Source organism: Roseomonas gilardii subsp. gilardii, from assembly GCF_023078375.1.
In the GTDB taxonomy this organism is placed as follows: Bacteria; Pseudomonadota; Alphaproteobacteria; order Acetobacterales; family Acetobacteraceae; genus Roseomonas; species Roseomonas gilardii.
The window spans coordinates 3,428,404-3,484,634 of record NZ_CP095554.1; the positions used below are offsets into that span (position 1 = coordinate 3,428,404).

General features: G+C 71.7%; 54 protein-coding genes and 2 pseudogenes (2 of these 56 only partly in view). 41 read left to right on the plus strand and 15 right to left on the minus strand.

The genetic code is table 11. From position 1 onward, the window contains the following. Nucleotides 1-260: the 5' portion of a GGDEF domain-containing protein gene (locus tag MVG78_RS15795; RefSeq protein ID WP_247553022.1), read on the minus strand. The gene continues 1,447 nt to the left of window position 1, outside the view; only the first 260 of its 1,707 coding nucleotides appear in the window; its start codon is at nt 258-260; its stop codon lies off the left edge, out of view. 175 nt (nt 261-435) lie between these two features. Here MVG78_RS15795 and MVG78_RS15800 point away from each other — a divergent pair, with 175 nt between their 5' ends. The 5 genes and pseudogenes from MVG78_RS15800 (at nt 436) to greB (ending at nt 4,240) form a co-directional block, all read left to right on the plus strand. Next, on the plus strand, nt 436-1,692 hold the full coding sequence (locus MVG78_RS15800; protein WP_247560467.1) for a glutamate-5-semialdehyde dehydrogenase: 1,257 nt from the start codon (nt 436-438) through the stop codon (nt 1,690-1,692). A 171-nt stretch (nt 1,693-1,863) separates the two neighbouring features. Then, nucleotides 1,864-2,442, plus strand: coding sequence for a nicotinate-nucleotide adenylyltransferase (locus MVG78_RS15805; RefSeq protein WP_428480821.1), 579 nt, complete (start codon nt 1,864-1,866; stop codon nt 2,440-2,442). A 279-nt stretch (nt 2,443-2,721) separates the two neighbouring features. Then, a pseudogene (gene rsfS, locus MVG78_RS15810) lies at nt 2,722-3,204 on the plus strand (ribosome silencing factor); the annotation flags it as partial. 37 nt (nt 3,205-3,241) lie between these two features. Then, a complete protein-coding gene (locus tag MVG78_RS15815; protein ID WP_247560471.1) occupies nt 3,242-3,691 on the plus strand; it encodes a 23S rRNA (pseudouridine(1915)-N(3))-methyltransferase RlmH in 450 nt (149 codons plus the stop codon). 15 nt (nt 3,692-3,706) lie between these two features. Then, nucleotides 3,707-4,240 carry a transcription elongation factor GreB gene (greB, locus tag MVG78_RS15820; protein ID WP_247553024.1) on the plus strand — a complete coding sequence of 178 codons (534 nt, stop codon included), beginning with the start codon at nt 3,707-3,709 and terminating at the stop codon, nt 4,238-4,240. Between the two features lie 18 nt (nt 4,241-4,258). Here greB and MVG78_RS15825 read toward each other — a convergent pair whose 3' ends face one another. Both MVG78_RS15825 and MVG78_RS15830 read right to left on the minus strand, forming a co-directional pair. After that, nucleotides 4,259-4,693, minus strand: a complete 435-nt coding sequence (locus tag MVG78_RS15825; protein ID WP_247553027.1) for a hypothetical protein — start codon at nt 4,691-4,693, stop codon at nt 4,259-4,261. A gap of 24 nt (nt 4,694-4,717) precedes the next feature. Beyond that, nucleotides 4,718-6,676, minus strand: coding sequence for an AsmA family protein (locus MVG78_RS15830; RefSeq protein WP_247553029.1), 1,959 nt, complete (start codon nt 6,674-6,676; stop codon nt 4,718-4,720). Between the two features lie 214 nt (nt 6,677-6,890). Between MVG78_RS15830 and MVG78_RS15835 the strand changes: the two genes are divergently transcribed. The 7 genes from MVG78_RS15835 to mltG all read left to right on the plus strand — a co-directional run bounded on the left by MVG78_RS15835 (nt 6,891) and on the right by mltG (nt 13,138). After that, complete coding sequence (locus MVG78_RS15835; RefSeq protein ID WP_247553030.1) at nt 6,891-7,805, plus strand: DUF2272 domain-containing protein; 915 nt, start codon at nt 6,891-6,893, stop codon at nt 7,803-7,805. A gap of 51 nt (nt 7,806-7,856) precedes the next feature. Beyond that, entirely contained in the window at nt 7,857-8,051 is a 195-nt protein-coding gene (locus MVG78_RS15840; RefSeq protein ID WP_247553032.1) for a hypothetical protein, read from the plus strand. Nucleotides 8,052-8,190: 139 nt separating this feature from the next. After that, a complete protein-coding gene (gene fabD / locus MVG78_RS15845; RefSeq protein WP_247553034.1) occupies nt 8,191-9,150 on the plus strand; it encodes an ACP S-malonyltransferase in 960 nt (319 codons plus the stop codon). Nucleotides 9,151-9,321: 171 nt separating this feature from the next. Then, entirely contained in the window at nt 9,322-10,059 is a 738-nt protein-coding gene (gene fabG / locus MVG78_RS15850; protein WP_247553036.1) for a 3-oxoacyl-[acyl-carrier-protein] reductase, read from the plus strand. A gap of 294 nt (nt 10,060-10,353) precedes the next feature. Next, nucleotides 10,354-10,593: an acyl carrier protein gene (locus tag MVG78_RS15855; protein WP_019463379.1), complete on the plus strand. Its 240-nt coding sequence runs from the start codon at nt 10,354-10,356 to the stop codon at nt 10,591-10,593. A 73-nt stretch (nt 10,594-10,666) separates the two neighbouring features. After that, nucleotides 10,667-11,905, plus strand: coding sequence for a beta-ketoacyl-ACP synthase II (fabF, locus tag MVG78_RS15860; RefSeq protein ID WP_247560473.1), 1,239 nt, complete (start codon nt 10,667-10,669; stop codon nt 11,903-11,905). Between the two features lie 228 nt (nt 11,906-12,133). Then, nucleotides 12,134-13,138 carry an endolytic transglycosylase MltG gene (gene mltG, locus MVG78_RS15865; protein ID WP_247553037.1) on the plus strand — a complete coding sequence of 335 codons (1,005 nt, stop codon included), beginning with the start codon at nt 12,134-12,136 and terminating at the stop codon, nt 13,136-13,138. Nucleotides 13,139-13,265: 127 nt separating this feature from the next. On the opposite strand, the gene MVG78_RS15870 is transcribed toward mltG, so the two are convergent. Continuing rightward, nucleotides 13,266-14,048: an SDR family NAD(P)-dependent oxidoreductase gene (locus MVG78_RS15870; protein ID WP_247553039.1), complete on the minus strand. Its 783-nt coding sequence runs from the start codon at nt 14,046-14,048 to the stop codon at nt 13,266-13,268. A gap of 134 nt (nt 14,049-14,182) precedes the next feature. On the opposite strand from MVG78_RS15870, the gene MVG78_RS15875 reads away from it, so the two are divergent. From MVG78_RS15875 to MVG78_RS15895, 5 genes are all read left to right on the plus strand, one after another. Next, nucleotides 14,183-15,076 (plus strand): YicC/YloC family endoribonuclease, encoded by an 894-nt coding sequence (locus MVG78_RS15875; protein WP_247553041.1) that lies wholly within the window; start codon nt 14,183-14,185, stop codon nt 15,074-15,076. After that, the gene (gmk, locus tag MVG78_RS15880; RefSeq protein WP_247553043.1) at nt 15,066-15,755 is read left to right on the plus strand and encodes a guanylate kinase; all 690 of its coding nucleotides are present in this window, start codon (nt 15,066-15,068) and stop codon (nt 15,753-15,755) included. Before MVG78_RS15875 ends, gmk begins: the two co-directional genes overlap by 11 nt. A gap of 65 nt (nt 15,756-15,820) precedes the next feature. Then, complete coding sequence (locus MVG78_RS15885; protein ID WP_247553045.1) at nt 15,821-16,753, plus strand: AEC family transporter; 933 nt, start codon at nt 15,821-15,823, stop codon at nt 16,751-16,753. A 136-nt stretch (nt 16,754-16,889) separates the two neighbouring features. After that, nucleotides 16,890-17,921, plus strand: coding sequence for an SDR family oxidoreductase (locus MVG78_RS15890; RefSeq protein WP_247553047.1), 1,032 nt, complete (start codon nt 16,890-16,892; stop codon nt 17,919-17,921). A 10-nt stretch (nt 17,922-17,931) separates the two neighbouring features. Beyond that, nucleotides 17,932-19,884 carry a glycoside hydrolase family 15 protein gene (locus tag MVG78_RS15895; RefSeq protein ID WP_247553049.1) on the plus strand — a complete coding sequence of 651 codons (1,953 nt, stop codon included), beginning with the start codon at nt 17,932-17,934 and terminating at the stop codon, nt 19,882-19,884. Here MVG78_RS15895 and MVG78_RS15900 read toward each other — a convergent pair. Beyond that, nucleotides 19,881-20,156, minus strand: coding sequence for an usg protein (locus MVG78_RS15900; RefSeq protein WP_247553051.1), 276 nt, complete (start codon nt 20,154-20,156; stop codon nt 19,881-19,883). The two genes, MVG78_RS15895 and MVG78_RS15900, sit on opposite strands and share 4 nt — an antisense overlap. Before the next feature lie 260 nt (nt 20,157-20,416). Between MVG78_RS15900 and groES the strand changes: the two genes are divergently transcribed. The 3 genes from groES (at nt 20,417) to MVG78_RS15915 (ending at nt 22,720) form a co-directional block, all read left to right on the plus strand. Continuing rightward, a complete protein-coding gene (gene groES, locus MVG78_RS15905) occupies nt 20,417-20,704 on the plus strand; it encodes a co-chaperone GroES (RefSeq protein WP_247553053.1) in 288 nt (95 codons plus the stop codon). A 54-nt stretch (nt 20,705-20,758) separates the two neighbouring features. Beyond that, nucleotides 20,759-22,396 (plus strand): chaperonin GroEL, encoded by a 1,638-nt coding sequence (gene groL, locus MVG78_RS15910; protein ID WP_247553055.1) that lies wholly within the window; start codon nt 20,759-20,761, stop codon nt 22,394-22,396. Nucleotides 22,397-22,489: 93 nt separating this feature from the next. Then, nucleotides 22,490-22,720 carry a cold-shock protein gene (locus MVG78_RS15915; RefSeq protein WP_247553056.1) on the plus strand — a complete coding sequence of 77 codons (231 nt, stop codon included), beginning with the start codon at nt 22,490-22,492 and terminating at the stop codon, nt 22,718-22,720. A gap of 52 nt (nt 22,721-22,772) precedes the next feature. On the opposite strand, the gene MVG78_RS15920 is transcribed toward MVG78_RS15915, so the two are convergent. The 4 genes and pseudogenes from MVG78_RS15920 to MVG78_RS15935 form a co-directional block, all read right to left on the minus strand. Beyond that, nucleotides 22,773-23,318: a hypothetical protein gene (locus MVG78_RS15920; protein WP_247553059.1), complete on the minus strand. Its 546-nt coding sequence runs from the start codon at nt 23,316-23,318 to the stop codon at nt 22,773-22,775. Nucleotides 23,319-23,412: 94 nt separating this feature from the next. Then, nucleotides 23,413-23,844, minus strand: coding sequence for a tellurite resistance TerB family protein (locus MVG78_RS15925; RefSeq protein ID WP_247553061.1), 432 nt, complete (start codon nt 23,842-23,844; stop codon nt 23,413-23,415). 131 nt (nt 23,845-23,975) lie between these two features. Then, a pseudogene (locus MVG78_RS15930) lies at nt 23,976-26,736 on the minus strand (ATP-dependent DNA helicase). A 76-nt stretch (nt 26,737-26,812) separates the two neighbouring features. Further along, on the minus strand, nt 26,813-27,133 hold the full coding sequence (locus MVG78_RS15935; RefSeq protein WP_247553063.1) for a winged helix-turn-helix transcriptional regulator: 321 nt from the start codon (nt 27,131-27,133) through the stop codon (nt 26,813-26,815). A gap of 200 nt (nt 27,134-27,333) precedes the next feature. Between MVG78_RS15935 and MVG78_RS15940 the strand changes: the two genes are divergently transcribed. From MVG78_RS15940 to MVG78_RS15950, 3 genes are all read left to right on the plus strand, one after another. After that, the gene (locus MVG78_RS15940) at nt 27,334-27,945 is read left to right on the plus strand and encodes an NAD(P)-dependent oxidoreductase (RefSeq protein ID WP_247553065.1); all 612 of its coding nucleotides are present in this window, start codon (nt 27,334-27,336) and stop codon (nt 27,943-27,945) included. Between the two features lie 200 nt (nt 27,946-28,145). Then, nucleotides 28,146-29,810, plus strand: coding sequence for a lysine--tRNA ligase (locus tag MVG78_RS15945; protein ID WP_247553076.1), 1,665 nt, complete (start codon nt 28,146-28,148; stop codon nt 29,808-29,810). Then, entirely contained in the window at nt 29,807-31,762 is a 1,956-nt protein-coding gene (locus MVG78_RS15950; RefSeq protein ID WP_247553089.1) for a lysylphosphatidylglycerol synthase domain-containing protein, read from the plus strand. Before MVG78_RS15945 ends, MVG78_RS15950 begins: the two co-directional genes overlap by 4 nt. 60 nt (nt 31,763-31,822) lie before the next feature. Here the strand turns inward: MVG78_RS15950 and MVG78_RS15955 are convergent, their stop codons facing one another. Next, nucleotides 31,823-32,470: a S24 family peptidase gene (locus tag MVG78_RS15955; RefSeq protein ID WP_247553091.1), complete on the minus strand. Its 648-nt coding sequence runs from the start codon at nt 32,468-32,470 to the stop codon at nt 31,823-31,825. 125 nt (nt 32,471-32,595) lie between these two features. Between MVG78_RS15955 and MVG78_RS15960 the strand changes: the two genes are divergently transcribed. The 15 genes from MVG78_RS15960 (at nt 32,596) to MVG78_RS16030 (ending at nt 46,806) form a co-directional block, all read left to right on the plus strand. Next, a complete protein-coding gene (locus MVG78_RS15960; protein WP_247553093.1) occupies nt 32,596-33,036 on the plus strand; it encodes a hypothetical protein in 441 nt (146 codons plus the stop codon). A gap of 638 nt (nt 33,037-33,674) precedes the next feature. Then, nucleotides 33,675-33,905 carry a hypothetical protein gene (locus tag MVG78_RS15965; RefSeq protein WP_247553095.1) on the plus strand — a complete coding sequence of 77 codons (231 nt, stop codon included), beginning with the start codon at nt 33,675-33,677 and terminating at the stop codon, nt 33,903-33,905. A 4-nt stretch (nt 33,906-33,909) separates the two neighbouring features. Further along, nucleotides 33,910-35,406, plus strand: coding sequence for a portal protein (locus MVG78_RS15970; RefSeq protein WP_247553109.1), 1,497 nt, complete (start codon nt 33,910-33,912; stop codon nt 35,404-35,406). Nucleotides 35,407-35,414: 8 nt separating this feature from the next. Continuing rightward, the gene (locus tag MVG78_RS15975; RefSeq protein WP_247553111.1) at nt 35,415-36,179 is read left to right on the plus strand and encodes a capsid assembly protein; all 765 of its coding nucleotides are present in this window, start codon (nt 35,415-35,417) and stop codon (nt 36,177-36,179) included. A 406-nt stretch (nt 36,180-36,585) separates the two neighbouring features. Next, complete coding sequence (locus MVG78_RS15980) at nt 36,586-37,416, plus strand: phage capsid protein (RefSeq protein ID WP_247553113.1); 831 nt, start codon at nt 36,586-36,588, stop codon at nt 37,414-37,416. Nucleotides 37,417-37,798: 382 nt separating this feature from the next. Next, nucleotides 37,799-38,368 carry a phage connector family protein gene (locus MVG78_RS15985; RefSeq protein ID WP_247553115.1) on the plus strand — a complete coding sequence of 190 codons (570 nt, stop codon included), beginning with the start codon at nt 37,799-37,801 and terminating at the stop codon, nt 38,366-38,368. Nucleotides 38,369-38,371: 3 nt separating this feature from the next. Next, entirely contained in the window at nt 38,372-40,249 is a 1,878-nt protein-coding gene (locus tag MVG78_RS15990) for a phage tail protein (protein ID WP_247553117.1), read from the plus strand. Further along, nucleotides 40,249-40,689 (plus strand): hypothetical protein, encoded by a 441-nt coding sequence (locus MVG78_RS15995; protein WP_247553119.1) that lies wholly within the window; start codon nt 40,249-40,251, stop codon nt 40,687-40,689. Before MVG78_RS15990 ends, MVG78_RS15995 begins: the two co-directional genes overlap by 1 nt. 28 nt (nt 40,690-40,717) lie before the next feature. Continuing rightward, nucleotides 40,718-43,075: a glycosyl hydrolase family 28-related protein gene (locus MVG78_RS16000; protein ID WP_247553122.1), complete on the plus strand. Its 2,358-nt coding sequence runs from the start codon at nt 40,718-40,720 to the stop codon at nt 43,073-43,075. Further along, nucleotides 43,072-43,386 (plus strand): hypothetical protein, encoded by a 315-nt coding sequence (locus MVG78_RS16005; RefSeq protein ID WP_247553124.1) that lies wholly within the window; start codon nt 43,072-43,074, stop codon nt 43,384-43,386. Before MVG78_RS16000 ends, MVG78_RS16005 begins: the two co-directional genes overlap by 4 nt. Next, nucleotides 43,349-44,824, plus strand: coding sequence for a phage terminase large subunit (gene terL, locus MVG78_RS16010; RefSeq protein WP_247553135.1), 1,476 nt, complete (start codon nt 43,349-43,351; stop codon nt 44,822-44,824). Before MVG78_RS16005 ends, terL begins: the two co-directional genes overlap by 38 nt. Before the next feature lie 212 nt (nt 44,825-45,036). Then, nucleotides 45,037-45,489, plus strand: a complete 453-nt coding sequence (locus MVG78_RS16015) for a hypothetical protein (RefSeq protein WP_247553137.1) — start codon at nt 45,037-45,039, stop codon at nt 45,487-45,489. Nucleotides 45,490-45,491: 2 nt separating this feature from the next. Next, the gene (locus MVG78_RS16020) at nt 45,492-45,863 is read left to right on the plus strand and encodes a hypothetical protein (RefSeq protein WP_247560566.1); all 372 of its coding nucleotides are present in this window, start codon (nt 45,492-45,494) and stop codon (nt 45,861-45,863) included. Between the two features lie 63 nt (nt 45,864-45,926). Then, nucleotides 45,927-46,424: a cell wall hydrolase gene (locus MVG78_RS16025; RefSeq protein ID WP_247553148.1), complete on the plus strand. Its 498-nt coding sequence runs from the start codon at nt 45,927-45,929 to the stop codon at nt 46,422-46,424. A 25-nt stretch (nt 46,425-46,449) separates the two neighbouring features. After that, on the plus strand, nt 46,450-46,806 hold the full coding sequence (locus MVG78_RS16030; RefSeq protein WP_247553150.1) for a DUF952 domain-containing protein: 357 nt from the start codon (nt 46,450-46,452) through the stop codon (nt 46,804-46,806). 39 nt (nt 46,807-46,845) lie between these two features. On the opposite strand, the gene MVG78_RS16035 is transcribed toward MVG78_RS16030, so the two are convergent. From MVG78_RS16035 to MVG78_RS16055, 5 genes are all read right to left on the minus strand, one after another. Then, a complete protein-coding gene (locus MVG78_RS16035; RefSeq protein WP_247553162.1) occupies nt 46,846-47,733 on the minus strand; it encodes an alpha/beta hydrolase in 888 nt (295 codons plus the stop codon). Nucleotides 47,734-47,814: 81 nt separating this feature from the next. Further along, nucleotides 47,815-48,153 (minus strand): hypothetical protein, encoded by a 339-nt coding sequence (locus MVG78_RS16040; protein ID WP_247553164.1) that lies wholly within the window; start codon nt 48,151-48,153, stop codon nt 47,815-47,817. 67 nt (nt 48,154-48,220) lie between these two features. Next, a complete protein-coding gene (locus tag MVG78_RS16045) occupies nt 48,221-48,952 on the minus strand; it encodes a redoxin domain-containing protein (protein ID WP_247553166.1) in 732 nt (243 codons plus the stop codon). Next, on the minus strand, nt 48,934-49,875 hold the full coding sequence (locus MVG78_RS16050) for a protein-disulfide reductase DsbD family protein (protein ID WP_247553168.1): 942 nt from the start codon (nt 49,873-49,875) through the stop codon (nt 48,934-48,936). Before MVG78_RS16050 ends, MVG78_RS16045 begins: the two co-directional genes overlap by 19 nt. Next, a complete protein-coding gene (locus MVG78_RS16055; RefSeq protein ID WP_247553169.1) occupies nt 49,827-51,008 on the minus strand; it encodes a protein-disulfide reductase DsbD domain-containing protein in 1,182 nt (393 codons plus the stop codon). The genes MVG78_RS16050 and MVG78_RS16055 overlap by 49 nt, the downstream gene beginning before the upstream one ends. A gap of 130 nt (nt 51,009-51,138) precedes the next feature. On the opposite strand from MVG78_RS16055, the gene hrpB reads away from it, so the two are divergent. The 3 genes from hrpB to MVG78_RS16070 form a co-directional block, all read left to right on the plus strand. Further along, on the plus strand, nt 51,139-53,601 hold the full coding sequence (gene hrpB / locus MVG78_RS16060; protein WP_247553172.1) for an ATP-dependent helicase HrpB: 2,463 nt from the start codon (nt 51,139-51,141) through the stop codon (nt 53,599-53,601). Then, entirely contained in the window at nt 53,598-54,896 is a 1,299-nt protein-coding gene (locus MVG78_RS16065) for an MFS transporter (RefSeq protein WP_247553174.1), read from the plus strand. The genes hrpB and MVG78_RS16065 overlap by 4 nt, the downstream gene beginning before the upstream one ends. Nucleotides 54,897-54,974: 78 nt before the next feature. Next, nucleotides 54,975-56,231: the 5' portion of a Na+/H+ antiporter gene (locus MVG78_RS16070; protein ID WP_247553176.1), read on the plus strand. Its footprint extends 381 nt past the window's final position; only the first 1,257 of its 1,638 coding nucleotides appear in the window; the start codon lies at nt 54,975-54,977; its stop codon lies off the right edge, out of view.

Genomic DNA, 56,231 nt, shown 5'->3' on the forward strand with positions numbered 1-56,231 from the left:
GCCCGGCTGAAGCGGAGCTGGTCCTGCACCAGGCCGAAGAGCGCATAGGCACGCAGGGCGGATTCGCTGTCCAGCAGGGCGATGGTCAGTTGCCGGACCTGGGCGCCTTCCGTCCGCAGCCTTTCCATCTCCCGTTCCAGGGAAAGGCTCTGCCGGTTGCCCAGCGAGGCCGCCACGGCGCCGGCCAGTACCGCGATGGCCGCGGAAAGCAGCAGCCAGCCGGCGAAACGGGTCGGGGAGGCGCGGAGCTTGGTCACCATGATGCGAGAGTAAACCAATTTTACATCAACTTTAAGTTGGTATTCATAAATTCGTTTCCACTTCGGTTCAAAATAGCCCCGGCCGGGCTTTCCGGCCCCGTTTGACACGACTCTGTCATGCGCCAGCTTTCGCGCCGCCGCCGGACGCGCTAACCCCGCAGCCATCATGAACGCCATGCCCGACAGCGCCTCCGTCCAGCTCGCCGATGCCGCCCGTGAGGCCCGTGCCGCCGCGCGGGTGCTGGCGCGCCTGCCAGGGCCGGCACGGAACGCAGCGCTGCGTTCCGCGGCACAGGCGCTGCGGCACAGGCAGGCTGCCATCCTGGAAGCCAATGCCGCCGACCTGGAAACCGCGCAGGGGCTGAGCGAGGCCTTCCGCGACCGGTTGATCCTCACCTCCGCCCGGGTCGAGGCCATGGCCCAGGGGCTGGAGGAGATCGCGGCGCAGCCCGATCCGGTCGGCCGCGTGATCAGCGAATGGACCCGGCCGAACGGGCTGCTGATCCGCCGCGTGGCGCAGCCGATGGGCGTCATCGGCATGATCTATGAGAGCCGGCCCAATGTCGGCGCCGATGCGGCGGGGATCTGCCTGAAGGCGGGTTCGGCCGTGATCCTGCGCGGCGGCAGCGAGAGCCTGCGCTCCGCCCGCGCGATCCACGCCGCCATCGCGGAGGGGCTGCGCACGGCCGGGCTGCCGGAAGCGGCGGTGCAGATCGCGCCTTCCGCCGACCGGGCCTTCGTGGGCGCCATGCTGCGCGCCTCGGGCCAGATCGACCTGATCATCCCGCGCGGCGGCAAGGGGCTGGTGACCCGGGTGATGGAGGAGGCGCGGGTGCCCGTCCTCGCCCATGCCGAAGGTCTCTGCCACACCTATGTCCACGAGGCCGCCGACCCGGCGATGGCGCGCGGCATCCTGGCCAATGCCAAGATGCGCCGCACCGGCATCTGCGGCGCCACCGAGACCCTGCTGATCGACGCCGCCGTGGCGCCCTCCCTGCTGCCGCTGCTGGTCGGCGACCTGCGGGCGCTGGGCTGCGACTTCCGCGCCGACGAGCGGGCGCGGGCCATCCTGCCGGAGCTGAAGCCCGCCACAGAGGCGGATTTCGCCACGGAATGGCTGGATGCGGTGCTGTCGGTGAAGGTGGTGGACGGGGTGGAGGACGCGATCTCCCATATCGCCCGCTATGGCAGCGAGCATACCGAGGCCATCGTGACACAGGACGAGGCCGCGGCGCACCGGTTCCTGGACGGGATCGGCTCGGCGGTGGGGATGTGGAACGCCTCCACCCAGTTCTGCGACGGCGGCGAATTCGGCTTCGGCGCCGAGATCGGCATCGCCACCGGCCGGCTGCACGCCCGTGGCCCGATCGGGGCGGAACAGCTCTGCACCTGGCGCTACCAGGTCCTGGGCAACGGCCAGACCCGGGCCTGATCCAGGCTCCGTCCGGCCCACCCGATTTCACGATACGCTCCCGATGCCTCCACCACCCCGGCACGCCTATGCGCCCATGCCGCCCTCCCCAGCCGCCGGGGAGCGACGGCCCTGAGACGGCAACTGGCGGAGCCGGGGGCCTGGGGCGACAGCCGGCGCCGGCGCATCGGGCTGCTCGGCGGCTCCTTCAACCCGGCGCATCAGGGGCACGAGCATGTCGCCCGGATCGCGCTGCGGGCGCTGCGGCTGGATGCGGTCTGGCTGCTGGTCTCGCCGGGCAACCCGCTGAAGCCGCCGCGCGGCATGGCGCCCTTCCAGCAGCGCCTCGCTTCGGCGCGGGCCATCGCCGATGGCGCCCAGGTGATCGCCACGGGGATCGAGGCGAAGCTGGGCTACCGGCGCACCGAGCGCACCCTGGGCAAGCTGCGGCGGCGCTTCCCCCGCGCCCGCTTCGTCTTCGTGATCGGGGCGGACAATCTGTGGCAGTTGCCGCGCTGGGGCGGGTGGCAGAGGCTCGCCCGGCACACGCCGCTGGCGGTGCTGCCGCGTCCGGGCTGGACACGCAAGGCTTTGCACGGCAAGGCAGCCTCCGTGCTACGCCACTGGCGGCGCCCGCCGGGACAGCTCCTGGCCGGACCGCCGGGACGGCATGCCGGCTGGACGCTGGTCCCAGCGCGGGAGAATGCCCTGAGCTCCACGGATCTGCGGAGCAACGGCCATCACCCGGGCTGGCCCGCCGGCGGCGACTGAAGGATGCGGGATGGATGCTGGTGCCGGGACGGGACCAGCATGGCGTTTCCGCTGGATGACCCCGATGACGGAGAGGAGGCGGCCATAGCCCGCACCCCCAGGAACGAAAACGAGACCGGGGCCGCCAAGGCACCCGCGACGCGCCGCAAGGCCCCGGCGACGGAGAAGGCCGCCGTGACCAAGGCCGCCTCCGCCGGAGCCGCTCCGGCGAAGAAGGCGCCGGCGAAAGCGGCGGCGACGAAGGCCGTTGGGACAAAGGCCACCGCGGCAAAGGCCACGGTGACCAAGACCAAGGCGACCGGAACCACCGCGGCGAAGGCAGCGGCGCCGAAGACGGCTGCCGCGACCTCCCGCAAGGCACAGGTCGCGGCCGGCCCGGCCCCCGTGGCACGCGCCAGGGCACCGCGCAAGAAGGTCGCGCCGCCGGTGCTGGAACGGCTGGTGACGGCCGCCGTGACCTCGCTGGAGGATGACAAGGCGGAGAATGTGGTGGTGCTGGACATCGCCACCCGCTCCTCCTTCGCCGACCGGATGATCGTGGCGACCGGCCTGGCCGACCGCCAGATCCAGGCCATGGCCACGCATGTCGAGGAAGCGCTGGAGAAGGAGGGGGTGAAGCGCATCCGCTCCGAGACCTCGCCCGACTGGGTGCTGCTCGATGCGGGGGATCTGGTGATCCACCTGTTCAAGCCGGAGGCGCGCGAAACCTACGCCATCGAGCGCATGTGGGGACCGCACAGCCCCGACCACGAGGAGGCCTCCCCCGCCGGGGAGGGGGTAAACGGCCCGCCCGCCGCTGCTGCTGGCGGTCGGCAGGGCGAAGCCGGGTCCGGAAGCGGCGCTCTTCGCGCAGCACAATGCCCGGCTGCGGCCCTCCCTGGTGCTGAAGGAATTCGCCGAGGGCAGCGGCAGCCCGGCGGAGATGCGGCGGCGGGAGGGCGAGGCCCTGCTCGCCGCCCTGCCCGACGGCGCCCTGGCCGTGGCGCTGGACCTGGGCGGAGACATGCCGGACAGCGAGACGCTGGCCCGGCTGACCGCGCGCTGGGAGGAGGCCGCCCGGCCGCTGGCTTTCCTGATCGGCGGGGCGGAGGGGCTGGACCCCGCCGTACTGGCGCGGGCGGACCACCGGATCTCGCTGGGGCGGCTGACCTGGCCGCACATGCTGGTGCGCGGCCTGCTGGCCGAGGCGCTGTTCCGGGCCCAGTGCATCCGCACGGGCCATCCCTATCACCGCGCCTGGCGGCCCTGATCAGACGAGGAACGCATGTCCGCCACCGACGAGGATGACGAGGACGAGGCCCCGCCCGGCATGCCGCCGGGCACGCCCTTCTACATGACGCCCACCGGCCATGCGGCGTTGCGCGAGGAGCTGCGGCGGCTCTGGGACGAGGAGCGGCCGAAGGTGGTCGAGGTGGTCTCCTGGGCCGCCTCGCTGGGCGACCGCAGCGAGAACGCGGACTACCAGTACGGCAAGCGGCGCCTGCGCGAGATCGACCGGCGCGTCCGCTTCCTGCGCAAGCGGCTGGAGAAGGCCCAGGTGGTCGATCCGGCGGCGCAGGCGCGGCGCGACCAGGTCTTCTTCGGCGCCACCGTCACCTATGCGCGCGAGGACGACACGGAGGTCACCGTGACCATCGTGGGGGTGGACGAGACCGATCTCTCCCAGGGGCGGATCAGCTGGGTCTCGCCCGTGGCGCGCGCCCTGCTCGGCAGGCGGGTCGGCGACCTGCCGCGCCTGCGCACGCCCCAGGGCAGCGAGGAGATCGAGGTGGTGGCGATCCGCTATCCCGACCGCTGATCGCGTCCCGGCCCGGCCTCAGCCCGGCAGGCAGCGCAGGGTGTCGGCGTGGCCGCGTGCCAGGACCGGCTTCGTGCCCTCGGGGCAGGCCAGTTGCTGCCGCCGCGCCGGGGGCAGGCCCTGGAACCATTCATACACCGAGCCGCCATCGCCGCCGCCTTGGCCGCCCTGGCCCGGGCCGGTCGCCAGGCGGCTGCCGCGCCCGTCGCAACGCCCCGGATGGCCGGGCATGGGGCGGCCGCCATGCGGACAGAGCCAGCGTTGCAGGGCCTGCATCTCGGACGGCGAGAGCCGCAGGGTCCGGGCCGTGCGGTCGCGCGGCGCCGCCTCCGCCATGCCCAGGCCCGGGAGGGGCGAGAGCAGGGCGAGGAGGAGCAGGCTGGCGGAGCCAGTCCGGCGGAGCGGGAGAAGGGCGGGAGGGGGCACGGCGCGGCCGGTGATACCATCCGGCACCGCCGGGCGGAAACCGCCCTCCCCTCAGCCGCCCTTCCTGCCCCGCGCGATGAGGCCCTGGCAACGGTTGTCGTCGCCGACGCCGAACTGGATCGTCGGCAGGATCGCCAGCGGCGCGGCGAGGAAGCCAAGCCCGACGGCGGCACCGGCACGGATGCCGCCCTCGGCCGGGTCGATCCCCACGGAAGGGTCGCGGAAGGTGCCGCCGATCAGGATCGGCGCCGGCAACTGCCCGATGGTGAAATGCTTGGAATCGCTGCGGAGGCGGTAGTCCAGCCTTTCCCGCCCCAGATCCACCGTGCCCTTGCCGGCGATCAGCACATCCTCCGTGTCCAGCAGCAGGGCGCGGGTGTCGAGCACGCCGCGGCGCAGGGTGAAGTCGCCGACGAAGCATTCCACCTGCGTCCGGTCCGGCAGCTTGAGCAGGGACAGGACCGCATTGCCCAGCCGCAGGCCGGACAGGTCCACCAGCAGGGCGCTGAGATTGCCGCCCCCCGCCATGCTCAGGGTCAGGGAGCCGTTGCCGCTGCCCAGGATCTCGGCGAGCGACTTGCCGGTGCCGTCGATGACCGCGCGGCCGCCGATCAGGCCGGAGCCCTGGAAGCCGGTGGGCTGCATCAGCCGCGACAGGTCCACGCGCTGGAACTGGATGTCCGCCCGCGCGCCCAGGGCGCCGTTCGCCTGCGGCGTCAGGGCGATCACGCCGGCGATGCGGCCCTTGCCGACATCGAAGCTGACCGGGTTGAGCCGCACGGCGCCATTGTCGATCGTCATGTCCACGGCCATGCCATCGAAGGGGATCTGGCGGCCCCGGATACTGTCGGCGCGGTAGTTCAGCTTCACATCCGCCATGTTCAGCTTGGGCAGGCTGACCGGCGTGTCCGGCAGGACGCGGCTGCTGCGCTCGTCGCGGGCCAGTTCCCGGCGCTGCTGCGCGGTCTGGCCGGGGGTGGAGGCGCGGCCCGGGGTCTCGCCGATGAAGCCGCCGAGGTCGGCGAGGTCCACCTGCTTCGAATGCAGATCCGCTTCGACCTGCGGCTTGGCGCCTCCGGTGGTGACGGCAATGGTGCCGGACAGGTCGCTGCTGCCGACGCGGCCGTCGAAGTCGCGGAAGCGCACCCGGCCCTGGGCATAGTCGAGGTTGCCCGACACCCGGTAGTTCGGCGTGCGGGCGAAGGGGATGCCCGTCAGCGGCTGCAGCAGCGCCATGTCCGGCCCCTGCAGCACCAGGTTCACATCGGCGCCCTGCATGGCCAGGGGGTTCTGCACCGTGCCCTTCAGCGACACATTGGTCGGCCCGTTGACGAGCTTCATCTCGATCGGCCAGGGGCGGCTCTGGTCCTGCAGATAGGCGGGGCCGCCGGCCAGGGCCTCGCCGGTGATGCGCTGGCCCGCATAGGTGCCGTCCGCCGTCACGGCGATGCGCGGGTCCGGCGTCTCCTCGTCCCGCGTGGCGATGCCGAGCTGGAAATCCGCCTTCAGCGCCGGGTTCACCACATGCGCCCGGCCATCGACGATCCGCAGCACGCCGATGCGCGGGGCGCTGGCGGCCTTGTCCTGCTTCGGTGCGTCCTCGCCGGCCGGCTTGCCGACATCGAAGGCGTAGTTGGTGCGGCCATCCGCATGGGCCAGCGCGGCGACCTGCGGGTGCTCCACCGTCACCGAGGGAATGGCGATGGCGCGGTGGTGCCAGTATTCCATGACATCGACCTGCACGGTGGTGCGCGGCACCTGGGCGAAGGGCTCCTCCGCCTCGAACCCGTCCGGATTGGCGACGCGCAGGTCATCCACCACGATCTCGGTGATCCGGCCGGGACGCACATGCAGGTGCGCGATCGTCACCTTTCGGCCCAGCGCGGCCGAAGCCTGGCGTTCGGCCAGGGGGATGAACCAGTCCCAGGACCAGAAGGCGACGATCAGGGCCAGCAGGACGAGCGGGACGCCGATCCAGAAGGGCCACCGGGGGAAACGCCGCTGCGCCATGGAACCTCGCGGGGATGCTGCGGGCCGGCCGTGCCGGCGCGGTGTCAGGAGCGGTTTGATCGGTAAAGCGCCGGCTTCCTCCCCAGGGTTCGTCGCATGGCGCCACTTTCTCGTGAGGCGTCGGTTCCGGGGTTGAAACGGCTCAACGCAATGTGAGGCGGTGCCGGCATCCGGGGTGGAGGCGGCAGCCGGGAGGGCGGGCTATGGCGGATGGGTGCGCAAGCTCCTGATCCTGGCGATTCTCCTCCTTCCCACGGCCTGCGCCACCCCTCCCCCCACCGCCGCCCCGCCCGAAAGGCTGATCCCCGAGGTCCGCGACCCCGGCCGCGCGCCGCTGGTCCATGCCGCGGTCCGCGAATGGGAGGCCTGGGGGAAGCTGGTGCTCACGGGGTGGGAGCCGGTGCTGGACGGCCATGCGATCCCCTCCCCCGCCAACTTCCCCCGCGTCCTCGCCTATTGGGAGGCGGTGCCGGGCAACCGTGGCGTGGCGCGGCAGCACCAGCGGCTGCATGACGCGCTGATGCTGGCCATGGCCCAGGACGGGCAGGAGCCGGTGGAGCCCGCCATCTCGCTCTGGGCCTATCCCTTCTGGTCCGCCGCCTTCATCAGCTACGTGATGGAACAGGCCGGGATCGGCGAGGCGGACTTCACCCCCTCCGCCCGGCATGCCGCCTATATCGATGGGCTGCTGGCGCGCGCCTCCTGGGACCCGGAGGGCGCGGCCTTCCGGCCCCGCGCGCCGGAGGAATACGCGCCGCAGCCGGGCGACCTGCTCTGCGCCGACCGCTCCACCGGCAACCAGTTGCTGAGCTGGGCCGAGCGGATGGCGGAAACGGGGGCCTTCCGGCCGATGCATTGCGACGTGGTGGTGTCGGGCCAGCCAGGGCTGGTGCAGGCGATCGGCGGCAATGTGCGCGACGCGGTGGTGCTGCGCCGCCTGCCGGCGGATGAGAAGGGCCGGGTGAAACCGGCGCCGTACGGGGAGGCTGGATTCTTCGTGGTGTTCGAGAACCGGTTGGGACAGCGCGGCATGGCGCGGCATGAGGGCAGGCCGGCGCCGGCCTCTCCGGATGGGCTGGCGACCCTCTCCGCCGCGGCGCCTTCCGACGGCCTCATGGAGGATCGCTGAGGCGGGGAGGCCGAGAGCGTACGCCAGCGCGGGGAACTCCTGGCCGCGAAGGTGGCCTATCTCGTACTCGGCACGCATTCGCGGCAGATCGAGGGGGAGATCTTCGGGATGAAGCTGGCCGCCGGCGGCTGGATGCTGGAGATGGAGCGGCCCGCGATCCTCCACCTCCATGAGCGGGGGCCCCATGTGACCGTGGATGGCGTCCAGGGCTGGCGGAATCTCTCCCTTTGCCCCATGCCCGCCTGACCGCGCGGCGGCGGCTCCTGTTCCCCGCGACCCGGCGCCGGACGGCCGCCGTTGAGCCGCACGCTGTTGACAGGGAGGGGACGAGGCCGCTACCCGCCTCCCCTTCCTGATGATCCCTCACACCACAGGTGCGTGAACCATGGCCCTCGCCTTCGTGTTTCCGGGACAGGGCAGCCAGGCTGTCGGCATGGGCCGGGAGCTGGCCGCCGCCTTCGCGCCGGCGCGCGAGGTCTTCGAGGCGGTGGACGAGACGCTGAAGCAGAACCTCTCGCGCCTGATGTTCGAGGGGCCGATCGAGGAGCTGACGCTGACCGCCAATGCCCAGCCGGCGCTGATGGCCGTCTCGCTGGCGGCCCTGCGGGTGCTGGAGAGCGAGGGCGGCTTCGCGCTGCGTGACAAGGCGGCGCTGGTGGCCGGGCATTCGCTCGGCGAGTACAGCGCCCTGGCCGCCGCCGGCAGCTTCGACGTGCCGACCGCCGCGCGGCTGCTGCGCCTGCGTGGCGAGGCCATGCAGAAGGCGGTGCCGGCGGGGATCGGCGCCATGGCGGCCCTGCTGGGCGCCGAGGCGGAGCAGGCCCGCGCGATCTGCGAGCGCGCCGCCGCCGATCCGGAGACGGGCCGGCGCGAGGTGGCCGAGATGGCCAACGACAATGGTGGCGGCCAGGTGGTGATCTCCGGCCACAAGGGCGCCATCGAGCGGGCCATCGAGATCGCGAAGGCCGAAGGGATCAAGCGCGCCATGCTGCTCCCCGTTTCCGCGCCCTTCCACTGCTCCCTGATGGCCCCGGCCGCGGATGCGATGGGTGAGGCGCTGGAGCGCGCCACCGTGAACGCCCCCGCCGTGCCGGTGGTGGCCAATGTGACCGCCGCCAAGGTGACGGCCCCGGCGCAGATCCGCGAGCTGCTGGTGAAGCAGGTCACCGGCTCGGTGCGCTGGCGCGAAAGCGTGGCGGCGATGGTGGCCATGGGCTGCGACCGCTTCGTCGAGATCGGCGCCGGCAAGGTGCTGACCGGGCTGATGAAGCGCAACGCGCCGGACGCCACGGCCATGGCCTGCGGCACGCCGGCGGAGATCGAGGCGGTGCTGAAGGCCCTCTGAGGGCCGGCCCCAGCCCGTTCGCGGGCCATGGGGCCGACACGGAATTGTTTCGGCGCCACCATGGCACCCTCCCGCTCCCGGAGGGGGATGCCGCCCTGGACGGGCGGCGCGCCAGGGGCACAGGCAGGATCGACCCGCGCGGCGGGTTCCGGACTGAGGAGAGCGGTTACCATGTTCCGACTGGACGGAAAGGCGGCGCTGGTCACGGGCGCCACGGGCGGCATCGGTGCCGCGATCGCGCGGGCGCTGCATGCCCAGGGCGCGGAAGTGGCGCTGACCGGCCGGCGGGAGAGCGAACTCGCCGCCCTGGCCGAGGCGCTGGGCGAACGGGTGACGGTGATCCCGGCCGACCTTTCCGACCCCGAGGCGCCGGCGGCGCTGGTGGAGAAGGTCGAGGCCGAGCTCGGCGGGCTGGACATCCTGGTGAACAACGCCGGGCTGACCCGCGACGGGCTGGCGCTGCGCATGGGCGACAAGGACTGGTCGGATGTCCTGGAGGTGGACCTGACGGCGCCCTTCCGCCTAGCGCGGGCCTCGCTGCGCGGGATGATGAAGCGCCGCGCGGGGCGGATCGTCTCCATCGCCTCCATCGTCGGCGTCACCGGCAATCCGGGCCAGGCGAACTACGCGGCGGCCAAGGCCGGGCTGATCGGCATGAGCAAGTCCCTGGCCCAGGAGGTCGCCACCCGCGGCGTGACCGTGAACGTGGTCGCGCCGGGCTTCGTGAAGACCGCCATGACCGATGCGCTGAACGAGGCACAGAAGGGCGCCATCATGGCCCGCATCCCCATGCAGAAGATGGGCCTGCCCGAGGATATCGCCGCCGCCGTGGCCTATCTGGCCTCCGACGAGGCCGGCTGGGTGACCGGCCAGACCCTGCATGTGAATGGCGGGATGGCGATGATCTGAAGCCGCGCGGGCGGGCACTGTGGCGGGACTCCATCCGGGCCGCCCTCCCCGCCTCGCCGCCCTTTCCCGATTCGGAGTGGCACGGGATGGGGCAAGGCTGCCACGCTGGACCGGGATGATGGCAGGGGAATGGCGTTCGGCGCTTTCTATCCCCTAGGCCACCCGAAACTTACGTGATAAGGCCCCCCGCCTGCGCCGCACCGATTGTCCCCGGTTCATTTCCGGGACAGGTTTCCGGCCGGCACGGAATTCAGGCGGGTGCCATCCCGCCGCCTACAGAGAGAGCAGCCGCGCATGAGCGAAACCGCCGACAAGGTGAAGAAGATCGTTGTCGAGCACCTGGGCGTCGAGGAGTCCAAGGTGAACGAGGGCGCCTCCTTCATCGACGACCTGGGCGCTGACAGCCTCGACACCGTCGAGCTGGTGATGGCCTTTGAGGAGGCTTTCGGCGTCGAGATCCCCGACGACGCGGCCGAGAAGATCACCACCGTCGGTGACGCCATCAAGTACATCGAGGAGCACAAGACCGCCTGAGGCGGTCTGGGTTCTCCGGGGAATCGCAGTGCTCGGTCAGTTGAATGAGCCCCGGCGGGTGGTCGTCACCGGCATGGGGATCGCCAGCCCGCTCGGGCTCGGCGTGGAACATGTCTGGAAGCGCCTGCTCGCGGGCGAGAGCGGCATCGGCCCGATCAGTTCCTTCGACGCGAAGGACCTGCCGGCCCGCATCGCCGGCCAGGTCCCGGCCGGCACGCGCGCCGAGGGCGGCCTGGATCTGAACGAATGGATCCCGGTCAAGGACCAGAAGAAGATGGATCGCTTCATCCATCTGGCGATGGTCGCGGCGGCCGAGGCGGTCGAGGACAGCGGCTGGGCGCCCCAGACCGACGAGGACCGCTGGGGCACCGGCGTGATGATCGGCTCGGGCATCGGCGGGCTGCCCGCCATCTACGAGACCTCGCTGCTGATCAGCCAGGGCAAGGCCAAGCGGATCTCGCCCTTCTTCATCCCCTCCGCGCTGATCAACCTGGCCTCCGGCCATGTCTCGATCCGCTACGGCTTCCAGGGGCCGAACCACAGCGCGGTGACCGCCTGCGCCACGGGCGTGCATGCCCTGGGCGATGCGGCGCGCCTCATCGCGCTGGGTGATGCCGAGGTGATGGTGGCCGGCGGGACGGAAGCGGCGGTGGCCGAGATCGGCGTGGCCGGTTTCTGCGCCGCCCGGGCCCTCTCCACCGGCTTCAACGACCGCCCCACCGAGGCCTCGCGCCCCTGGGACAAGGACCGCGACGGCTTCGTCATGGGCGAGGGCGCGGGCGTCCTGGTCCTGGAGGAGCTGGAGCACGCGAAGAAGCGCGGCGCGAAGATCTATGGCGAGGTGATCGGCTACGGCATGTCCGGCGACGCCCATCACATCACCGCCCCGGCCGAGGGCCATGACGGCGCCTACCGCGCCATGAAGGCCTGCCTGCGCTCGGCGCGGATGACGCCTGGCGACATCCAGTACATCAACGCCCACGGCACCAGCACGCCCATGGGCGACGACCTGGAGCTGGAGGCGGTGGAGCGCATGTGGGGCGGGGCGGCGGAGCGGGTGGCGATGTCCTCCACCAAGTCGGCCATCGGCCATCTGCTCGGCGCGGCGGGCGCGGTGGAGGGGATCTTCTCGCTCCTCGCCATCCGGGACAATGTCGCCCCGCCGACGCTGAACCTGCATGAGCCCTCGAAGCCCAGCGCGATCAACCGCGTGCCGCTGGCGGCGCAAGAGCGGCGGATCGACGTGGCGCTGTCGAACTCCTTCGGTTTCGGTGGCACCAACGCCTCGATCCTGTTCCGCAGGGCCCCCTGAGGCGCTGCGGGACCTGACAGCCCGGCCCCTCTCCGTGAGGGGCCACCGGGCGGCCGGGCCGCATGGCCCGGCCCCTGCCGCGTTACCGGCATGTTTCTTTGCCGGCGCGGCCCTTTTTCTCCCCGCCCTGCTCCACTAGCTTCCGGCCCATCGGCGCCGGACCGGCGCCCATGGGCGGCCGCACGGGAACCGGGCCGCCCTCCCCCCAGAACGAGGTTGGGCCGCCGCTTGCGTCTCCTGCGTATCCTCCTGCTGTCCCTGCTCGTGCTGGCCCTCCTTGGCGGGGGCGCGGGCTGGTGGGCCTGGAACCGCTATCAGGCACCGGGGCCACTGGCCGATGCCCGTGCCATCGTGATCCCGCCGGGCGGCACCCAGGCCATCGCGGATACGCTGCGCGACGCCGGGGCGATCGGTGACGAGCGCGGCTTCGCCCTGGCCGCCTGGGCCACGCGGCAGGAGGGGCCGTTGCGAGCCGGGGAATATCTCTTTCCGGCGCATGGCTCGCTGCGCGAGGTGCTGGGGGTGCTGCGCGAGGCGAAGCCGGTGCAGCGCCGCCTGACCATCCCCGAGGGGCTGAACGCCAGCCAGATCGCCGCCCTGATCAACGCCGCCGAGGGGATGACCGGCGATGTCCCACCGCTGGAGGAAGGGGCGGTGCTGCCGGACACCTATGCCTATCAGTGGGGCGACAGCCGGGCCGGGCTGCTGCGCCGGGCGGAACGGGCCATGCGGCAGGCCCTGGCGGAAGCCTGGGAGAAGCGGGCGCCGGACCTGCCCCTGGCCACGCCGCGCGAGGCCCTGATCCTGGCCAGCATCGTCGAGCGGGAGACCGGCAGGGCGGATGAGCGGGCCAGGGTGGCGGGGGTCTTCATCAACCGGCTGCGCCGCGGCATGCCGCTGCAATCCGACCCGACCGTGGCCTATGCGGCGGCGGATGGCGGGGTTCTGGATCGCGGCCTGACCCGTGCGGACCTGGAGCGGGACCACCCGTTCAACACCTACCGGAACCGGGGGCTGACACCGGCGCCGATCGCTTCGCCCGGCCTCGCCTCGATCCAGGCGGTGCTGCATCCGGAGGATACGGACGCGCTGTACTTCGTCGCGGACGGCACGGGGGGTCATGTCTTCGCCCGCAGCCTGGAGGAACACAACCGCAATGTCGCCCGCTGGCGGGCGCTGACGCGGACGCCGCCCGGTTCCCCCGCCGCCGTCCCGGGCACCGCCGACCCCTGAGCGGCAAGGCCGCCTGTCGAACCGCCTGCCGCCGGAGAAGCGCCGCTCGGCGTGGCCGAGGGTATCCAAGGGCTTCGCCTGTGTCGCCACAGCCTTCGCGGCGGCGGCGGAGCTGCCGGGAAGGCGGCTACCCCCGCCCCTTCGCCGGAGCCGCGCTGAGCCAGCGGACCGGGAGGGCGCCCGCCAGCCGCGCCCCCGCATAGAGGAACCAGGGATAGGCGATCCGGCCGCGCCCCCGGGCGATGCCGTCCAGGGCCTTCCGGGCCGCCTCCCCGGGCGTCATCAGCCCCGGCATGAGGAAGTCGTTGCGGGCCGTCATGGGGGTGCGGATGAAGCCCGGGCAGAGCGCATGCACCCGGAGGCCATCCCGGCGGGCGGTGGCGTCCGTGGCCTCCGCCCATCGCTGCAGGGCCGCCTTGGAGGCGCAATAGGCCGGAGCGCCCGGCGAGGCCACGAAGGCGGCGATGGAGGCCACCACCGCCACGCGCCCCCGGATACCACCGGGGCCGGGCGGCTGGGCCCGCATCCGTTCCAGAGCCGGCAAAGCGGTGTTGAGCGCGCCGGTGAGGTTGACCGCGAAGATCCGCGCGACCGCCCCGGCCTCCTCGCCACCGTCCCTGCCCGGGCCCGCCGAGACGCCGGCATTGGCGATCGCGAGGTCCAGCGGGCCGGCGGAGGCGATCCATTCCCGCGCGGCATCGGCATCGCGTACGTCGAAAGCCGCCTCCATCACCACGGCCCCCGCGGCGCGGCAGCGCTCCGCCACGGCGGCGAGGCGCGCGGGGTCGCGGCCGGCCAGATGCAGCCTCCGCCCAGGCTGGGCCAGCGCCAGGGCGAAAGCCGTGCCCAGGCCCGAGGAGGCGCCGGTGAGCGCCACGGACGGCCAGTTCCAGGCGTCGTTCCGTCCCATCGCGCGTGATCCTTCCACCGCTGGTTCCACCCCATTCTTCCGCCTGGTGCCCGGCCCTTTCCGCATGGCGGATTCCGCCCGCGGACTCGGCACCAAGCTTGCACCGGGCGCGGCGGCGCGTCATGGACGGCGCCATGTCCATCAACTCCATGACCGGTTTCGCCCGCACCGACGGCACGCTGCCGGATGGCGCCAGCCTTGCCTGGGAAGTGCGCAGCGTGAACGGGCGCGGACTCGACCTGCGCCTACGCATGCCCAACGGGTTCGAGGGGCTGGAGACCCGGCTGCGGGAACAGGCGGCGCGGCGCTTCGGGCGCGGCAATATCAGCGCCACGCTGGTGGTGAAGCGGGAGGACCGCTCGCTCCGGCTGATCCCGGACCCGGAGGCGCTGGAGCGGGTGCTGCGGCTGGCACAGGAGCTGGCGGCGCGCATCCCCGGCGCCCCGCCGCCCCGGCCGGAGGCGCTGCTGGCCCTGCCCGGCGTGTTGCGGACCGAAGCCGCGGAACAGGACGAGGCCGCCGACGAGGCGAAGCGGGCCCTGGTGGCGAAAGCCTTCGAGGCGGCGCTGGACGGGCTGTGGGAAGCACGCCGCGCCGAGGGGCGGAAGCTCCACGCCATCCTGTCCACCCTGCTCGACGAAATCGCCGCGCTGCGCGAGCAGGCGGTGGAGGAGGCGGCGAAGCAGCCCGGGGCGCAGAAGGCGCGGCTGATGGCGACGCTGTCGGAGCTGCTGGAGGGCGAGCGCCGGGTGCCGGAGGACCGGCTGGCCGCCGAGGTGGCGCTGCTGGCCAGCCGCTCCGATGTCCGGGAGGAGCTGGACCGGCTCGGCGCCCATGTCGAGGCGGCGCGGGCCCTGCTGCGGGAAACCGTGCCGATCGGGCGCCGGCTGGAGTTCCTGACGCAGGAATTCGGTCGCGAGGCGAACACGCTGGGGGCGAAATCGGCCTCGCTGGCGCTGACGCGCCTGTCCCTGGAACTGAAGGCCGCCGTGGAGCGGCTGCGCGAGCAGGCCGCCAATGTCGAGTGAGTCCGGGGTGATGCGCGGGGGGGCGGGGATGGCGGTGAAACGTTTGCGGCGCGGGATCTGCCTGGTGCTGGTGGCGCCTTCCGGGGCGGGCAAGACCTCCGTCTCCCGCGCCCTGCTGGAGCAGGAGGAGGCGCTGTCCCTTTCCATCAGCGCCACCACCCGGGTGCCGCGCCCTGGCGAGGAGGAAGGGGTGCACTACCACTTCCGCACACCCGAGCAGTTCGAGGCGATGGAGCGGGCCGGCGAGATGCTGGAAAGCGCCACCGTCTATGGCCGCCGCTACGGCACCCCGCGCGCCCCGGTGCTGGAGGCGCTGGCCGCCGGGCGCGACGTGCTGTTCGACGTGGACTGGCAGGGGCACAGGCTGATCCGGGCCGCGCTGCCGGATGACGTGGTCGGCGTCTTCCTGCTGCCGCCGAGCCTGCCGGAGCTGGAACGCCGGCTGCGCGGCCGGGGCCAGGACAGCGATGCGGAGATCGCCCGGCGCATGGAAGCGGCGCTGGAGGATGCGTCGCACTGGCGCGATTTCGACCATGTGCTGGTGAACGACCACTTCGCCGACACGCTGGCCGTGGTGCGCGGCATCCTGGCGGCGGCGCGGACGCGGCGGGAGCGCAATCCCTGGCTCGGCGATTTCGTGGCCGAACTCGGCGGCCCGGATCCTGCTAGGGCCGGTTAGGGCCAGTTAGGACCGGCCGCTGCCGGGATGGATGGAATGGCGATGACGGAGATGCCGCGGGCGCGATGACTGTTGTTTTCTCGATCATCGGCCCGGTCTTCGTCACCATCCTCCTCGGCTACCTGGCCCGGCTGACCAACCGGATCTCCGCCGAGGGCGTGCGCGGGCTGAACGACTTCGTCTTCATGCTCGCCCTGCCGGCGCTGCTTTTCGAGGGGGCCTCGAGCTCCGGCGGGCTGGGGCCGACACTGGCGGTCTCGATCGCCTATTTCTCCGCCTGCCTGCCCGTCTATGCGCTGGCCGTGGTGCTGGCGCGGCGGCTGCGTGGGCTGCGGCTGCAGGAAGCGGGGCTGGTGGCGCTGGATGCCAGCTTCGGCAACCTGTCGATGGTGGGCATTCCGCTGATCCTGTCCGCCTTCGGGCCGGAGGGGCTGCGGAACCTGCTGGCGATCCTGGCCTTCCATTCCATCCTGATCCTGCCCGTCGCCACGGTGATCGCGGAGATCGGGATGAACGCGAAGGCCTCGCCCTTCGTCATCCTGCGTTCCACCCTGACCTCCCTCGTGCGGAACCCGATGCTGCTGGCGGTGGCGCTGGGCGGGCTGTGGTCGGTCTTCCTGCCCCCGCCACCCGAGATGATCCAGCGGCTGCTGCACCTGCTGGGGCAGGCGGGCTCGCCGGTGGCGCTGTTCTGCCTGGGCGCCAGCCTGACCAGCTTCAACCTGCGCCGCGACTGGCCCGATGCGGTGCTGGGCGTGACCATCAAGCTGCTGGTGCTGCCGCTGGCGGTCTGGGGGGCGGCGCTGTTCTTCCAGTTGCCGCCGCTGGGCACGGCGGTGGCGGTGATCGCGGCCGCCATGCCGACCGGTGCCACGGCCTTCATCCTGGCGCGGCGCTATGCCACGGGCATGGACCGCTCGGGCGCCACGGTGCTGCTGGCCTCGGCCCTCTCGGTGGCCACACTGAGTGCGCTGATCGCCTTCTTTCACCCCCACTGACGGCCGCCCCCGCCGGTTCATGCCGCGGGATCATCCCGCGACTGTGCGGGCGCCCGCCCGCAACCCCGGAACCCGGCCATGTGTTCGCAGGCCGTGAGTCCGTAGCCCTCAGGTGGCGGCATGGAAGGGGAGCGCGATGGCGCGGGAGATGGTGACGGGCGCCCGGAGCGTGGTGATCACGGGGGCCTCGGCGGGCGTGGGGCGGGCGACGGCGCTGGCCTTCGCCCGGCGCGGCTGGAACATCGCCCTGATTGCGCGGGAGGCCGAGGGGCTGGAGGATGCCCGGCGCGAGGTGGCGGTGGCGGGCGCGCGCCGGGTGATCACGCTGCCGCTCGACGTGGCGGATGCGGCGGCCGTGGACGCGGCGGCCCAGCAGGTGGCGGAGCGGTTCGGGGGCATCGATGTCTGGGTGAACAACGCGATGGTGACGGTGATGTCCCCTGTCGCGGAGATGACGCCGGAGGAGTTCCGCCGCGTCACCGAAGTCACCTATCTTGGCCAGGTGCATGGGGCCATGGCGGCGCTGCGGCAGATGCGCCGGCATGACCAGGGCGTGATCGTGGCGGTCGGCTCCGCCCTTTCCTACCGCGCCATCCCGCTGCAATCGGCCTATTGCGCCGCCAAGTTCGCGGTGCGGGGGTTCATGGATTCCCTGCGCTGCGAGCTGGGACATGACCGCAGCCGCATCCGGCTGACGATGGTGCAGCTTCCGGCGGTCAACACGCCGCAGTTCGAATGGGCGCGCAACCGCATGGGCGAGCGTGCCCAGCCGGTGCCGCCGATCCATCAGCCCGAGGCCGTGGGCGAGGCGATCTTCGCGGCGGCGATGCGGCCGAAGCGGGAGGTCTGGCTCGGCTGGCCGACCCTGAAGGCGATCCTGGGCGGCATGGCGGTGCCCGGGCTGGCGGACCGCATCCTGGCGGATCGCGGCTATTCCAGCCAGATGACGGGCGAGCCCCTGCCCGCCGGGCGGCGGGACAACCTGTTCCGGCCGGTGGCGGGTCCGCACCGGACGCGCGGTCGGTTCAGCAGCCGTGCAGCCAACCGGGTGCATGCGATCGAGCCGACCCTGCTGCGGGCGGCGATCGGAGGCGCGATCCTCGCCCTGCCCGCCCTGGCCTGGATGGCGGGGCGCCGCTCCGGGACGCGGAACCGGATCGGAGGCTGACCGCGCCATCATGCCAGGACGGATCGAGGACTACGCGCTGATCGGCGACCTGGCGACAGCGGCGCTGGTGGGCCGCGACGGGTCGATCGACTGGCTCTGCTGGCCGCGCTTCGATTCCGATGCGGTCTTCGCCGCGCTGCTCGGCACGCCGGAAAACGGACGCTGGCAGATCGCGCCGGACTGGGAAGCGGGCGGCGAGCCGCCCCGCATCCGGCGGGGCTATCGCGACGGCACGCTGGTGCTGGATACGGAGTTCCGCACCGGCGGCGGCGCCGTCCGGCTCACCGATTTCATGAATGTGCGCGACGACGGCGTCTCGAACCTCGTGCGGATCGTCACCGGGCTGCGCGGCGAGGTCGCGATGCGCGGGGAGCTGGTGATGCGCTTCGACAACGGGCGCGTCGTTCCCTGGGTGTCGCGCCTGCCCGACCGTTCCGGCATCCGGGCGGTGGCGGGGCCGGATCTCGCGGTGCTGCGGGCCAGCGTGCCCGTGCATGGCGAGGACATGCGCAGCGTCTCCCGCTTCACGGTGAAGGCGGGGGAGAGCGCCTCTTTCGTCCTGTCCTATGGCGCCTCGCACCTGCCGCCCCCGCCTCCGCTGGCTCCGGAGGAACGGCTGGCGGAGACGGAGGCGGGGTGGCGGCAATGGGCCGCCGGCTGCGCCGAGGCCGGGCCCTGGACGGAAGCCGTGCGCCGTTCCGTGGTGACGCTGAAGGCCCTCACCTATCGCCCGACCGGGGGCATCGTGGCCGCGCCCACCACCTCCCTGCCGGAGAAGCTGGGCGGGTCGCGGAACTGGGACTACCGCTTCTGCTGGCTGCGCGATTCGACCCTGACCCTGATGGCGCTGCTGCGCGCCGGCTATGTGGAGGATGCCGCGGCCTGGCGGGACTGGCTGCTCCGTGCCGTGGCGGGGAGCCCGGACCAGATCCAGATCATGTACGGCTTGTCCGGCGAGCGCCGACTGACCGAATGCGAGGCGGACTGGCTGCCCGGCTATGAGGATTCGCGGCCGGTGCGGCTTGGCAATGCGGCCTACCGGCAATTGCAGCTCGACGTCTTCGGCGAGGTGGCGAGCACGTTGTACCTGGCGCACCGGCACGGGATGCCCTTTGACCGGCAGGCATGGTCGCTGCAACGCGCGCTGACCGACCATCTGGCGAAGATCTGGAAACAGCCGGACGAGGGCATGTGGGAAGTCCGCAGCGGGCCGGAGCAGTTCACCTTCTCCAAGGTCGCCGCCTGGGCGGCGGTGGACCGGGCGGTGCGCAGCATCGAGCGCTTCGGCCTGCGCGGCCCGCTGAAGCGGTGGCAGGCGCTGCGGCGGAGCATCCATGAGGATGTCTGCCGGCGTGGCTTCGACACGTCGCTGGGCAGCTTCACCCGCGCCTATGGCTCGGGCGATGTGGATGCGAATCTGCTGCTGCTGCCCGCGGTGGGCTTCCTGCCCTATGACGATCCACGCGTGCTCGGCACCATCGCGGCGGTGGAGAAGCGGCTGCTGCGGGGCGGGTTCCTGCTGCGCTATGCCACCGAGGAGACCCGGGACGGGCTGCCGGGCGATGAGGGCGTGTTCCTGGCCTGCTCCTTCTGGCTGGCCAATGCCTATCAGCGCACGGGGCGCAGGAAGGAGGCGCTGGATCTCTTCGAACGGCTGCTGGACCTGCGCAACGATGTCGGCCTGCTATCGGAGGAGTACGACCCGAAGGCGCGTCGCCTGATCGGCAACTTCCCGCAGGCCTTCTCCCACATCGCCCTGGTCAACTCGGCCTATGAGCTGAGCGGCCGTCCGGGCGGCCGTGGCGCGGATGACGCCCCGGCCCCGGTGAAGAAGGCGGGCCGTTCCCGGGCGGCGGCGCTGGCGCCCGGCGGCGGCAAGGCGGCGGGTGGATCGGGGAATGGCCCCGCGGCCGGGCAGGCGCAGGCGGACAGGCTTCGCCCTGCCCCGGCCCGGGATCGCTAGTGCAGGGTGAACTGGCCACCGACATAGCGGAACTCGGCGGGGCGCCAGAGCGCCGCCGAGGCGACCCGCACCGAATGCAGCGGCCCTTCGATCTCGCGCTGCCAGAAATCGATGAAGCGGTGCAGTTCCGGGAAGCCGGGGGCGCGATCGACCTTCTGCCAGACGAAGCTCTGCAGCACGGAAGGGTGATCAGGCAGGCGATAGAGCAGCTCGGCGGTGGTGATGCGGGGTTCCGGGAAGCGGACGAGGTTCCCGATTTCTCGCAGGATCATGCGAAGCATCTCTCCTCAGGCCGCGTCTCGTTGCGGCCGTCATCATCCTGCCATATGCGGAGACCCCGGGATCAAGAAAAAATCCACCGTTATCAACAGATTAGCACTCATTTACCGGAATTGCTGCCGAACATCTTGACGGAAGGCGGGGGGTGGCCCTAGATCGCTGGCACTCGGTGGGGGTGAGTGCTAACAGCCCCGCATCCCGCCGGAGCTATGAATCCGAGACCACGGTTTCCAAAGGCTTAGGAGCGTTCCTGATGAACTTCCGCCCTCTGCACGACCGCGTTCTCGTCCGCCGCGTGACGGCTGACGAGAAGACCGCTGGCGGCATCATCATCCCCGACACCGCCAAGGAGAAGCCGCAGGAAGGCGAGATCGTCTCCGTCGGCACCGGCACGGTGAACGACAAGGGTGAGGTCCGCCCGCTCGACGTCAAGGCCGGCGACCGCATCCTGTTCGGCAAGTGGTCGGGCACCGAGGTGAAGCTGAACGGTGAGGACCTCCTGATCATGAAGGAGTCCGACATCATGGGTGTGATCGGCTGACGCCGCACGCTTTCGTCGCTTCCCTTCCCCATTCAAATACAGAGGTAGAGCAAGATGGCTGCTAAGGACGTCAAGTTCGGCCAGAACGCCCGCGACCGCATGCTGCGCGGCGTCGACATTCTCGCTGACGCCGTGAAGGTCACGCTGGGCCCCAAGGGCCGCAACGTGGTGATCGACAAGTCCTTCGGCGCGCCCCGCATCACCAAGGACGGTGTGACGGTCGCCAAGGAAATCGAGCTGGCCGACAAGTTCGAGAACATGGGCGCGCAGATGGTGCGCGAGGTCGCTTCCAAGCAGAACGACCTGGCCGGTGACGGCACCACCACCGCGACCGTGCTGGCGCAGGCGATCGTCCGCGAGGGCGCGAAGTCCGTGGCCGCCGGCCTGAACCCGATGGACCTGAAGCGCGGCATCGACAAGGCCGTGGCCATCGTCGTCGAGGACCTGAAGGCCAACTCGAAGAAGATCACCACCTCCGCCGAGGTCGCCCAGGTCGGCACGCTGTCCGCCAACGGCGAGTCCGAGATCGGCGAGATGATCGCCCAGGCGATGGAGAAGGTCGGCAACGAGGGCGTGATCACGGTCGAGGAAGCCAAGGGCATCCAGACCGAGCTCGACGTCGTCGAGGGCATGCAGTTCGACCGCGGCTATGTCTCCCCGTATTTCATCACGAATGCGGAGAAGATGATCGCGGAGCTGGATAACCCCTACATCCTGATCCACGAGAAGAAGCTGTCCCAGCTGCAGCCGATGCTGCCGCTGCTGGAGAGCGTCGTGCAGTCCGGCCGTCCGCTGATCATCGTGGCCGAGGATGTCGAGGGCGAGGCCCTGGCCACCCTGGTCGTCAACAAGCTGCGCGGTGGCCTGAAGATCGCCGCCGTGAAGGCCCCGGGCTTCGGTGACCGCCGCAAGGCGATGCTCGAGGACATCGCGATCCTGACCGGTGGCCAGGTCGTGTCCGAGGATCTCGGCATCAAGCTCGAGAACGTGACGCTCGACATGCTCGGTAAGGCCAAGACGGTCCGCATCGAGAAGGAGAACACCACGATCGTCGACGGCGCCGGCTCCAAGGAGGACATCCAGGGCCGCGTGGAGCAGATCAAGGCGCAGATCGAGGAGACCACCTCGGACTACGACCGCGAGAAGCTGCAGGAGCGTCTGGCGAAGCTGGCGGGCGGCGTGGCCGTGATCCGCGTCGGCGGCTCCACCGAGGTCGAGGTGAAGGAGCGCAAGGACCGCGTCGACGACGCGCTGCATGCGACCCGCGCCGCGGTCGAGGAAGGCATCGTGCCGGGTGGCGGTGTCGCCCTGGCCCGTGCGACCGCCAAGCTGGCGAACGTGTCGGTGGACAACGACGACCAGCGCGTGGGCGTCGAGATCGTGCGCCGCGCGATCCAGGTGCCGCTGCGCCAGATCGCCGAGAACGCCGGCCAGGACGGCGCGGTGGTCGCGGGCGACGTGCTGCGCAAGGACAGCTACGACTACGGCTATGACGCGCAGACCGGCGAGTACAAGCAGCTGATCGCCGCCGGCATCGTGGACCCGACCAAGGTCGTGCGCACCGCGCTGCAGGACGCCGCTTCCGTGGCCGCCCTGCTGATCACCACCGAGGCGATGATCGCCGAGAAGCCCGAGAAGAAGGCCCCCGCGGGCGGTCCTCCGGGCGGCGGCATGGGTGACATGGACTTCTGATCCTTCCAGGATCGGGGTTCGGGAAGGGGCGGTCCGCAAGGGCCGCCCCTTTTCCTTTTGCGGACGGGGCTTTGAGGACGGGGAGGAGCGGCGGTGGGGAGGCTGACGGGGCGGGTGATCTGGTACCAGCCGGCCAAGGGCTATGGCTTCATCCAGGCGGATGACGGCGGGCCGGATGTGATGGTGCATGCCACGGCGCTGCGGGCGGCAGCGCTGGAGGGGTTGGAGAAGGGGCAGCGCGTCTCCTTCGAGGTCGAGGACCGCGATGGCCGCCGGGGTGCAGTCGCGATCCGGGCGATCGGGGACGAGGCGGGGGAGCGCTAGCCCCACTGGACGAGCGGCATGCCCGCCAAGGGTATCATCTGCGACGCCTGGTTCAGGCGGAGGGAGCTTCCTCCCAGACCTTGAGGGCGGAGGTCCGCTCCAGGATGCTGCGGGCGCGTTCCGCCTGATCCACATTGGCGGGCTTCACCACGACGATGGCCTCCGCATGCTCGGTGGCGGCGGTGCCTTCCGTGCCGCTGGCCTGGGAGGCCAGCTCGCTGAGGCCGCCCGCCCCTGCCCCGGCCGCGAGGGCCGCGCCGACCGCGGGGATCGCGGCACCGCCGGTCGCCACGACCACGCCTGCTGCCGCCATGCCGGCCGCGGCGGCGGCCATGCTGTTGCGCATGGTGCGGAGGTTGCGGTGCTCGTCTTTGCGCAGCGGTTCCTCGCCGGTGTCCTCGGGCATGGTCTCGCCCTGCGCCGCCGCTCCGGCCCCGGCGGAGGGCGGCGGCGTCACGGGATCGGCGTGGCGGACGGAGATCTGGGCGCGGGGGATGGCCTCGCCCTCCAGATAGGAGAGGGCCGCCTCGACCGCCGCCTTGTCGCGGAAGCTGGCCAGGATCGTGGGCTGGGCCGGCGTGGCGGATGTCTCGCTCATGGTTCTGCTCTCCCGCGCTTGGACGGAAGGCAAACGCCCTTCGGCGGGCAACCGTTGCGGAGGCCCGGCATTCCGCCGCCCGCCGGCGCGGGGGTCAGATGACCTGGTAGCGGGCCTTGGCGGCGCGCTCGATGGCACCGGCCACGAGGCGGTCGATATCCAGGCCGATGCGGAAATCCTGCAGGAAGCGCAGCTCGTCCTGGGTGGCGTCGCCATCGGCGGCGACGATCTCACAGGCGAGGAGATAGGCGGTCTCGCGCAGGCGCTGCGGCAGGGCGTCGCGGATCAGCGCGACCACCTCGTCCAGCCCGTCCGTGTCGCCCAGCAGGTTCAGCACGATCTCGGTGACGGTCTCGATACCGCTCACATGGAAGTCGCTGAAGACCGGCAGTTCCTTGACCAGGCGCGACATGGTGGCGAGTTCCGCGTCGGTCATCTGGCCGTCACAGGCGCTCATCACCACCATGGCGCCGACCAGGGCCTCCTGGGCGGAGAGGCGGACGGGGGTTGCCTGCGGTGAACTCATGTCGAGGGGCATATCCGTTGAGGCTCCTATAGCCGGATCGTCTCGCAGCATGAGGCACATCCCGTCAATGGCGGCCGCATCAAGGGGCCGCGAGCCGTGCGGAAAGCCATGCCCAGCACCCCGGCCGGGCCTCAGCCCGCCAGGAATTCGCGGGTCCGGCGGGTGGCTTCGGCGAGGCCGACGCGGTGGGTCACGACGCCATCCGGCAGGCCCGCGAGGAGGCGCGAGGGCGCCCGCGAGTCGAGCAGCACGAAGACCCCCCGGTCGTCGGCGCGGCGGACGAGGCGGCCGAAGGCCTGGCGCAGCCGGTGGCGGGCGACGGCATCGTCCCATTCCTTCGGCCGGCCGCCGGACAGGTGCAGGCGGCGCTCGCGGTGCAGGATGGTGGGGCGTGGCCAGGGCACGCGGTCGAAGACCAGCAGGCGCAGGGAGCGGCCGGGCACGTCCACACCGTCGCGCAGCGCATCGGTGCCGAGCAGGCAGGAATCCTCCTCCGCGCGGAAGACATCGACCAGGGTGGAGTTGTCCATCGCGTCCACATGCTGGGCGTAGAGCGGGATGCCCGCCTTCTCCAGCCCGGGCGCGATGCGGTCATAGGTGTTGCGCAGGCGGCGGATGGCGGTGAAGAGGCCCAGCGCGCCGCCGCCGGAGGCACGGAACAGCGCCTCCATCGCGGCGGCCTGCTGGCCGGTGTCGCGGCCGATATCGGTCACCACCAGGGAGAGGGTCTGGGCGCCGTAGTCGAAGGTGGAGGGCACGGCGGCCCGCACCGCCGGCAGCGGCAGGTGGGAGGCGCCGGTGCGGGCCTCGGCGGCCTCCCAGGCGCTCTCGGGGTCGGGCTGGCCATCCGCGCCCAGCACCACGTCGCGCAGCGTGGCGGAGGTGATCAGCAGCCCGTGCGCGGGCGCGGCCACTGCCAGGGCGAAGGGCTCGGTGGGGTCGAGGTGGTGGCGGTGCATGGCGGCATCGACCTCCCGCCCCTCGCGCCGCGTGATGGCGAGCCAGTCCACATGCACCGGGCGGATGCCGGGCTCGGGCGCCGGGGCGGCGAGGCGGCGGAGCATGGCGCCCCAGGCCACCAGCGGCACCACGGCGCGTCGGTCGAGGTTGCGGCGGGCGGTGTCGAGGCGGATGCGGTCGCCCACCTCCAGCTCGGCCTCCGGGTCCTCCAGCAGGGCGGTCAGGCGCTCGTGCAGCCCGCGCAGCGGGGCGAGGAGACGTTCGAGGCCGGTGAGGAGTTCCGCCCCGGCCTCGGGCAGGCCGGGATTGAGCGGGTGCAGGTCGCATTCGGCGTCGTAGAGCGGGTCGGCTTCGGCGGTGCGGGCCAGAACCTGCCGGCGGACCTCGGCCATGAAGCGTTCCGCGGCGTTGCGGGGGGCGCCGTCATGCAGGCGGGTGGGCCAGCCGGGGGCAGGCAGGACATTGCCGGCCTCCAGTGCCGCATCGACCAGGGGCGAGAGGGCGGGATGGTCGGACAGGACTTCCTCCAACCGGCGGCGCAGGCCCCGGGCGCGGCCCCTACCCCCTCGGCGCCCAGCAGCCAGCGGCGCAGCTCGGACATCTCGGCGCCGGAAAGTTCGGCGGAGAAGGCGGCGTCGGCAGCGTCGAAGACATGGTGGCCCTCGTCGAAGACGTAGCGCACGGCAGGGCCGTCCTCGCCGCCGCCCAGCGCGGCCTGGACCATGACCAGGGCATGGTTGGCCACGACCAGCTTCGCCCCGGCGGCACGGCGGATGGAATGCTCCACGAAGCAGCGGCGCCAGTGCGGGCAGCCGGAATGGATGCATTCGCCGCGCCGGTCGGTGAGGTTGGCGACGGCGCCGAAGGGGAAGAGCTCGGCGATCCAGCCGGGGAAGTCGCCGCCCTGCATGTCGCCGTCCCGCGTCGCGAGCGACCAGCGCGAAACCAGGGCGATGGCCAGGAGGCGGGAGGGCATGAGGCCCGCCGTGGCTTCCTCCAGGTTCAGCAGGCAGAGGTAGTTCTCCCGTCCCTTGCGGATCACGACCTGGCGCTTGCGCTCCTCCGGGTCCGGATAGAGGCGGGCCAGTTCCCCGTCGATCTGGCGCTGGAGGTTGCGGGTGTAGGTGGAAATCCAGACCGGGGCGCCGTTGCGCTCGGCCCAGAGCGAGGCCGGGGCGACATAGCCCAGCGTCTTGCCCGTGCCGGTGCCGGCCTCGGCCAGAACGACATGCGGAGCGCCGGGCATCTCCCGCGCCGCGAAGGCCAGGGCGGCGGCCGAGGCGAAATCCGCCTGGGCGGGGCGCTGCTCGGCATCCGGGCCCAGGATCTCGGCCAGCCGGGTGCGGGCCTCGGCGGCGGAGACGGGCAGCGAGCCGGGGGCGTGGGCGGAGCGCTGTCCTCCCAGTCCGGCAGGCGGCGCCAGACCTTCAGCGGATCGGAGGACGGGCGCGCATCCTCCTTGCCCAGCGCCGCCATCACGGAACCAGCCCAGGGCCAGTCCATTCCCTCCCGCAGCCGGGCGGCGAGGATGGCGGCGTCGCGGTTCAGCGGCACGTTCCGCGCGGTGGAAAGGCGGCGGAGGATCAGCGTGGCCAGTTCGGGCAGCAGGATGGCGGCGGATTCGTCATCCGCCGGCATCTCCTGCCCCAGCGCCATGGCGAGGCCGCGCGGCGTCGGCGCGGCGGGCTGGGCCGGCAGGGCGAAGGCGAAGAGTTCCAGCAGGTCATAGGCCACCGGGAAGGGCGGCAGGCCGAGGCGGCGCGCCGTGGCCGGGGCATGGACGAGCATCGGCGGCGGCAGGTCGGCCAGGCGCCGGGGCAGGTCGGCGGCGGAAACCGTGTCCAGTTCGCCATCCGGGGTCAGGATCGTGGCGTGGCCGAGGCCCGCGACCAGGGCCGGTGCCTCAGGCAGCAGGAGGCGAGGCACGCCCATGCGGGAGGAGTTCACCCTTTGATCCTAGCAGGACCCGGCGGCGGCGTCTTCTGCGGGGCGAAGGGGGCGGCTCCGCTCAGGCTGCCCGTGCCGCCTCCCCTTCCACCTTCCCTTCCTGGCGGCGGTCATAGGCGCGCTGGGCCTCGACCACGTCGCCGATATGGGTCTCGGCCCAGATCCGCAGGGCATCCACCGTGTCCGCCAGGGTCCGGCCCAGGGGGGTGATGGCGTACTCGACCGTGACCGGGACGGTGGGGAAGGCCCGGCGCGAGACGAGGCCATCACGCTCCAGGCTGCGCAGGGTCTGGGCCAGCATCTTCTGGGAGATACCCTCGATCCCGCGCCGGAGCTGGTTGAAGCGCCGGGGCTCCGTTTCCAGCAGGATGAGGATCAGCACGGCCCATTTGTCACCGATGCGGTCCAGCACCATGCGGGTCGGGCAGGTTGGGCTGAAGCTGTTTCCCCTCAGGGGGACAGGCCGGTCCGTCAGGGCGGTTTCTCCGAGGTGATCTGCGTCCCTGAAAGTGCCTTCTTTTCAGAAGGTTTCCAATGGTGATCTGGTGTCCAACGGAAATTGCTGAAAAGGGAGTCTTGGGCATGAGAATCGCGTTGATCGGGGCCACCGGGCAGGCGGGGTCGGAGATCCTGGCCGAGTTGTCGCGGCGTGGGCATGCGGTGACGGCGATCGTGCGGCACCCGGAAAAGGTCCCCCCACTGCCGGGCGTGACCGCGGCGAAGGGCGATGTCTTCGACCGCGCGGGACTGGCGGCGCTGCTGCGCGGGCATGATGCCGTGGTGAGTTCGGTGCACTTCACCCAGAGCGATCCGGAGATCCTGATCGCGGCCGTGAAGGAGGCCGGGGTGGGGCGCTATCTCGTGGTGGGCGGAGCCGGCAGCCTGGAGGTGGCGCCGGGGGTGCGGCTGATCGCGACTCCGGAATTCCCCGCGGCCTATCGCGCCGAGGCGCAGGCCGGGGCGGATTTCCTCGACCGTCTGCGTCGGGAGGAAGAGCTGGACTGGACCTTCCTGTCCCCCTCCGCCCTTTTCTTCGCCGGGCCAAGGACCGGAACGTTCCGGCTGGGCCAGGACCGGTTGCTGGTGGCCGGGGACGGGAAGAGCAGCATCTCCTTCGCCGATTTCGCCATCGCCATGGCGGACGAGATCGAGGCGCCGAAGCATTCGCGGAGCCGCTTCACGGTGGGCTACTGAGATCACAGGGCGATGAGGGAGGGGGAATCCCCTCCCCTGCTCCTCGCCCCTGCTTCTGGGCCGGTGCAGCCCCCGCGATCCCGGCCTAGGCGGGACGGGTCGTGGCGCCTAAACCGATGACGCTCCGCGGCAGCAACGCGGGCCGGGCCTCCTTTGGGGGCTTCCTTTGACCGTTCCTTCGCCGGTATCAGCGTCCCGCCATGTCACACAGCTCCGATCCCCATCTCCGCGGCACCCGCGCCTGGCCCTTCGAGGAGGCGGCGAAGGTCGCCGACCGCGTGGCGGCCTCCGGCAAAGGCGCGGCGCTGTTCGAGACGGGCTATGGCCCCTCCGGCCTGCCGCATATCGGGACCTTCGGCGAGGTGGCGCGGACCACCTGGGTGCGGCGCGCCTTCGAGGCGATGACCGGCCTGCCCTCCCGCCTGCTGGCCTTCAGCGACGACATGGACGGGCTGCGCAAGGTGCCGGACAACGTGCCGAACGGGGAGATGCTGCGGCAGTATCTCGGCCGGCCGCTGACCCGGATTCCCGACCCCTTCGGCACGCATGACAGTTTCGGGGCGCACAACAACGCCCGGTTGCGCGCCTTCCTCGACAGCTTCGGCTTCGAGTATGAATTCGCCTCCTCCACCGACTATTACACCTCCGGCCGCTTCGACGCCGCGCTGATCCGCATGGCGGAGGAGCACGAGGCGGTGCTCCGGGTGATCCTGCCGACGCTGGGGCCGGACCGGCGGGCGACCTATTCGCCCTTCCTGCCGATCCATCCGAAGACCGGCGTGGTGATGCAGGTGCCGATGGAGGAGGTGCGCCCCGCCGACCGTACCCTGGTCTGGCGCGACCCCGAGAGCGGCGAGCGGTTCGAGACGCTGCTGACCGGCGGGCACTGCAAGGCGCAGTGGAAGGCCGACTGGGCGCTGCGCTGGTACGCGCTGGGCGTGGACTACGAGATGTCGGGCAAGGACCTGATCGACAGCGTGAAGCTGTCCTCGCAGATCTGCCGCATCCTGGGGGCCGAGCCGCCGGTGGGCTTCACCTACGAGCTGTTCCTCGATGCCGGGGGGCAGAAGATCAGCAAGTCCAAGGGCAACGGCCTGACCATCGAGGAATGGCTGGAATACGGGCCGCCGGAATCCCTGTCACTCTTCATGTACAACTCGCCGAAGAGCGCCAAGCGGCTGCATTTCGACGTGATCCCGCGCGCCACGGACGACTATCTGGCGCATCTGGAGAAGCTGCGCGCGAACCCGGACCCGGCGAACCCGGCCTGGCACATCCAGGGCGGCAAGGCGCCGAACATGGGGGCGAGCCCGATCCCCTTCTCCATGCTGCTGAACCTCGCCGTGGTGGCGAATGCCGAGACGCCGGAGATGCTCTGGGGCTTCGTGCGCCGCTACCAGCCCGAGGCGACTCCGGAGAGCGAGCCGATGCTGGCGCGGCTGGTCGAGCATGCCCTGGCCTATTACCGGGACTTCGTGAAGCCGACCAAGCGCTACCGCGCCGCGACGCCGGGCGAGCGGGCGGCGCTGGAGGTGCTGGCGGAGCTGCTGCGCGAGAACCGGGAGCGGCTGGAGGCCGTGCCCGCCGCCGAGCGTGGGGCGGCGATCCAGGACCTCGTCTATGACGCCGGACGGCGGGAGCCCTTCCTGCAGACGGGCAAGGACGGGCGGCCGGGCGTGTCGATCGCCTGGTTCGAGGCGCTGTACCAGGTGCTGCTGGGGCAGCAGAAGGGACCACGCTTCGGCGGCTTCGTGGCGCTCTACGGCATTCCGGAAACGATCGCGCTGATCGGGGAGGCGCTGGCGCGGCCCGCGCCGGAGGCCGGCGACGGGGCTGGGGCCGAAGGGGAGAAGGCAGGGGCGTGAAGATCCCGGCGGTCGTCAGGAAGCACGGGGCGACGGCGTTCGGCCTCATCCTGCTCATCGTGGCGGTCTATGTCGTGCTGCGGGAGTTCCGGGACCTGAAGGTCGCGGACGTGCTCACCGCGCTGGAGGCGACCTCCGGCCACAAGCTGTGGCTGGCGCTGGGCTGGACGCTGCTCGCCTTCGCCGTGCTGACGGTCTACGACCGGCTGGGCAGCGTCTATGCGGGCAAGCCGATCTCCTACAGCCGGACGGCGCTGGCCGCCTTCTGCGCCTATACGCTGGCGCATAATATCGGCTTCGCGGCGGTGTCGGGGGCGGCGGTGCGCTACCGCTTCTATGCCGCCTGGGGGCTGACCTCGGCGGAGATCGCGCGGGTGATCGCCTTCACCAGCCTGACCTTCGGGCTGGGCGGCTTCGCTCTCGGCGGCATCGTGCTGATGACGCATCCCGAGGTGCTGCCCTGGGTGGGCGATGGCGAGCTGATCCCGAGCTGGGCGGCGCAGTTCGTGGCGGTGCTGATGTGGCTGATCGTCGGCGCCTATATCGTGCTGGCGCGCTTCGTGCCGCATTTCCATCTCTTCGGGCACAAGGTGGACCTGCCGGGGTTGAAGCTGGCGGTGGCGCAGGTGCTGCTGGCCAGCGTCGATGTCGCGGTCACGGCGATGATCTTCTATGTGCTGCTGCCGGCGCCGATGCCGGGGGCGCCGCCGCTCACCTTCCTGATGTTCATGGGCATCTATGTCGCCGGCTATACCGCCGGGCTGGCGGCGAGCGTGCCGGGGGGGCTCGGCGTCTTCGACGGCTTCATGCTGCTGAGCCTGAGCCCCTGGATGCCGACGCCGGAGGCGCTGAGCGCGCTGCTGCTGTTCCGGCTCTACTACTACATCGTGCCGCTCTTCGTGGCCGGGGTGCTGTTCCTGGGCTTCGAGCTGGCGCAGCGGCGCGCCAAGGGCCTGCCGCGCATCCAGGTGGAGGCGAGGATCGCCGACTCCCTGGAGGCGCCGGCGCTCGCCATGCTGACCGGGCTCTGCGGCCTGCTGCTGCTCTTCGTCGGGGCCCTGCCGGTGCATGCGGGCAACGAGGCGATCGCGCGCTGGCTGGGCGAATGGGTGGCGCTGGCCAACCAGTTCGCCGCCTCGGTGGTGGGGACGCTGCTGATCGCGGTCTCCTGGGGCCTGGTGCGGCGGCTGCGGCTGGCCTGCTACGCCGGGCTGTTCCTGCTGCTGAACGGCGGCGCGATCCTGTTCGTGCGCAACGATCCCTGGCCGGTGATCGGGGCGGTGCTGCTGGTCTTCGTGCTGCTCGCCGCCATGAACCGCAGCTTCTACCGCGATGCGCGGCTGACCGGGGAACCGCTCAAGGGCAGCCGCATCCTGTCGCTGGTCGCGGGCATCGTCTGCGGCCTGGCCCTGGCGACGGTCGCCTATCGGGAGCCGGTCAGCACCTCCTCCTGGTGGGAGGTGGTGCTCTCGGCGTCCATGCCTTCGCCGCTGCGCTTCGCCGTGGGCGTTTCCGCCGCGCTGATGCTCTATGCGGTGTTCCGGCTGCTGCGCCCGGCCCGGGTGCGGCCCGCCGACTACGACATGACGAGCCAGCAGAAGCTGCGTTCGCTCGGGGCGAGGCTGCCGCGCCAGGGGGCGCAGCAGGAGCTGGGGGCGGTCTTCGCCGAAGGCGGCAAGGCTGGCTTCGCCTTCCGCCGCTATCCCGATCTCTGGCTGGGGCTGGGCGATCCGCAGGGCGAGGAGCAGGCCCGGGTCGCGGCGATCTGGCGGTTTCGGGATCTCTGTGACGCCGCGGGCGTGGAGCCGGCCTTCGCCGATATCGGGTCCGGGCTGCAGCGCACCTATGAGGATGCGGGGCTGACCATCGTTCCCCTGCCGGATGGCCGCAGCATCGCCTGCATCGCCGACCGCGATCCGGAGCGCGTCATCGCCCTGGCCGAGACCGTCTGACCCGGTCCGGAAGGCCGCCGCATCCGGCGATGCGTGGCGTGGGAGGCCGGGCCGGCCTTCCTACTGGCTGGCCCAGACGATGCGGTGCATCCAGGTGATCTCGGCCAGGTCGAAGCTGTAGTTGGGATGCGCCGGGTTCAGGCTGGCCAGTTCGACCTTCCGGGCGGATTGTCGCAGCAGTTCCTTGGCCATGACCTCCCCTCCCCGGGTGCGGACCACCACGCGGTCGCCCCGCCGGATCGGAGCGGCGGGCGAGACGATGATGGTGTCGCCGTCGCGGAACACCGGCTCCATGGAATCGCCCGAGATCTCCAGCGCATAGGCGTTAGGGTCGGGGATTTCCGGCACGCTGATCTCGTCCCATCCAGCGCCGGAGGGGAAGCCGCCATCGTCGAAGTAGCCGGCGCTGCCGGCCTGGGCGAGGCCGATCAGCGGGATGCGCCGCACCGGCCGCACGGCGGCGGCGCGGAAGTTCATCGGCGTGCCGGTCACCAGGCTGGCGAAGGCATCCAGGCTGGTGCCGGTGGCGTCCAGCACCTTGGCGACGCTTTCCGTCGATGGCCATCGTGCGCGGCCATCCGGCCCGGTGCGTTTGGAGGGGTTGAAGGCGGTGGGGTCGAGCCCCGCCTTGCGCGCCAGACCCGAGGCCGACAGGCCGTTCTCGGCTGCCAGCGCATCGATGGCGCGCCAGATGTCGTAGTGCTGCATGAGGCAATTATCCTAGGCAGAGATTCTGCTGGCAATAGGAAATATCTCTTAACTGAACGTTGACGCTTCCCGTTTGGAGGGTAATATTCACATTTAGTTCAACCATAAGGCGAGGACAGCCCCCGATGACCAACGCCGCTTCCGACAACCGCTTCCCGCCCAGGCGCCTGTCGCTTCCGAAGACAGAGCCCTTCCGCCATGCCGAGGAGGCGTGGTTCTGGACCATGTCGGCCCTGATCGCCCGCCGCGACGGCGCGCGCATCGTGGCCGGGCGCGGCCTGGTGCAGCGCCCCTGCGAGCCGGACGATGTGGTGAAGTGCCTGGACAGGCTCTATCGCCAGCGCCGGATCGACCTGACGCATGCGCGGATCCTCCGGATCTGGGGGGAGCGGGGACAGGCGCCGGACCCACGCTCCGCCCGCGAGAAGCACGATCATCGCCTGTGGCGCGAAGCACTGGAGCGGCTGGAATGGCCGCTGCGGATCAAGGGCATCGTAGCCGGCGAGGCCGGGGCCCTGGGGAGTGGTGCGGAGGTGGTGCACCTGGACGGGCTTTCCCGGCCCTGACCCGCATGCGGACCGGAACCGCCTGCACCACCTTACGGCAACCCCCGGGAGAGGTCCCGGGGCTGCGCCACGGCGGCTCTCGCATCGGCGCGCTGGCGGGGAACAGGAGCTCTGGCTGGGCTTCGGTGGCCGTGCGGACCAAGCCTGGCTTCGTCTGCTGCGGCCGGGCTTCCGGCACTGCTTCGCGGCGTTGCGCGATGGTGGCGGGTGGACGGTGATCGATCCCTTGTCGGGCCGGCTGCTGGTGACGAGGCTGGAGGTAGGCACGGATTTCGACCTGCCGGGTTTCTGGCGGCGCGCTGGCTGCCGTGTCCTGGGTCCCTTCGCCCCCTCCGATCCGGCTCCCGGCCTGCCATGGCTTTCGCCTCTCTCCTGCGTCTCGTTGTGCCGGGCCCTGTTGGGGCCACACGCGCCATTCGCGCTGACCCCTTATAAACTCTACCTAAGATTGCAGAAAAATTTTCTTGTTATGGGAAAATATTCTTGACTTCTAAGGCTAAGTGCATGTAAACATCGCGTCATCAACGGGCGATTTGCGTCCGAAGGAATTTCTTCCCTAGCCTGGTTTAAAGGCCCGCGCCGGACTCCCGGCGCGGGCCTTTCGCTTTGGCGGGATCTTCTCAGGAGAGTGCGAACAGATGGGTGGCCTCTTCAGCGTGCCGAAGCCGGTGGTCGTCACCACCCCCGCCCTCCCCCAGCAGGCCATGGCCGATTCCTCGGCAGCGGTCGCCGGTGCCAGCGCCGTCCAGGCGCGGCAGGACGATGCCGAACGGCACCGGCGCGGGCTGGCGGGCACTATCGCCACCTCGGAGCGGGGCGTCCTGTCGCCCCTGCCGGTGGCGGCGCGCAAGACGCTGCTGGGGGAGTGAAGGGATGAAGCCCGAGGATATCCTCCAGCGCCATGCCCGTGCCCTGGAGGCCCGGCGCCCCTGGGAAGGGGTCTGGCGCGAATGCTACGAGCATGTTCTGGCGACGGTGCCGGGCACGGGCGGCCCCACCCTGTTCGACGGCACCGCGGCGGATGCGGCGGAGCAGTTGGCGGCCTCCCTCCTGGCCGAGCTGACGCCACCCTGGTCGCGCTGGTTCGGCCTGACGCCGGGCCGGGCGCTGGCCGGGCAGGATGGCCCCGCGGCCGAGGCCCAGGCCGCCACGGAGGCGCTGGAACAGGCCGCCGACACGCTGCAGGGGCATCTGGACCGCTCCTCCTTCGCGCTGGAGATGCACCAGGCCTTCCTTGACCTGGTGGTGGCGGGGACGGGCGTGCTGCTGGTGGAGGAGGCCGCGCCCGGCGAGGCCTCGGCGCTGCGCTTCCAGGCGGTGCCGCTGCGCGAATGCGTGCTGGAGGAAGGCCCTTCCGGCCGGCTGGAGACGGTCTATCGCGCCGCGCGGCTGGACCGGACCGCGATCGCCGCGCGCTGGCCGGGCGCGGGCCTGCCACCCGCCGATGCCGCGGAAACGGATGGCAGGCTGCTGGTGGTCGAGGCGGTCTGGCCGGACGGGCCGGGCCATGCCTATGCCGCGGTGCTGGACGGCGTGGACGGGCAGGCGCGGATGCTGGCGAGCGGCCGTTTCGCCCGCAGCCCCTTCATCGCCTTCCGCTGGATGAAGGCGCCGGGCGAGAGCTATGGCCGTGGGCCGGTGATGCGGGCGCTGCCGGATATCCGCACCGCCAACAAGGTGGTGGAACTGGTGCTGAAGAACGCCTCCATCGCCGCCACCGGCATCTGGCAGGCGGATGATGACGGGGTGCTGAACCCGGCGACGGTGCGCCTCGTGCCGGGGGCGATCATCCCCAAGGCGCCCGGCTCCTCCGGTCTGACGCCGCTGGCGGCGCCGGGAAATTTCGACGTGTCGCAGCTCGTGCTCTCGGACATGCGGGGGCGCATCCGCTCGGCCCTGCTCGCGGACCGGCTGGGGCCGCCGCAGGAGGCGCGGATGACGGCCACGGAGGTGCTGGAACGCTCGGCTCAGGCGGCGCGGCTGCTGGGTGCCACCTATGGGCGCCTGCAGGCGGAACTGCTGACGCCGCTGATCGCCCGCTGCCTGTCCATCCTGCGGCGGCGTGGCGAGGTGCCGCCGATCCTGCTGGACGGGCATGAGGCGAGCCTGAGCTACCAGTCCCCGCTGGCACGGCTGCAGGGCCGTTCGGATGCGGCGAACATGCTGCTCTTCCTGCAGGCCGTCGCGGCGCTGGGGCCGGAGGCAACGGCCCAGGTGGACCGTGCCGCCGCCACCCGGCACCTGGCGAAGATCCTCGCCGCGCCGGCCGGGATCCTGAACGCCGTGCCCGCCACGCCGCAACCGTCATCGCAGCCGGGTTCCAGCCCGGCTGCCGTCCTCGGCCCCGTCAGGGCCGCCATCGAGGAGTGATCACACGCATGTCCGAGAGCCTGTTGGATGCGGCCCTGGCACCGGCCGGGAAGGCCGACACACCGGATGCGGCCACGGTTCCCGAAAGTGCCACGCGGCCGCCCGAGGTGCCCGAGAAGTTCTGGGATGCGGAGGCCGGCCGGGTCCGGCTGGACAGCCTGCTGAAATCCTATCGCGAGCTGGAGCGGAAGCTGTCGCAGCGCCTGGCGCGCCCGGGGGCCGAGGCGCCGGAGGACGAGCACCGGCGCTTCGCCCGGCTGCTGGGCGCACCGGAGGAGCCGGATGGCTACCGGATCGCCGAGCGGCACGCGCTGTGCTGCTCCGATCCGGAGGTGAACACGCGGCTGCACGCGGCGGGCTTCACGCAGGATCAGGCGCAGCTCGTCTATGACCTGGCGGCGGAGAAGCTGCTGCCGGTGATCGCGGAGGCCGCGGCGCAATACGAGGCGCAGCGCCAGCTCGACCGGCTGCGCGAGGAGTTCGGCGGCGAGGAGCGTTTCGCGCAACTGTCGCGCCAGATCTCCGCCTGGGGCCGCGCGAACCTGCCACCCGAGGTCTTCGCCGCCCTGTCCACCACCGCCGAGGGGGTGAAGGCGCTGCACGCCATGATGCGGAAGGGAGAGCCGGCCATGGCGCGTTCCGCCGAGGAGCCGTCGGGCATGGACGAGGCGGGGCTGCGCCGGATGATGCGCGATCCACGCTACTGGCGCTCCCGCGAGCCGGAGTTCGTGCGCCGCGTCACCGAGGGTTTCCGCCGCCTCACGGGCGGTTGATGCAGAGAAATGCTGACAAGAGGCCAACCGGCGTGATGGAGTCGCGTTAGCCGGTTGACCCACTGCGGCGAGGCCGATCCCGGTCCTTCCTCTACTTCCCCCTCGGGAAGGCCGGAAACCTCGCTGCGCCGGAACCATCCCTTCCCCCCAACGGGATGGCCCGGCACCACAGGGGCGGGTGACGCCACTATCCCCCTCGGCGCCGCCCGCCCCTGTCCTCTTTCCAGCGCTTCCTCTTTCCAGCCCTTTCCGGCAGGCCCAACCCGGCCCGCACCGTGCTCCGGCGATCTTCGCGGGCCCGGAGCGGCGGCGGGCGCCTGCCGTCTGTGCCGCAGGACCCGGCCCCCAGCAGGGGGGAACCGGGCTTTCGGCGTTTCCTTCCAACCTTCCCCAATGGAGAAGATGCGTGGGTCAGATCGACGCCGCTTTCGTGAAGCAGTTCGAGGCCGAGGTGCACGAGGCCTACCAGCGCCAGGGCAGCAAGCTGCGCCCGACCGTGCGCTCCAAGACAGGGGTGCGCGGCGCCTCCACGGTCTTCCCACGGGTCGGCAAGGGCACGGCCGCGGCCAAATCCCGTGCTGGTCAGGTGCCGCTGATGAACCTCGACCACGCCACGGTCGAATGCTTCCTGCAGGACTACTATGCCGGCGAGTGGATCGACCGGCTGGACGAGGTCAAGCTCTCCTTTGACGAGCAGACGGTGGTGGCGCATGCCGGCGCCTATGCGCTCGGCCGCAAGACCGACGAGCTGATCATCGCCGCCCTGGACACCGCGACGCAGACCGCCTCCGGCACCGGGACGGGCCTGACCGATGCGGATGGGCTGACCCGCGCCAAGGTGCTGCGGGCCTTCGAGATGCTGGGCGCGGCGGATGTCCCCGATGACGGCCAGCGCTATGCCGTGGTCGGCTGGAAGCAGTGGTCGCAACTGCTGCAGATCGAGGAGTTCGCCAACTCCAACTACATCGGCGATGCCGATCTGCCCTGGAAGGGGACCCAGGCGAAGAAGTGGCTGGGCGCGACCTGGCTGCCGCATTCCGGGCTGACGCTGGATGGGGCGGTGCGCAACTGCTTCTTCTATCACCGCACCTCGGTCGGCCATGCGGTGGCGCAGGAGGTCACCACCGACATCACCTGGCACGGCGACCGCGCGGCGCATTTCGTCAACAACATGATGAGCCAGGGCGCCGTGCTGATCGACCCGACCGGCGTGGTGCGGATGCGCGCGGCGGAGTGAGGGCCGCAGCCCCGGCCGGCCGCCCCGCCGGGGGATGCCTTTCCGGCACGGTCCTTCGCGAAGGGGACCGTCCGGGCGGGCATGGCCGGTCCGGGATGCGGCACGGGGCGGGCTGGCGGCCATCGCCGGGCCTGGCAAGGCTGTCTTCCCAGGCCCCTTTCCACGGCGGGGCCGCCCCGCATCGGCACCGGGAGTGGCGGTTCGCGCCCTTCCGGGCCGATGGTCCGCGAGGACCCGGAGACCAGCCTGGGGTTGCGCCGCGATTCCTCACGGATCGGCGATTCGTGATGAAATGGAAACGGGAATGTTCCGCCGATCAAGCCCCGGAGGGGCTCCGTCCGGCCCATCCCACCCTATCCTCTCCTTCTCAGGAATTCCTTCGATGGCGCTTTCCGCCCTCGTTCTCTGCTCGCGCGCCCTGCTCCGCATCGGAGCGCAGCCGATCGCCTCTTTCGAGGAAGGGACGGCCGAAGCGGAAGTCGCCGCCAGCCTCTATCCGGCGGCGCGCGACGCGCTGCTCGCGGCCCATCCCTGGTCCTTCGCCACCGGGCAGATGGTGCTGCCCCGGTTGCTGGACGTGCCGGTCGCGGACATGGCGTATGCCTTCCAACTGCCTCCGCGCTGCCTGCGCGTGCTCTCCGCCGGCAGCGGCCGGCGCGGGCGCGGGCTGGAATACCGGCTGATGGAGCGCCGCCTGCACGCCGACGCGCCCAGCGTGACGCTGACCTATATCTTCCGGCCGGAGGAGGCGAGTTTCCCGCCGCATTTCGCCCAGGCGCTGGTGTCGCGCCTCGCGGCGGAATTCTGTATCCCGCTGACGGAAAGCGCCTCCCGGGCCGAGCTGCTGCAGCGCCTCGCCGGCAATGACTTCCGCGATGCCCGCCTGGCCGACAGCCAGCAGGCGACGGCGCGGACAATCGAGGATTTCCCCCTGATCAGCGTGCGGGGCTGAGCCATGCCGGACAGCCGACGCGCCAAGACCTCCTTCACCGCGGGCGAACTGGCGCCCGAGATGCTGGGGCGCGGCGACACGCGGGCCTTCGACAACGGGGCCCGCATGATCCGCAACCTGATCCTGCAACCGACCGGCGGGGTGACCCGCCGGCCCGGACTGCGCCACGTGGCCATGCTGCCCGGCCCGGCGCGGCTGGTGGGATTCGAGTTCAACACGGAGCAGACCTATCTCCTGGTCTTCCTGGACGGGCGGATGCTGGTCTTCCTGGGAGACGAGCAGGTGGCGGCGGCGAGCGGCCCCTGGAACGAGGCCATGCTGCCGCAGCTCGCCTGGACGCAGAGCGCGGACACGCTGCTCCTGCTGCATCCGGAGATGCCGGTGCAGCGCATCACCCGCAGCAGCCACGCGGAATGGAGCGTGGCGGAGTTCAACTTCACCTGGATGCCCTATCACCGCTTCGCCACCGCGGACGTGACCTTGCAGGCGAGCGCGCTGGAGGGGCGGGTGACGGTCGCCGCCAGCACGGACCTCTTCGTGGCGGCGCATCTGGGCAAGCAGCTCCGCATCGCGGGCGGGCGGCTGCGCATCCGCTCAGTGACGGATGCGCGGCATGTGGTGGCGGATGTCGAGGACCGGCTCACCACCACCGATGCCACGGCGGACTGGGATGAGTCCGCCTTCGGCGCGCATGGCTGGCCGGTCTCGGCCTGCTTCCACCAGGACCGGCTGGTGCTGGGCGGGTCGCGCGACCTGCCCAACCGCCTGTGGATGTCGCAGTCGGGCGATCTCGGCAATTTCGACCTGGGCACCGGGCTGGACGACGAGGCGATCGAGTTCGGCCTGCTGTCCGATCAGGTGAACGCGATCCGCGCGGTCTTCTCCGGGCGGCACCTGCAGCTTTTCACCTCGGGCGGCGAATGGATGGTGACGGGCTCGCCGCTCACCCCGGCCTCGATCCAGATCCTGCGGCAGACGCGGGTGGGCTCCATCACCGGGCGGATAATCCCGCCGATCGACGTGGATGGCAGCACGCTCTTCGCCGGGCGCTCCGGCACCGCGATCTACGAGTTCGCCTATACCACGGTGGAGGACGCCTATCAGGCCGGGGACCTGGCGCTGACCGCGCATCATCTGGTCCGGGACCCGGTGGACACGGCCTATGACCAGCGGCGGCGCCTGTTCCATGTGGTGATGGGCGACGGCAGCCTGGCGACGCTGACGCTGTACCGCGCCGAGGAGATCACCGCCTGGACCCGGCAGGAGACCGACGGCGCCTTCCGCGCCGTCGCCGAGCTGGAGGGCGCGGTCTGGTTCGCGGTGGAGCGCGGCGGCACGCTTCGGCTGGAGCGCTTCGACGACGCGCTCTTCACGGATGCGGCGCTGACCGGCACGGGAAACGGGGCGAGATCCGTCTGGACCGGGCTGGAGCATCTGGAGGGCCGCACCGTCAGCGTGGTCGCCTCCGGCGCGCCGGCCGGGCTCTTCGCCGTGCGGCGCGGCACCGTCACCCTGGCGGAAGCGGCGGGCAGCGTGGAGATGGGCCTGCCCTTCACGCATCTGCTGGTGCCGATGCCGGTGGAGGCGCTGAACGCCCCCGGCATCGCCGGCGCGCCGCAGCGCCTCGTGAGCGTCACCTTCCGCCTGCTGGAAAGCAAGGCACTGGCGGTGGATCTCGGGCGCGGCACGCGGCCAGTGCCGCTTCGGCGGCTGGACACGGCGCTGCTGGACGCACCGCCGCCCGCCTTCACCGGCGATGTCACGCTGCGCGCCCTGGGCTGGCGCAAGGACGCGCTGAAGCCGCTCTGGCGCATCGAATCCGACGAGCCGCTGCCCTTCACGCTGCTGTCCGTCACGACCAACACGAGGACCACCGACTGATGTCGCAGCTCGCACCCGTGGCGGGGCTGGTGGGAACCGGCCTCTCGATCTACTCCAACGTGCATCGGGCCCAGGCGCAGAGTGCCCAGGTCGCGGCGCAGAACCAGCAGATCCAACAGCAGGCGGCCGCGCAGTCGCAGCTCGCCGCCGCGCAGCAGCAGCAGAGCACGCGGGCGCGGCAGGACCAGCTCGCTGGCACGCTCGCCTCGATCCGTGCCCGCAGCGCCGCCTCCGGCCTCGATCCGAATGACGGCTCGGCTGCGGCGGTGGCCGCCGGGCTGCGACAGGACGCGGCGCAGGACATCGCGGAGGACGACGCGGTCCGCAACGCGCGCCTCGCCGCCGGACGGCGCAGCCTGCTGAACAATGACGGCTCGCTGACGACCTGGCTACGCGCGGGCTCCAGCTTCGCCAGCGCGGCGAAGAGCCTGCTCGACTGATCCCGAGCCCCCCTTCCAGGAGAGCATCATGGCCGAGCATATCCGCATCGGCGACGTCGCGCCGCGCGTGCACTATGTGGCCGCCGCCGGCCAGACCGTCTTCGTCTATCCCTTCCCGATCTTCGACATCTCCGACCTGGAGGTGCGGATCGCCGGGCTGCTGGTTCCGTCCGGCTATGCGGTGGACGGGGCGGATGGCAGTTCCGGCGGCACCGTCACCTTCGCCACGCCGCCCGGCGAGGGCGCGCAGGTGCTGCTGCGCCGGCGCCTGTCCATCGCGCGGGTGACGGATTTCCAGCCGAACGGGCTGCTGCGCGCCTATACGCTGGATGACGAGCTGGACCGCCAGACGGCGGCCTTGCAGGAGGTCTCGCAGGATGTCGCCAACGCCATCCGCCTCGACCCCGGCGAGGCCGCGGCGCGGCTGCAACTGCCGCTGAAGACCGCCCGCGCCAACCGCGTGCTGGGTTTCGACGCGGTGGGCGACCTCGCGATCTTCTCGCGGGAGGATGCGACGCTCTCCGCCCCCTTCCCCGGCGGCATCCCGCGCTCGGTGGAGGACAAGCTCGCGGAACGGCTCTCCGCCCGGGATTTCGGCGCGACCGGCGACGGCGTGACCGATGACGGCGCGGCCTTGCAGGCGGCGATGAACGCGGCGGCCATGGGTGGCAAGCAACTGGTGATCGGCGAGGGCAGCTTCCGCACCACCATCCCGCTCGTCCTGCCGGGCGGCTCGCCGGGCCTGACCATGCGGGGCGCCATCCTCTATGACGGTCCCGCCGGACAGGCGGCGCTCACCCTCGGCGACGGCGCCGGGGCGCGCAACCGCAGCAAGGTCTATCGCGGACTGCGCGTGCTGCGTGCCAGCCTCTCGGACTGGGGCAACGAGGGCGATATCGGCCTGCTGCTGCGCAACCTCGATGCCTCGCTGGTGGAGATCCAGCAGGTCGAAGGCTTCACCATCGGCGCGCGCACCCTGGGCGACGCCACCGGCTTCGAGGACAGCACGCTGCATCTCGGCCGCTTCGTGAACAACCGGATCGGCCTCGACATCCACACCGGCAGCGCGGCCGGATGGAACAACAGCATCCGCTACCTGGGCGGGCATTTCGCCAATGCCACCGGCACCCGCACCACCCTGGACCGCTACGGCATCCGCTTCTCCTGCGAAGCGGGCGCTTATAACCGCCACAACGCGCATCTCTTCATCGGCCCGGCCTTCGAGCTGCAGCGCCAGGGCACGCCCGGCACGGTGAGCGCCATCCCCTTCCTGCTCCAGGCGGGCGACGAGCGTGGCATCCTGGCGCGCGGCGTGCGGATGGAGGCGTGCAGCCCCTTCGTCGCGCGCCATGCGGGCGGGGCGAACGACTGCGTCTACGAGGTCTGCTACACGGGCACCTACGGCTTCACCGGCGCCGCGGTGGACTATACGGGCACGGCGACCCGGGCGGGCGGCACGGTGATCCCGCTGCACCAGGCCGCCGCGGCGCACAACACGCCGCGCCTGGTCGCGGCGGCGGAGAATGTGCGGCAGCGGGCGTTCCGCCAGACGGTGGACACGGAGGGCGGCATCGGCTTCGAGCAGATGGCGGTGCTGTCGGGCAATCCCTCCGGCCCGCCCACCACGCTCACCGGCTTCGCCTTCGCCGGGCTCGGCAGCTTCACGCTGAACGCCGACAGCGTCGGCCTGCCGACCAGCCGCGCCCTGGCCTTCGTGGTGGATTGCAGCGACTGCAAGGAGTTCTTCATCGCCGCCGAGGGCACGGCGCTGCGCCCGGTGGTGATGCAGTTCGACGGCAGCGAGAACGTGCTGCTGGACACGGCCCCCGTGCTGTTCTCCAACATGAACGCTGTCTGGTCCGGCAGCACGGGCAGCACCTCCCGCTTCTGGGAGGGCAACGTCAATCTCGACAGCCCCGTGTCCGGCCTTCTGCTGAACCGGTTGCAGCGCGTGACGCTGAATGCGGCGGCGAAATACGCCGCCATCGGCGTGCGCGGTGGCGACGAGACGGCGGTGCTGAAGGCGCTGCGCCTCTACTGCTCGCCGCTCTACGCGCCGACGCTGATCTATGGCGGCAGCCGCAAATGGGGCACGCGGGAATACACGGTGACGGATACGGGCTGGAACCCGGGCACGGTGGAGGCCGGCAAGATCGCGCAGCGCGAGGTGACGCTGAACGGAGCGCGCCAGGGCGATTTCGTCCAGGCGAGCTATCGCCGCTCCACCGGCTATACCAATGGCGGCATCCTCTACCAGGCCGAGATCGGCGGCTCGGCCAGCACCAATCAGGTGGTGGTGACGGCGCGGAACGTCACCGGCGGCAGCATCGCCGCGGATGTGGCCAACGGCACGCTCTATGTCCGCGCCGTCAAGCCGCGCGTATGAGCGGCGACGGAATCCTCCCGCCGGAGGAGCTTCGCGCGGCGATCCGCCGCGTGGTCGCGGATTACGGCGCCTTCGTGGCGCGCGAGCCGATGCCGGGCGCGCATGAGGACCCGAAGGGCTTCGCCGCGCATCATGCCGCGGCGAAATCCGCCCTCGCCCATCTGGAGCAACTGCTGAAGCTGGCCCGCGCCAGCCTCACCGCGGCGCCGGCGGGGGATGACGTCCAGGCCCTGCTCACCCAGGCCCGCGCCGAGATCGCGGCGGAAGGAGAGGATGACGACGGCCACGACACGGGCGACGAGGACGCCTGAACCACCCGGACCGGACTTCCTGGAATTCGTCTGGGTCTGGAACGCCCGGCTCGGCCAGGCCACGCCGGGCGTCCACCGCCGCATCGCGCGCTGGTTCGACGCGCGGCGCGCGGCGGCCGACCGGCGCCTGCTGCTGATGGCCTTCCGCGGCTGCGGCAAGTCCACGCTGGTCGGGCTCTGGTGCGCCTGGATCCTCCTGCGCGACCCGCAGGCGCGCATCCTGGTCCTGGCGGCGGATGCGGCGCTGGCCACGCGCATGGTGGCGAATGTCCGCCGCGTCCTGACGCGGCATCCGCTCTGCGCGCATCTGCTGCCGGACGGTCCGGGGGAATGGGCCGCCGACCGCTTCACCGTGAAGCGCGAGGGTGCGCTGCGCGACCCCTCGATGCTGGCGGCGGGCATCCTGGGCAACATCACCGGCTCCCGCGCCGACGTGATCGTCTGCGACGATGTCGAGGTCGCCGGCAACTGCGACACGCCCGCCCGCCGCGCCGAGCTGCGCGAGCGGCTGGCCGAGACGGAGTTCGTGCTGACCCCCGGCGGCACGATCCTCTATGTCGGCACGCCGCATTGCGCGGAAACGCTCTACCTCCCGCCGGAGGATGAGCGTGCCTTCCTGCGCGGCTACCGCCGGCTGCGCCTGCCACTGCTCGATGCCGCGGGGCGTTCCGCCTGGCCGGAACGCTTCGGGCGCGAATCCGTGGCGGCGCTGCGCGACCGCGTCGGGCCGCTGCACTTCGCGCGCCAGATGATGCTGGAGGCCACCGAGGACGCCGCGGTGCGGCTCGATCCCGCCCAGCTCGTCCGCTATGGCGAGGAGACCGTCTATGCCGAGAGCGGCGGGCGCCCCGTGCTGTCGCTGCTCGGCCGCCGCCTCGTTTCCGGCGGCGGGTACTGGGACCCCGCCTATGGCCGCCCCGGCAGCGGCGATGCCAGCGTGCTCGCGGCGCTCTATGCCGATGCGGAGGGCAACCACTACCTGCACCGCCTCGCCTATCTGACGCACGAGCCCGACGCGCAGCCGGACCCTGCCACGCAGCAATGCGCCCGCGTCGCCGCCCTGGCGCGGGACCTGCTGCTGCCCGTGGTGCGGGTGGAGACCAACGGCATCGGCCGCTTCCTGCCCGCCCTGCTGCGGCGGGAAATGGCCCGCGCCGGCGCCGCCTGCACAGTGGTGGAGCAATCGAACTCCCGCCCCAAGCGGGAGCGCATCCTGGGCGCGCTGGACCCGGCCCTGGCCGCCCGGCGGCTGCATGCGCATGACAGTGTCTTCCGCACCGGCTTCCCGGCGGAGATGGCGGGCTGGCGGCCGGATCTGGCGGACCAGCGCGACGATGCGCTGGATGCCGTGGCCGGCTGCCTGCTGGCGGAGCCGGTGCGGATGCCGGGCCAGCCCGCCGTGTCCCGTGGGCGCGGATGGCACGGGAAGCCCGCTTGACGATAGGAATAATTTCTCCATAACCTCGGCACATCAACGCCACCCCCGCGTCCCGGGGCACGGCGCCCGGCCCCGCCGGCACCCGCCAGCGCGCACCCTTCTTCCCCCCGTCATCCTGAAAGGACCCCCCATGGCCCCGACCATGGAAGACTGCGGCATGCCCGCCGCGCAGCCATACCGCTGCCTTCCCCTCCAGCGCCGGCAGCATCGCCATGGCGGCTGAACCCCTGTTCCGCCATCTCGGGCGCCTGCTGCGGCGCGAACCCTGGTGGGCCGAGTTCTGGGCCGGCGCCGGCTGCCTGGTCTGGACGCTCTGGACCTTCCTCGCGGCGGTGGAGCCCGGCGCCCGTTCCAGCCTCCGCCTGGGCGTCTCCGTGGGCGTCTCCGTGGGCGCCTCCCTGGGTGCCTCCCTGGCGCCCCCTCTGGCCGACGAGCGGTTCTGGCAGGCCAGCGGCGCGGTGCTGGGGCTGATCCAGGTGGCCTCGCTCCTGGCCGACCACCGCCGCGCCCGCCGGGCGGCCAGCTTCCTCGGAAGCTGGTGGTGGACCACCCTGTTCCTGGCCCTGCTCCTCGCCGATCCGGGCGCTCCCTCCCTGGCCCTCTATGCCGTGATGGCGGCGATCAACCTCGTCTCCCTGGTTCGCCTGCGGCCGGAGCTGCCCTGAGCATGTCCGACCAGTCGAGCCCCTGGTGGGTCGTGCTGGCCTCCGGCGCCATCTCCGCCATCGGCCTCTGGCTGAACGCGCGCGGCGCCTGGATGACCACGCGCCTGTCCAGCGAGGAGCGCCAGGCGCAGGAACGCGCCCAGGTCATGGCCTCGCTCGATGCACGGCAGAGCGCCTGGATCGCGCGCCAGGAACAGGAACTGGAGAAGATGCGCCTGCGCCTGGAGGCATTGCAGGCGGATCGCGACCGGGCCCGGGAACTCGCCCGCGCCTGGCACGCCCAGGCCCATGCCCTGCGCCAGCAGCTCGATGCCGCCCTGCCCGGCCCCGCCCCGCGGCCTTCCCTGCCCGGTCTTGAGGAAATCGAAACCTGATGCGGGTGGAATTCACCCGTTTCGTTCCCGGACCCGTCCCGTAACCCTCCCGGAAAATCCGCGATGACCTCCCCCGACAGCGCTTCCGCCGACAGCCGCGCGCATGATGCCGCGATCCTCGCCCTGACCCTCTATGCCGAGGCGGGCGACCGCCCGCTCCGCGCCATCGAGGCGCTGGCCGCGCTGGTGATGAACCGCCACCGTTCCGGCCAGGGCCATTGGGGCCAGGGCATCAGCGGGATCTGCCGCGCCCCCTTCCAGTTCCCGTGCTGGAACACCCGCCATCCGAACCATGCTCGGTTGCGCACCGCCGCTCCGGGCGGGGAGGCTGCGCATTCGGCGCAGATGGAACTCTGCCGCCGCGTCGCGCTGCGCGCCCTGTCGGGCGCCCTGCCCGACCCGACCGGTGGCGCCACGCATATGCATGCGGATGACAGCCAGCCCTCCTGGTCGATCGGCCGCACGCCGGTCGCGGAGATCGGCGGGCTGCTCTTCTACCGCCCCGAGCCCGCCACCGCGCGGCAGCGGGCGGGCCGTCCCGCCCTGGCCCTCGCGGTCTGAACCGGCGGTGCTACAAGCCTCCGCCATGGAACAGACCATCTACACCCTCGTCCGTGGCGAGGACTGGCGCGCCGCCGAGGCGGCGGGCGCCTATCACGGTTCCGCCGACGACCGGCGCGACGGCTTCCTGCATTTCTCCACCGCGGCGCAGTTGCGGCAGAGCGCCGCGAAGCACCGGGCCGGGGAGGCCGATCTCTGGATGGTCGCGGTCTCCGTCCCGGCGCTGGGCGATGCGCTGCGCTGGGAAGCGGCGGCGGGGAGTTCCCGGCCCGGCCTCTTCCCGCATCTCTACGGCCCGCTGCCCCTTTCGGCGGTGCGTTCCGCGGGGCATGTCCCGCTCGGCCCGGATGGGCGGCACGTCTTTCCCGGCGAAATCCCCTGATATCCCCGGGACCGTCCTTGCCCGCTCCCTGGCCCCGCCTCAGGGCGCCGGGATCACCGGCCGGGAGGCGTAGGAGAAGACGTAGCGCATCGCATCGCCGATCGTGCTTTCCCAGACCGGCCAGACATGCGCGCCATCGACGATGCGGAGCTGCGCCGGCTGCCCCGCACGGCGCAGCCGGTCATAAAGCCGCGTCGCCTCGCCCTCGATGAAGAAGTCGTCGTCATCGCCGGAATTGATGTACATCGGCACGGCGATCTTCTTCGCCAGGAAACCGTCCCAGAGCGTTGGCCAGTTCAGCGACTGCCACACCGCCGGATCGTACTGCTCGGCCCCGAAGACACCGACGCGCCGGGCCGAGGAGTTCTCCGGCGGCTCCGGATCGTAGATCGCGGGCGAAAGCAGGGCCGCCGCCGCGAACATCTCCGGATGCAGCATGACGAAGCGCAGCGTGCCATAGCCGCCCATCGACAGCCCGCCGATCAGCCGCCCTTCGCGCGTTCCGAGCACGCGGAAGCTCTTCTCCGCATCCGGGATCAGGTCCTGGAAGAAGGCGCTCTCCATCTTCTCCTTGCGGTCCACATACCAGGTGGTCCCGGCATCGGGCAGGATGATGACGGCGGGCGGGATCTCGCCGGCGCGGATCAGCCGGTCGGCCGTCGCCTGCAGGTTCCCCTTCACCGGCCATTCGTTCAGCGAGCCGCCATTGCCGTGCAGCAGATAGAGCACGGGATAGCGCAGCGTGCCGCCGTCATAGCCATCCGGCAGATAGACGTTGTAGCGCCAGGAACGGCCGAGTTGCTCGGACCGGAATTCCCGCGTCACGATGCTCCCCGCCCAGGCCGGCGGCGCCAGCAGCAACAGCATCGCGAACAGCAGAAAGGCGCGCAGCCCGCGCCCGGGCGGTTTCCGGCGATGATCCGGCATGATTGTTTCCTCCACCGGAGTCCCTTCTCCGGCGCGCGCAGGGAACCATGCGCCCCCAACCCTGTGAAGCAGCGCGCCGCTTCATCGCCGCTGCGGCCAGCCCTCCGTTTCCGGCAGGGTGATCTGCGGAAAGACCTGCATCGCGGCGGCGGGCGGCGCCGTCTCCGCCGGCACTTCGGTGCAGGAGGGGCGCAGCACGCCGCAATCCCAGCGATACCCGTCCGGCCGCCCAGCGATGCTGCCGCCACGCTCGAAGCGGCACAGGCATTGCCGGCCCCCCAGGCAGGCCGCCACGCCGTCGCGCGGTGCGTTGCAGACCGGCATCGGCGGCGCATGGGCGGGAAAGGCATCGCCCGGCACGGCCTGCGCGAGCACGGAAAGGCCCGGCAACAGGGCCAGAATCGCGAGCAGCGGAGCCATCGGCGGGATCGGGCGCATCGCGGCAGGATGCGCCCGGTCCTCCTTCCGGAAGGTTAAGCGGCCGCCCTCAGATCGGCGCGTACTTCACCGCGCAGCCATAGGGCGGCGTGGAAGCACGTTCCACTGGCCGGCCCGCCAGCACCGCCCGCAGCGCGTCGCGGAAGAAGGGCTGCGCGCGCCCGATATCCTCCTGCCGGGTGGAGCGAATGGAATCGATGCCGCCCATATAGAGCAGCACCCCGTCTGCGCCGATCAGGAACATCTGCGGCGTCGTGGTGGCGCCATAGGCACGCGCCACCTGGCTGCGATGGTCCAGCAGCACCGCCGTCGGCGCCGCATCGCGGTTGACGGTCAGGATCTTCGCCTGCCGCCCGGTGACATGCCCCTGCTCCCCTTCCGGAGAGGAGGCGACCGAGAACCACACCACCCCCTGCTGCGTGGCCTCCCGTTGCAGCGCCTGCATGTTGCCGCTGCCGTAATGCTTCCTGACATAGGGGCATTCGTGGTTGGTCCATTCCAGCACCACGAGCCTGCCGCGCTGCTCCGCCAGCCCGCGCATCGCGCCATCCTGGTCCGGCAGGCTGAAACCGGGCGCCGGGGCCCCGATCACCGGCGCGGCCAGCGCCCATCGCGGCAGGCAGGTTGAAACAACGGCGGTGGTGCCGGCCAGGACCTTCCGGCGCGTCGGCGGCTTGCTCACGTGGTACCCCTTCCCCCCTCTTCCCTGTCCGGCCGCGCCATGCAGCGTGTCGTCCAGGGCCTTCAGCACGATCCCTTCGGTCAGGATCTGCGGCAGCACGGCAGGTTCCCCCCTCCCGCCGGATACAGCAGATACAGCGGCACTCCGTCCCGCCCATGGGCCCGCAGCAGGGCGGTGATGGCCGGGTCGCCCCGTGTCCAATCGCCCTCCAGCACCGTGACGCCACGGCGGGTGAAGGCATCCTGCACGGAAGGCTGATCAAGCGCCACACGCTCGTTCACCTTGCAGGTGATGCACCAGGCCGCCGTGAGGTTGACGAAGACCGGCCGCCCTTCCGCCCGCAGCGTGGCCAGCCGCGCCTCGGACCAGGCCTCGCCGCCAGCCTCGGCCGTCCGTGGCGGCGGTGCCGTGTCCAGCCGCGTCAGCCCGGCCAGCCCCGCCAGGATCGCCAGCGCCGCCAGCCCGCGGCTGGCCCGTTGCAGCAGCCCTTCCGGCGAGCGCTGCGCCTGCCCCCAGGCCCAGGCGGCCAGCCCCACCAGCACCGCGCCGCCCAGCACCAGCAGCACCCCGTCCGGCCCGCTCTGCTGCGCCAGCACCCAGGCCAGCCAGGCCGCCGCGCCATACATCGGGAAGGCCAGGAACTGCCGCAGCCGCTCCATCCAGGGCCCCGGGCGCGGCAGGCGCCCCGCCAGACCGGGGAACAGTGCCAGCAGCGCATAGGGCAGCGCCATGCCGATCCCCAGCGCGGCGAAGACCGCCAGAGCGGCCGGGGCCGGCAGCAGCAGCGCTGCCCCCAGCGCCGCCGCCATGAAGGGCGCGGTGCAGGGCGTGGCCACCAGCACGGCGAGGACGCCGGTGAGGAAGCTCCCCGAATGCCCGCCCCGTGCCGCCAGCCCGCCTCCGGCCGAGACCGGCCCGGCGAAGGCGAAGACGCCGGACAGGTTCAGCCCGACCAGCAGCATCAGCCAGGCCATCACCACGACGAAGGCGGGCTGCGTGAACTGGAAGCCCCAGCCTGCCACACCCCCGCCGCCCGCAGCGCCAGCAGCCCGCCGCCGAGCACCAGGAAGGACAGCACCACCCCAGCGCAATAGCTCGCGGCATGGGCCCGCACCCGGCGCCGCGCCTCGCCGGACAGGCGGGCCAGCCCGATCGCCTTCATCGCCAGGATGGGAAAGACGCAGGGCATCAGGTTCAGCAGCAGCCCGCCCAGCGCCGCCCAGAAGGCCGCCTGCAACAGGCCGATGCCCGGGGCCGCGGGTTGCGGCATCGCTGTGCCCGCCGTCACCCCGCCACCGGCCCCCACCACCGGCACCGGACCGATCGCCGCCGACACCGTATAGGCGGCGCGCGTCCCCGCCGCGTCGGTGATGGCGATGACGCCGTCCAGCCGTTCCTTCGGCACGTCGCCCTGGCCGCGCGACAGGCCCAGCACCAGCCCCCTGTCGCGCAGGCTGAGCGGCTGCGGCGCCGCATTGTCCACCGCGCCCCATTCCGCCGGAAAGAAGAAGGCCCGCTTCACCGCCCCGGGCCCCAGTTCGGCCCCGTCCAGCGCGATGGCCCCGTGCGGCCCGTCGAAACCCGCCCGCGCCACCCAGGGCGAGGGCCTGGGCAGCGCCGCCTCGGCCTCTGCGAAGGCCGCCGTCAACGCGGCATCCGGCCGGGGCTTCGCCTCCACCGGCAGGTCCAGGCGGAAGCTTCCTTCCTCCGGGATGCAGACCTTCTCGCAGACCAGCCAGTTGCCGCTGCCCTGCACGGTGAAGACCTGCCCCGGCGCCAGATCGCCCGGCACCGTCACGCTCAGCGGAAAATCGGCTTGCCCCTCATAGCCGAAATTCACCAGCGGCCCGACGGGGATGCGCTCCGGCGCCGGGAACTGCAGCGGCCCCGCCGAAGCGCCCGCGGGAAGGTCCAGCGCCAGTTCCGGCGGCTGCCCCGCATCGCCCGGATTGGTCCAGTAGGTGTGCCAGCCCGACGCCAGCCTCTGCCGCAGCATCAGCCGGAAGCTCTGCCCCGGCGCCACTGCCGCCATCTCGCTGGCCAGCACCACGGTCGCGCGCGGCGAGGAGACGGGGTCGGACTCGGTGGCCTGCGCGCCATTCCAGGTGCCCCCGGGCACAGCCAGGAGCAGCCCCGCGAACAGGGCCGCCCTCACCGGACCATTGGCCAGAATTCCCGGAACGCCAACCACCTGTCTCATTTGCCTCACTAAACGCGACAACATGAACGCCTTGCAATCCTCGGCATGTGACAAAGCGCGACGCTTGCGCCTATCTGACGCCAGCATGCTCCCCGAACTTCCCGTCACGGAAGCCCTGCCCCGTCTGGCAGCGGCCCTGCGCGATGCCTCGAACGCGGTCCTGGTGGCCCCGCCCGGTGCCGGCAAGACCACCCTGGTCCCTCTCGCCCTGCTGGACGAGCCCTGGCTGGGCGATGGCCGCATCCTGGTCCTGGAACCCCGCCGCCTGGCCGCCCGGGCCGCCGCGCGCCGCATGTCCGACCTGCGGGGCGAGGCGCTGGGCCGGACCGTGGGCCTCACCACCCGCCTCGACCGCGCCGTCTCCGACGCCACCCGCATCGAGGTGGTGACCGAGGGCCTGCTCGTCCGCCGCCTGCAATCCGATCCCGGGCTGGAGGGAGTCGCCGCCGTGCTGTTCGACGAGGCGCATGAGCGCCACCTCGACACCGATCTCGGCCTCGCCCTCTGCCTGGACCTGCAGCGCGCCCTGCGCCCCGAACTGCGCCTCGTCGCCATGTCGGCCACGCTGGATGCCGCCGGCTTCGCCACGCTGCTCGGCGAGGAGGGCCGCCCCGCCCCGGTGATCGAGAGCGCCGGGCGGATGTTCCCGGTGGAGATCCGCCACCGCCCGCGCGACCTCGCCTCGCCGCGCGACCTGCCGGAAGCCATGGCCGGCGCGATCCGCGAGGCGCTGCGCGAGCATCCGGGCGACGTCCTGGCCTTCCTGCCCGGCTGGGGCGAGATCGCCCGCACCGCCGAGCGCCTGGGAGGAGTCGAAGCCGATGTCATCGCCCTGCATGGCGAGCTTCCACCCGCCGAGCAGGACCGCGCCCTCTCCCCCTCCGCGCGGCGCAAGGTGGTGCTCTCCACCTCCATCGCCGAGACCTCGCTGACCGTCCCCGGCGTCCGCATCGTGGTGGATGGCGGCTTCCGCCGCGTGCCACGGCTGGACCCCGCCTCTGGCCTGTCCAAGCTCGCCACCGTCCGCATCGGCCGCGCCACGGCGGAACAGCGTGCCGGCCGGGCCGGCCGCACCGGGCCGGGCGTCGCCATCCGCCTCTGGAGCGAGGCGCTGCACCGCGGCCTGCCCCTGGCCGACCGCCCCGAGATCCTGGAGGCCGAGCTGTCCGGCCTCGCCCTGGACTGCGCCGCCTGGGGCGCCGAGCCGCGCGACCTCGCCTTCCCCGACCCGCCGCCCGAGGGCACGCTGGCCGCCGCCCGCGCCCTGCTGCGCGACCTCGACGCCCTGGACGCGGAGAACCGCATCACCCCGACCGGCCGGCGCATGGCCCGGCTCGGCACCCATCCGCGCCTGGCCCGGATGATGGAGGCCGCGGCCTCTCCCGGGGAACGGGCACTGGCCGCCGACCTCGCCGCGCTGCTGGAGGAACGCGACCCGATCCGCGCCCCCTCCCGCGACCGGGACGCGCCTTCCGATATCGAGCTGCGCCTCGACCTGCTGCGGGGCGGCGACCATCCCGGCGCCGACCGCGCCACCCTGTCGCGCATCCGCCGCGCCGCCGGGCTGCACCGCCGCCGCCTGCGCGTCCCCAACGGCATGGTGGCGGAAGGCGATCCCGGCGCCCTGCTCGCCGCCGGCTTCCCCGACCGCATCGCGGCGAAGCGCGGCACGATGGATGGCGCCTTCCGCCTCGCCTCCGGCCAGGGCGCCCGCCTCGGCGCCACCGACCCGCTGGGCAAGCAGCCGCTGCTCGCCGTGGCCGACCTCGCCCTCCAGGGCACCGAGGCGCGCATCCGCATGGCGGCGCCCCTCAGCCGCGCCGTGCTGGAGGAACGCTTCCCCGAACGCTTCGTCCGGGAGGAAGGCGCCAGCTTCGACGCCCGCGCCGGCGCCGTCCTGCCACGCCGCCGCCTGCGCTTCGGCCCCCTGGTGCTGGAGGAGACCACCCTCCCCGTCGCCGACCCCGCCGCCGTGGCGGAGGCCCTGGCGGAGGCCGTGGCCGGGCGCGGCTTCCGTGACCTGCCCTGGACCGATGCCTCCCGCCGCCTGCGCGCCCGCCTCGCCTGGGCGCACCGCGTGGAGCCCGAGTCCTGGCCCGACGTCTCCGACGAGGCGCTCGCCGCCCGCGCGAAGGAATGGCTCGCCCCGCATCTGCACGGGCTGACGAAGCTCACCGAGCTGCGCGACCTGAACGCCCATGAGATCCTGTCCGGCCTGCTCGACTGGCCGCAGCGCAGGCGCCTGGACGCGGAGCTTCCCGACCGGCTGGACCTGCCGAACAACCGCTCCGCCGCCATCGACTACGACCGCGACCCGCCGACCCTGGAAGCCCGCGCCCAGCATCTTTTCGGCCTCGCCAGCCTGCCGCCGCTGATGGGCGGGCGCGTGCCCTTGCAGGTGGCCCTGCTGTCCCCCGCCGGGCGCCCCGTGGCGCTGACCGCCGACCTCGCCGGCTTCTGGCGCGGCGCCTGGGCCGATGTCCGCAAGGACATGCGCGGCCGCTATCCCAGACACGCCTGGCCCGAGGACCCGACCGCCCCCGCATGACCGACACATCATCCCAGCCCGCCGCCGCCGACGGCCCCCTGAACACGGCGACACCGGCCGAGGCGGCGCAGGCCGGGCCCGTGCATTCCCCGCTGCTGCGCAACCGCTCCTTCCTGCTGTTCTGGGTGGTGCGGGTCTCCTCCTCCCTGGCCTTCCAGATCATCGCCGTCTCGGTCGGCTGGCAGGTCTATTCGCTGACGGACAGCACCTTCGCCCTCGGCATGGTCGGCCTCGCCCAGTTCGTGCCGCAGATGATCCTGACCCTCCCGGCCGGGCACATCGCCGACCAGTACGACCGCCGCCACATCATGCGCGCCTGCCAGATCGTCGAGGCCCTGGCCGCCGTCGCCCTGGCCGCCACCGCGCTGGCCGGCCATACCCCGCCCTGGCTGATCTTCCTCGCCGTGGCGGCGGTGGGCGGCGCGCGGGCCTTCGAGAACCCCTCCACCTCCTCCCTGCTGCCGGGCCTCGTCCCCACCTCGCAGCTCCAGCAGGCGATCTCGCTCACCAGCTCCGCCGGGCAGACGGCGATGATCCTCGGCCCGGCCCTGGGCGGCATCCTCTATGCCCTGGGCGCCGGCCTCGCCTATTCGGTGATCACCGCCCTCTTCCTGCTCGCCGCCCTGGCCACCACACTGATCCGCCTGGACCACGCCCCGCCGCGGCGGGAGCCCCTGACGCTCACCAGCGCCTTCGCCGGCATCGGCTTCATCCGCACCCGCCCGATCCTGCTGGGCGTCATCACGCTCGACCTCTTCGCCGTGCTGCTCGGCGGCGCCGTGGCGCTGCTGCCCGTCTATGCCAAGGAGATCCTGCACACCGGGCCCTGGGGCCTCGGCCTGCTGCGATCCTCCCCCGCCATCGGCGCGCTCACCATGTCGCTGCTGCTGGCGCGTTTCCCGCTGCGGCACCGCGCCGGGCTGAAGATGTTCCTGGCGGTCGGCATCTTCGGCGCCGCCACGGTGGTCTTCGGCCTGTCCACCTGGCTGCCGCTCTCGGTCGCGGCGCTCGTCGTGCTCGGGGCCGCGGATGTGGTGAGCGTGGTGATCCGCTCCGCGCTGGTGCAGTTCGCCACGCCCGATCACATGCGCGGCCGCGTCAACGCCATGAACATGCTGTTCATCGGTGCCTCCAATCAGCTCGGCGAATTCGAATCCGGCGTCACCGCCGCGCTGCTCGGCACAGTGCCCGCCGTCGTGCTGGGCGGCCTCGGCAGCATCGTGATCGTGCTGCTCTGGATGCGCCTCTTCCCGGCGCTGCGCCGCGTGAACAACCTGGAGGCACTTTCGCGATAGGCAGGGCGGCGCCCGCCCCGACACGGGCATGGGCGCCGCCAGCGGAACCGGAGACGGAAACAGGCTCGGGAAGATTCCATGGAAATCATCACCATCGTCCTCGTCATGCTGCTCGCCGTGGTGGTGAGCAACTACGTCGCCCGCCTCTCCCCGCTTCCCCTGCCCCTTCCGCTGCTACAGATCGCCCTCGGCGCCTTGCTGGCCTACGGCATGCATTTCGAGGTGGAGCTGGAGCCGGAGATCTTCTTCCTCGTCTTCCTGCCGCCCCTGCTCTTCCTCGACGGCTGGCGCATCCCCAAGCGCGGCTTCTTCCGCGATGGCTGGACCATCCTCGCCCTGGCGCTCGGCCTCGTCGTCTTCACCGTGCTCGGCATGGGCCTCTTCATCCATTGGCTGATCCCGGCCATGCCGCTGGCCGTCGCCTTCGCCCTCGCCGCCGTGCTCTCGCCCACCGATCCGATCGCCGTATCCTCGGTCGCCGCGCGTGTGCCCATCCCGCACCGGCTGATGCATATCCTCGAGGGCGAATCCCTGCTGAACGACGCCTCCGGCCTGGTCTGCCTGCGCTTCGCCGTCGCGGCGGCGCTCACCGGCAGCTTCTCTCTCGCCGAGGCCTCCGTCACCTTCCTGCAACTCGCCCTCGGCGGCGTCGCCGTCGGCGTGGCCGTGACGGTGGCCATCAGCTTCGCGCACAAGCGCCTGCTGCGCCGCGCCGGGGAGGACCCGGGCATCCAGACGCTGATCAGCCTGCTGATCCCCTTCGGCGCCTATCTCGCCGCCGAGCATGTGCACGCCTCCGGCATCCTGGCCGCCGTCGCCGCCGGCATCGCCATGAACTACGTGGAAAATCTCGGCATCGCCCTGGCGGTCACGCGCATGCGCCGCGCCGCGGTCTGGGACACGGTGCAGCTCGCCGCCAACGGCGCCATCTTCATCCTGCTGGGCGAGCAGCTCCCCCGCATCCTGGCGAGTGCCGCCGAGACGGTGAACCAGGCCGAGCATCACGACCAGAGCTGGCTCATCCTCTACGTCATCGCCATCACCCTCGGCCTCGCCGTGCTGCGCTTCGCCTGGGTCTGGGTCTCGCTCCAGTTCGTCCTGCTGCGGGCGGCGCGGAAGGGCGAGCACCCGCAGCGGCCGAGCTGGCATCTCATCGCCGTCACCGCCCTGGCCGGGGTGAAGGGCGCGATCACCCTGGCCGGCGTGCTCACCTTGCCGCTGGTGACGCTGGAGGGCGCACCCTTCCCGGCGCGCGACCTCGCCATCTTCCTCGCCATGGGCGTGATCCTGCTGTCCCTGGTCGTGGCCAGCCTCGCCCTGCCACCCCTGCTGCGC

Coding starts and splice junctions, on each gene's coding strand:
- MVG78_RS15800 (WP_247560467.1), top strand. CDS start 436: ATGCCCGACAGCGCCTCCGTCCAGCTCGCCGATGCCGCCCGTGAGGCC.
- MVG78_RS15945 (WP_247553076.1), top strand. CDS start 28,146: ATGTCACACAGCTCCGATCCCCATCTCCGCGGCACCCGCGCCTGGCCC.
- MVG78_RS15955 (WP_247553091.1), bottom strand. CDS start 32,470: ATGCAGCACTACGACATCTGGCGCGCCATCGATGCGCTGGCAGCCGAG.
- hrpB (WP_247553172.1), top strand. CDS start 51,139: ATGCTCCCCGAACTTCCCGTCACGGAAGCCCTGCCCCGTCTGGCAGCG.
- MVG78_RS15890 (WP_247553047.1), top strand. CDS start 16,890: ATGGCGCGGGAGATGGTGACGGGCGCCCGGAGCGTGGTGATCACGGGG.
- MVG78_RS15855 (WP_019463379.1), top strand. CDS start 10,354: ATGAGCGAAACCGCCGACAAGGTGAAGAAGATCGTTGTCGAGCACCTG.
- greB (WP_247553024.1), top strand. CDS start 3,707: ATGTCCGCCACCGACGAGGATGACGAGGACGAGGCCCCGCCCGGCATG.
- MVG78_RS16000 (WP_247553122.1), top strand. CDS start 40,718: ATGGCCGAGCATATCCGCATCGGCGACGTCGCGCCGCGCGTGCACTAT.
- gmk (WP_247553043.1), top strand. CDS start 15,066: ATGTCGAGTGAGTCCGGGGTGATGCGCGGGGGGGCGGGGATGGCGGTG.
- MVG78_RS15990 (WP_247553117.1), top strand. CDS start 38,372: ATGCCGGACAGCCGACGCGCCAAGACCTCCTTCACCGCGGGCGAACTG.
- fabF (WP_247560473.1), top strand. CDS start 10,667: ATGGGGATCGCCAGCCCGCTCGGGCTCGGCGTGGAACATGTCTGGAAG.
- fabD (WP_247553034.1), top strand. CDS start 8,191: ATGGCCCTCGCCTTCGTGTTTCCGGGACAGGGCAGCCAGGCTGTCGGC.
- MVG78_RS16025 (WP_247553148.1), top strand. CDS start 45,927: ATGACCTCCCCCGACAGCGCTTCCGCCGACAGCCGCGCGCATGATGCC.
- terL (WP_247553135.1), top strand. CDS start 43,349: ATGACGACGGCCACGACACGGGCGACGAGGACGCCTGAACCACCCGGA.
- MVG78_RS15960 (WP_247553093.1), top strand. CDS start 32,596: ATGACCAACGCCGCTTCCGACAACCGCTTCCCGCCCAGGCGCCTGTCG.
- MVG78_RS16035 (WP_247553162.1), bottom strand. CDS start 47,733: ATGCCGGATCATCGCCGGAAACCGCCCGGGCGCGGGCTGCGCGCCTTT.
- MVG78_RS15870 (WP_247553039.1), bottom strand. CDS start 14,048: ATGGGACGGAACGACGCCTGGAACTGGCCGTCCGTGGCGCTCACCGGC.
- MVG78_RS15875 (WP_247553041.1), top strand. CDS start 14,183: ATGTCCATCAACTCCATGACCGGTTTCGCCCGCACCGACGGCACGCTG.
- MVG78_RS16065 (WP_247553174.1), top strand. CDS start 53,598: ATGACCGACACATCATCCCAGCCCGCCGCCGCCGACGGCCCCCTGAAC.
- groL (WP_247553055.1), top strand. CDS start 20,759: ATGGCTGCTAAGGACGTCAAGTTCGGCCAGAACGCCCGCGACCGCATG.
- MVG78_RS15995 (WP_247553119.1), top strand. CDS start 40,249: ATGTCGCAGCTCGCACCCGTGGCGGGGCTGGTGGGAACCGGCCTCTCG.
- MVG78_RS15900 (WP_247553051.1), bottom strand. CDS start 20,156: ATGATCCTGCGAGAAATCGGGAACCTCGTCCGCTTCCCGGAACCCCGC.
- fabG (WP_247553036.1), top strand. CDS start 9,322: ATGTTCCGACTGGACGGAAAGGCGGCGCTGGTCACGGGCGCCACGGGC.
- MVG78_RS15885 (WP_247553045.1), top strand. CDS start 15,821: ATGACTGTTGTTTTCTCGATCATCGGCCCGGTCTTCGTCACCATCCTC.
- MVG78_RS15895 (WP_247553049.1), top strand. CDS start 17,932: ATGCCAGGACGGATCGAGGACTACGCGCTGATCGGCGACCTGGCGACA.
- MVG78_RS16040 (WP_247553164.1), bottom strand. CDS start 48,153: ATGGCTCCGCTGCTCGCGATTCTGGCCCTGTTGCCGGGCCTTTCCGTG.
- MVG78_RS16005 (WP_247553124.1), top strand. CDS start 43,072: ATGAGCGGCGACGGAATCCTCCCGCCGGAGGAGCTTCGCGCGGCGATC.
- MVG78_RS15970 (WP_247553109.1), top strand. CDS start 33,910: ATGAAGCCCGAGGATATCCTCCAGCGCCATGCCCGTGCCCTGGAGGCC.
- MVG78_RS15920 (WP_247553059.1), bottom strand. CDS start 23,318: ATGAGCGAGACATCCGCCACGCCGGCCCAGCCCACGATCCTGGCCAGC.
- MVG78_RS15940 (WP_247553065.1), top strand. CDS start 27,334: ATGAGAATCGCGTTGATCGGGGCCACCGGGCAGGCGGGGTCGGAGATC.
- MVG78_RS15830 (WP_247553029.1), bottom strand. CDS start 6,676: ATGGCGCAGCGGCGTTTCCCCCGGTGGCCCTTCTGGATCGGCGTCCCG.
- MVG78_RS15985 (WP_247553115.1), top strand. CDS start 37,799: ATGGCGCTTTCCGCCCTCGTTCTCTGCTCGCGCGCCCTGCTCCGCATC.
- MVG78_RS15965 (WP_247553095.1), top strand. CDS start 33,675: ATGGGTGGCCTCTTCAGCGTGCCGAAGCCGGTGGTCGTCACCACCCCC.
- groES (WP_247553053.1), top strand. CDS start 20,417: ATGAACTTCCGCCCTCTGCACGACCGCGTTCTCGTCCGCCGCGTGACG.
- MVG78_RS16030 (WP_247553150.1), top strand. CDS start 46,450: ATGGAACAGACCATCTACACCCTCGTCCGTGGCGAGGACTGGCGCGCC.
- MVG78_RS16020 (WP_247560566.1), top strand. CDS start 45,492: ATGTCCGACCAGTCGAGCCCCTGGTGGGTCGTGCTGGCCTCCGGCGCC.
- MVG78_RS15925 (WP_247553061.1), bottom strand. CDS start 23,844: ATGAGTTCACCGCAGGCAACCCCCGTCCGCCTCTCCGCCCAGGAGGCC.
- MVG78_RS16015 (WP_247553137.1), top strand. CDS start 45,037: ATGGCGGCTGAACCCCTGTTCCGCCATCTCGGGCGCCTGCTGCGGCGC.
- MVG78_RS15975 (WP_247553111.1), top strand. CDS start 35,415: ATGTCCGAGAGCCTGTTGGATGCGGCCCTGGCACCGGCCGGGAAGGCC.